The sequence below is a fragment of the Flintibacter faecis genome (assembly GCF_014287875.1).
GTDB lineage: Bacteria > Bacillota > Clostridia > Oscillospirales > Oscillospiraceae > Lawsonibacter > Lawsonibacter faecis_A.
On record NZ_JACOPN010000005.1, the window covers coordinates 173,015 to 229,012 of the forward strand.

Genomic DNA, 55,998 nt, shown 5'->3' on the forward strand with positions numbered 1-55,998 from the left:
CACCCCATTGCTTCCAAATTTTTCAAGAGAGGTCCTGTTTATGCAGATGCAGCTGCTGACGGCGGCTTTGAGCCGGCTTCCTGAATTTCAACAGCTTTTGACCGCCCTGGAGGGCGGGCGGTGCCCTGCGGCCCTGTCCGGGGCGGCGGCCATCCACCGGGCCCACATCGCCGCAGGACTGGCCCTGAAAACGGGCCGGCCGGTAGTGGTGGTGTGTGCCGACGAGAGCGAGGGGGAGCGGATGGCCCGGGACCTGGCGGCCCTGTCCGGCAAGCCCGTACCTATGCTCACCCCCCGGTCCTTCACCTTCCACAATGCGGCCACCGTGTCCCGCCAGTGGGAGCAGCGGCGGCTGGCCATGCTCCGGGGACTGTCCACGGGGGAGCTCACCCTGGCCGTGGCCACGGTGGAGGGCCTGATGCAGCGGACCATGGAGCCGGAGGTGCTGGAGCGCTGCTGCGTCACCCTGGAGGAGGGCAAGAGCCATGACCTGAACGATCTGACCGAGACGCTGACGGCGGCGGGCTATACCCGGTGCGACCAGGTGGAGGGCCCGGGGCAGTTTGCCCTGCGGGGCGGCATCCTGGATGTGTTCAGCCCGGGGATGGACCGGCCTGTGCGGGCGGAGTTCTTCGGGGACGAGGTGGATGCCATGGGGGTGTTCGACCCGGACAGCCAGCGGCGCACGGAGAACTTAGACCGGGCGGTGCTGCTGCCCGCCGCCGAGACCCTGCCCCAGATGGCCCCCGGGGGCCGGGCGGGTCTGGCGGTGAAGCTGGGCAAGCTGGCGGCCAAGGCATTGCAGAAGGGGGAGAAGGAGCTCTCCGCAACCCTGGAGCAGGACCGGGAGGCCATCGCCCAGGGGCGGTCTTTCCCCGCCATGGACCGGTATCTGCCCCTGATCTACCCCAAGCTCTGTACGGCGGCGGACTTTCTGCCCGGGGACGCCTGCGTGGTCTTTTCCGAGTGCGCCCGGGTGGCCGAGCGGGCCAAGACCTATCAGTGGCAGCTGGAGGAGGACGCCAAGACCCTGATGGAGCGGGGGGAGCTGGACGGCAGCTGTGCCCAGCTCTTCCGCAGCTACAGCCAGCTGTGCGCCCTGCTGGAGGACTGGGCGGTGGTCTATCTGGATGCCTTTACCACCTCCGCCTACCCCGCCCCGCCCCGGACCCTGCTGTCCATTGTGGCCAAGCAGCTGCCCTCCTTTGGGGCCAGCCTGGAGACGGCGGTGCAGGACCTGGCCCACTATCAGCACAGCGGCTTCGGCTCCCTGGTGCTGGCGGGGGGCGAGCAGCGGGCCTTAGAGCTGCAGACCCTGCTGCGGGAGCAGAAGGTGAAGGCCGCGGTGGAATTTCAGCTAAAGGACCTGCCGAAGGCGGGGGAGATCGTCATCACCCTGGGCGGCCTGTCCGCCGGCATGGAATATCCCCAGATCCAGCTGGCGGTGGTCACCGAGGGGGGCGGTACGGCGGTGCGCCGGCCCCGGCGGCAGAGGGATGCCACCAACCGGCAGAAGCTGAAGTCCTATGCCGACCTGGCCCCCGGCGACCTGGTGGTTCACGAGCACCACGGCGTGGGCCGTTACGTGGGCATGGTGAAGATGCCCGTGGACGGAGTGGAGCGGGACTATGTGAAGCTCGCCTACGCCGGGACGGACGTGCTCTATGTTCCCGCCACCCAGCTGGACCTGGTCAGCAAGTATATCGGCGGGGGAGAGGATGCCAACGAGACAAAGAAGCTCTCCCGCCTGGGGGGCGGCGACTGGGAGAAGGCCAAGAGCAAGGCCCGCAAGGCGGTAAAAGACCTGGCCAAGGGGCTCATCGCCCTGTACGCCCAGCGGCAGCGCCAGCCGGGCTATGCCTTCTCCCCCGACTCCCCCTGGCAGCGGGAATTTGAGGAGCAGTTTGAATACACCGAGACCGACGACCAGCTGCGGTGCATCGGGGAGATCAAGCGGGACATGGAGCGCCCCACCCCCATGGACCGGCTGCTGTGCGGCGACGTGGGCTATGGCAAGACGGAGGTGGCCTTCCGGGCCATGATGAAGTGCGTGCTGGACGGCAAGCAGGCGGCGGTGCTGGTGCCCACAACGGTGCTGGCCCGGCAGCACTATCTCAACGCCCTGCGCCGCTTTGTCAAGTATCCGGTGAACATCGACGTGGTCTCCCGCTTCCGCACCCCCGCCCAGATGAAGGAGACCCTGCGGAAGGTGGAAAACGGGGAAGTGGACATTCTCATCGGCACCCACCGGCTGTTCAACAAGGACGTGAAGTTCAAGGACCTGGGGCTGCTGGTGGTGGACGAGGAGCAGCGCTTCGGCGTGCAGCACAAGGAGAAGCTGAAGGAGAACTTCCGTCAGGTGGATGTGCTGACCCTGTCGGCCACCCCCATCCCCCGGACGCTGAACATGGCCCTGTCGGGCATCCGGGACATGTCCACCCTGGAGGAGCCCCCCGCCGACCGCCAGCCGGTGCAGACCTATGTGCTGGAGCATGACTGGGGGGTGCTGGGGGATGCCATGCGCCGGGAGCTGGAACGGGGCGGCCAGGTATATTATCTGCACAACCGGGTGGACACCATCGACCGCACCGCGACCCGCATCCAGCAGCTGCTGGGGGAACAGGCCGCCGTGGGCGTGGCCCACGGGAAGATGGCCCAGGAGGCCATTGACGACGTGATGAGCCGCATGACCGACGGGGAGCTGAACGTACTGGTGTGCACCACCATCATCGAGACGGGCATCGACCTGCCCAACGCCAACACCCTGATCATCGAGGATGCGGATCATTTGGGACTGGCCCAGCTCCACCAGATCCGGGGCCGGGTGGGCCGGTCCAACCGCCGGGCCTTCGCCTATCTCACCTACCGCAAGGGCAAGGCCCTGTCAGAGAACTCCGCCAAACGGCTGGAGGCCATCCGGGAGTTTGCCGAGTTCGGCTCCGGCTTTAAGATCGCCATGCGGGACCTGGAGATCCGGGGGGCGGGCAACGTGCTGGGGCCGGAGCAGTCGGGCTTTATGCTCAGCGTGGGCTATGACATGTATTTAAAGCTGCTGGAGGAGGCGGTGCTGACCCAGCAGGGCCAGCCCGTGCCCAAGCGGACGGACTGCGCCGCCAACCTGACGGTGGCCGCATCCATCCCGGACCGGTATGTCCCCGCCCAGGAGCAGCGCATGGACCTGTACCGCCGCATCGCCGCCCTGCGCACGGAACAGGATGCAGACGACCTGGTGGATGAGCTGATCGACCGCTATGGCGAGCCGCCCCGGACGGTAAACAACCTGATCTCCGTGGCCCTGCTGCGGGCCGAGGCCGCACAGGCGGGCATCACCGACATCGACCAGAAAAATGGCTCCCTGCTGCTGGCCATCCCGGAATTCGACCTGCGCCCGGTGTCCCAGCTGTGCGGGGGGGAGAAGTATAAGGGGCGGCTGCTGTTCTCCGCCGGGGAGAAGCCCTATCTGTCCCTGCGCCTGAAAAAGGGAGAGGATGCCCTGCGGGCCGCCCGGGCCCTGGTGACCGACTATGCGGCGCAGCTGGAAGAAGGGTGATTTTTGCGGGGGGAGACCCGTAGGGGCGGATATCATCCGCCCGGACGATGACCGTCTGTTTACCGCGGGCGGCTAATAGCCGCCCCTACATGATGGGATGGAAAACGCCTGTAGGGGCCGCTGTCCCCAGCGGCCCGACGTTACCCGCTGGGCCATTGTTCGGGCGGATGAGGACATCCGCCCCTACGCCGGGTCACGATGGACACCGTAGGGGCGGACCTCTGTGTCCGCCCGGGGTGCGGGAAACCTCTTGTTCCCAACTCCCCTTTGTGCTATGATAAAAAAACCATCTGCGTTTGAAAGCGGAAGGATTTTACCGCTGGAAAGGAACACAAATACCATGAGCATCAAAAAACGGCTTTTATCCGCCGCCCTGGCCCTGACCCTGGGTGCGTCCCTTCTCACCGGCTGCTCCAAGGGGGCGGACGGCTCCGGCAGCCAGAGCAGCTCCGGCGACAGTTCCTCTGACGTGCAGGCCATGGACCTGACAGACGTCACCGATCCCTATCTGGCCACCGCCGGCATTGCCGGGGACACCGTGGTGGGCACGGTGGGCGACTATGAAGTGACGGCGGACAGTCTGCTGTATTGGCTGAACTATAACATCAACTATACCAAGCAGCAGTACAGCGCCTATGGCATCTCCGACATGCGCTGGGACGAGACCAGCGAGGACGGCACCACCACCGCCCAGGCCCTGCTGAAAACGGCCATGCAGCTGGCCAGCTTCTATCGCCTGCTGCCCGAGCTGGCGGCGAAAGAGGGGCTGAGCGTGCCCCAGGAGACCATCGACGGCCTGAAGGACGACGAAGCCAGCATCACCCAGCAGCTGGGCAGCGAGACGCTGAAGGACCACTACTTCTGGATGCAGATGCTCACCCCCGCCCTGTATCAGAAGATGTATCAGGCCGGGGAGGCCAGCCAGCTGCTCCAGGACGAGTATTTCGGCGAGGGTACCCAGGGCTACCCCACCGATGCGGAGGTAAAGACCTATGCCGAGGACGAGCTGGGCTATTACCGGGCCAAGCACATCCTGCTGCTGACCAAGGACATGTCCAAGACTGTGACCAACGACGACGGCACCACCGGCTATGCCCCCCTGGACGACGAGACCATCGCCCAGAAGAAGGCCAAGGCCGACGAGCTGCTGCAGCAGCTGCGGGCCTCGGACGACCCCGTCGCCCTGTTTGACCAGCTGATGAACGAGAACAGCGAGGACACCGGCCTGGCTGCCAACCCCGACGGCTATACCACCAGCAAGGGGGCCATGGTCCCCGAGTTTGAGCAGGCCGCCCTGGCCCTGAAGGAGGGCGAGATCAGCGACGTGGTGGAGAGCGACTATGGCTATCACATCATCCTGCGCCTGCCCCTGGACTTAGACCAGTTCCGCAGCCAGCTCATCGGCGACAAGATGGAGCAGCAGAGCAACCAGTGGCTGGAGGAGTATGGCGTGAAGACCAACGAGGTCTATGACCAGATCGACCCCCAGGCCTTCTGGGAGAAGGCCCAGTCCCTGACCCTGGGAGCCAAGAACGAGATCCAGGCCGTGATGGATGCCAAGACCGCCGAGGATAGCAGCTCCTCCGCCGACGGCAGTGCCAGCACCGGCACCGCCGGGTCCTCCAGCAGCGGGTCCTGAGCGGAAGAAAGACCCACGAGCGCGCGTCCCCGCAGGGGGGCGCGCGCTCTTTTTGTCCGGGAGGAGACTTTTTCGACAAAGGGAGGGCAGTTTTTCCTGGGAAAAGGGAACGAAGCGCCGATTCCGGGAAAAATGCTGTTTTTTTGAAAAAATGTGCTTGACACACACGGGGATGTTGTTGTATCATAACGAGGTGCCTGTAAGGGCACAGTCTGCGATGATGCAGGAGATTGCTCAGAGATGAGGTAACTTCTGCGGAGTATGTCCGTATGATCGGGCGGCTGAGAGATCCGTGCCACGGCGTATATCGCCCCGGCAGGGAGAGGACCGGCCTGCTATGCGCCGGTTTTTTCGTGCCCGGGAGTGATACGCACGGTAACGTGGACGAAGCTCTCACCGTACGGAGCGCGACAGCAAGACAAAGTCAACTTCGTATGATTTAAGGAGGAAACACCCAAATGGCAGCTCAGAAAGAAATGATCCGCATTCGCCTGAAGGCCTATGATCACCAGCTCATCGACCAGAGCGCTGAGAAGATCGTGGAGACCGCCAAGCGCACCGGCGCTACCGTCTCCGGCCCCATTCCCCTGCCCACCAAGAAGGAAGTCGTCACCATCCTGCGCGCCGTCCACAAGTACAAGGACAGCCGCGAGCAGTTTGAGCGCCGTACCCACAAGCGCCTCATCGACGTTGTGAAGCCCTCCCCCAAGACTGTGGAGGCTCTGATGTCCCTGGAGCTGCCCGCCGGCGTGGAGATTGAAATTAAACTGTAATTTCAGTTAAGACTTCTCAAAAAGTGGCACACGGCAGCGTCCGTGTAACAAATTCGTTGAACCCGCTGCCCGTCGCGTTTTGAGACGGGCGGGTCAAGTCGTCCGAGCAATGGCTCCCTCCCAGCCCAATGGGAAGGGATGACCAACTCGACCGACCAATAACCTTATCAAGGAGGAAATCCAAATGCAGAAAGCGATCATCGGCAAAAAGATCGGCATGACCCAGATCTTCGATGAGACCGGCCGCGTGGTGCCCGTCACCCTGATCCAGGCCGGCCCCTGCACCGTGGTGCAGAAGAAGACCGCCGAGAAGGATGGCTACAACGCCATTCAGCTGGGTTACGAGACCGTCCCCGAGCGCAAGCTCACCAAGCCCGAGCTGGGCCACCAGAAGAAGGCCGGCATCGAGGAGTTCCAGAAGGTCCTGAAGGAGTTCCCTCTGGAGGATTGCAGCAAGTACGAGGTCGGCGACAAGCTGAACGCTGACGTGTTCGCCGCCGGCGACTTTGTGGACGTGACCGGCATCAGCAAGGGCCACGGCTACCAGGGTGTCATCAAGCGCCACGGTGCCAGCCGCCTGAAGGAGACCCACGGTACCGGCCCTGTGCACCGTCACGCCGGCTCCATGGGTTCCGGCACTGACCCCGCCCGCATCTTCAAGGGCAAGATCGGCGCTGGCCAGATGGGCAACGAGCAGGTCACCGTCCTGAACCTGGACGTGGTCAAGGTGGACACCGAGCTGGGCCTCATCGCCGTGCGCGGTGCCATCCCCGGCCCCAAGGGCGGCGTGGTCTTCGTGAAGAACACCGTCAAGCACAACGCCGAGAAGAAGGGTGCCGCCGGCATCAGCAACAACCCGCAGAAGGCCTCTGCCCGCGTCAACCCGCAGAAGGCTTCCGCCCGCAACAAGTAAGGAAAGGAGAGATTGAGTCATGCCTAAAGCGAACGTGTTCAACATGGCCGGTCAGCAGGTCGGCGAGATCGAGCTCTCCGAGGCTGTGTTCGGGATCGAGCCCAACCAGGTCGTGGTCCACGAGGTGGTCAAGAACCACCTGGCCAACTGCCGTCAGGGCACCCAGAGTGCTCTGACCCGCGCCGAGGTTTCCGGCGGCGGCAAGAAGCCCTGGCGTCAGAAGGGCACCGGTCACGCCCGTCAGGGCTCTACCCGTGCTCCCCAGTGGACCCACGGCGGCATCGTGTTTGCCCCCAAGCCCCGCGACTACAGCTACACCCTGAATAAGAAGGTGAAGCGCCTGGCGCTGAAGTCCGCTCTGTCTGCCAAGGCTGCCGAGGGCGCCATCGTGGTGGTGGACGAGCTGAAGCTGGACGCCATCAAGACCAAGCCCGTCAAGCAGTTCCTGGACGCCGCCGGCGTTACCAAGGCTGTTGTCATCACCCCTGAGGTCAACGACATTGTGGTCAAGTCCGCCCGGAACATCCCCGGCGTGGTCACCACCACCGCCAAGATCCTCAGCGTCTATGACATTGTCAACGCCAAGCAGCTGGTCATCGACAAGGCCGCTCTGGCGATCATCGAGGAGGTGTATGCGTAATGGCTACCACTGCTTATGATATCATCAAGCGCCCCATCATCACCGAGCAGTCCATGGAGCAGACTGAGATGAAGCGCTACACCTTCGAGGTGGCCAAGACCGCCAACAAGATCGAGATCGCCAAGGCCATCGAGGAGATCTTCGGCGTGAAGGTCGCCAAGGTGAACACCCTGAACATGCAGGGCAAGGCCAAGCGCATGGGCAACCGCCCCGCTGGCCGCCGTGCCAACTGGAAGAAGGCTATGGTCACCCTGACCGCCGATTCCAAGACCATCGAGTTCTTCGAGGGTATGGTGTAAGGAGGAATTGAGAAATGGCTATTAAGACTTATAAGCCCACAACCCCCTCCCGCCGTCACATGACTGTGTCCGCCTTCGAGGGGATCGACAAGAAGGCCAAGCCCGAGCGCAGCCTGACTGAGGTGCTGAAGAAGCACGCCGGCCGCAACAGCTATGGCCGCATCACCGTCCGCCACCACGGCGGCGGCAACCGGCAGAAGTACCGCGTCATCGACTTCAAGCGCGACAAGGACGGCAAGGCCACTGTGGTCAATCTGCAGTATGACCCCAACCGCTCCGCCAACATTGCCCTGATCGAGTATGAGGACGGCGAGCGCCGCTATATCCTGGCTCCCAACGGCCTGAAGGCCGGTCACATCATCATGACCGGCGCCGATGCCGATATCCTGCCCGGCAACTGTCTGCCCATCGCCAACATTCCTGTGGGCGAGATGATCCACAACATCGAGCTGTACCCCGGCAAGGGCGCTCAGCTGGTCCGCGCCGCCGGCGTGGCCGCTCAGCTGATGGCCAAGGAGAACGGCATGGCTCAGGTCCGTCTGCCCTCCGGCGAGGTCCGCTATATCCGCGAGAACTGCAAGGCCACCATCGGCCAGGTGGGCAACACCGACTGGGCCAACATCCAGCTGGGTAAGGCCGGCCGCAAGCGCCACATGGGCTGGCGTCCCACCGTGCGTGGTTCCGTCATGAACCCCAATGACCACCCCCACGGCGGCGGCGAGGGCAAGAGCCCTGTCGGCCGTCCCGGCCCTGTCACCCCCTGGGGCAAGCCCGCCCTGGGTTACAAGACCCGCAAGACGAAGAACCGCACCGATAAGTTCATCGTCAAGCGCCGCAATAGCAAATAAGGAGGCAACACGATGAGCAGAAGCATTAAGAAAGGCCCCTTTTGCGCCCCCGAGCTGCTGAAGCGGGTCGATGAGATGAACGCCAAGAATGAGAAGAAGGTCCTGAAGACTTGGAGCCGCGCCTCCACCATCTTCCCCTCCTTCGTTGGACACACCTTTGCTGTGCACGATGGCCGCAAGCACGTGCCCGTCTATGTCACCGAGGACATGGTCGGTCACAAGCTGGGCGAGTTCGTGCCCACCCGCACCTTCAAGGGTCACGCGGGCAGCAAGACCGGTAAGTAAGGAGGAGAGAGACGATGGAAGCTGTTGCAAATCTGAAGTATCTGCGGATCTCTCCCCGTAAGGTGAAGATCGTCCTGGATCTGATCCGGGGCAAGGATGTGGGTACTGCTACCGCCATCCTGCTGCAGACCCCCAAGGCCGCCTCTGAGCCCGTGCTCAAGCTGCTGAAGAGCGCCGCCGCCAATGCGGAGAACAATCACCAGATGGACCCTGAGAAGCTGTATGTCAGCACCTGTTACGCCAACCCCGGCCCCATCATCAAGCGCATCATGCCCCGGGCCCAGGGTCGTGCGTACCGCATCAACAAGCGCACTTCTCATGTCACCATCGCCGTGAGCGAGCGCTAAGGGAGGAGGAACAATATGGGACAGAAAGTTAATCCCCACGGCCTTCGCGTGGGTGTCATCAAGGATTGGGACTCCCGCTGGTACGCCGCCAACGAAAAGGTGGGCGATCTGCTGGTCGAGGACAAGAAGATCCGTGACTATCTGAAGAAGACCCTCTACGGCGCTGGCATCCCCAAGATCGAGATCGAGCGGGACAACGCCAAGGTCCGCGTTTACCTGCACTGCGCCCGTCCCGGCGTGGTCATCGGCAAGGGCGGCGAGGACATCAAGAAGGTGGAGGCTCAGCTGGTCAAGCTGACCGGCAAGCCCGTGGACCTGAAGATCGTTGAGGTCCGCGACACCGATACCAACGCTCAGCTGGTGGCCGAGAACATCGCCCAGCAGCTGGAGAAGCGCATCGGTTTCCGCCGCGCCATGAAGAACTCCATGGGCCGGGCCATGCGCGCCGGTGCCAAGGGCATCAAGGTCTCCTGCGGCGGCCGTCTGGGCGGCGCTGAGATCGCCCGCACCGAGCACTATCACGACGGCACCATCCCCCTGCAGACCCTGCGTGCCGACATCGACTATGGCTTCGCCGAGGCCGCTACCACCTACGGCCGCATCGGCGTGAAGGTGTGGATCTACAAGGGCGAGGTCCTGACTCAGGCCCTGCGCACCACCCCCCGCACCCTGGACACCAGCAAGCCCTATCAGGAGCGCCGTCCCCGCCGCGACCGCCGCGATGGCGACCGCCGTCAGGGTGGCTTTAACCGCGACCGCCGTGAGGGCGGCTTCAACCGCGGCCCCCGCCCCGCCGGTCAGGGCTATAACAACAACCGTGGCCCCCGCCCCGCCGGTCAGGCCAATACCCCTAAGGAAGGAGGCGCTCAGTAATGCTGCTGCCTAAGCGCGTAAAGTATCGCCGCGTCCACCGTGGACGCATGAAGGGCAAGGCCAGCCGCGGCAACACCGTGACCTACGGTGAGTTCGGCCTGCAGGCTACCGAGCCCGCCTGGATCACCAGCAACCAGATCGAGGCCGCCCGTATCGCCATGACCCGTTACACCAAGCGTGGCGGTAAGGTCTGGATCAAGATCTTCCCCGATAAGCCCGTGACCGAGAAGCCTGCCGAGACCCGCATGGGTTCCGGTAAGGGCTCCCCCGAGTACTGGGTGGCCGTGGTCAAGCCCGGCCGTGTGATGTTTGAGATCGCCGGCGTCTCCGAAGAGGTCGCCCGCGAGGCTCTGCGACTGGCCAGCCACAAGCTGCCCGTCAAGTGCAAGATCGTTCAGCGTGAAGAGACCGAGAAGGGTGGTGAAGCGTAATGAAGGCTAACGAAGTTCGTAAGATGTCTGGCGAAGAGCTTCAGACCAAGCTGCAGGACCTGAAGAAGGACCTGTTCAACCTGCGCCTCCAGCACGCCACCAACCAGCTGGATAACCCCATCCGCATCGCTGAGGTCAAGAAGGACATCGCCCGGGTCAAAACCATCATCCGCGAGCAGCAGCTCGCCGGCCGCTAAGAGGAGGACTAGACAATGGAAAACAGAACTTCTTCTCGCAAGACCAGAGTCGGCCTGGTGGTTTCGGACAAGATGGACAAGACCGTTGTGGTCGCCATCGCCGACCGCGTGGCCCATCCTCTGTACAAGAAGATCGTGAAGAGAACCTATAAGCTGAAGGCTCATGACGAGCTCAACCAGTGTGGCGTGGGCGACCGCGTCAAGGTCATGGAGACCCGCCCCCTGTCCAAGGACAAGCGGTGGCGCGTGGTTGAGATCATCGAGAAGGCGAAGTAAGGAGGTGTCGGTATGATTCAGCAGGAAAGCTATCTGAAGGTTGCCGACAACACCGGCGCCAAGGAGATCAAGACCATCCGTGTTCTGGGCGGCTCCAAGCGCAAGTTCGGCAACATCGGCGATGTTGTTGTGGCTTCTGTGCGCAAGGCTCAGCCCGGCGGCACTGTGAAGAAGGGCGAGGTCGTCAAGGCCGTTATCGTCCGCACCTCTCGGGGTGTGCGCCGCGCGGACGGCTCCTATGTCCGGTTCGACGACAACGCCGCCGTCCTCATCAAGGAGGACAAGAACCCCCGCGGCACCCGTATCTTTGGGCCCGTCGCCCGCGAGCTGCGCGACAAGGATTATATGAAGATCCTGTCCCTGGCTCCCGAAGTGCTGTAAGGGAGGGCAATGAAACATGATCAAGATGAACATCAAGAAGGACGACGTGGTCGTCGTCCTCTCCGGTAAGGAGAAGGGCAAGCAGGGCAAGGTCCTGGAGGTCATGCCCAAGGAGCGCAAGGTCGTGGTGGAGAAGATCAACATGGTCTCCCGGCACACCAAGCCCCGCCGTCAGGGCGACCAGGGCGGCATCATCCAGAAGGAAGCCCCCCTGTACGCCTGCAAGGTGCAGCGCGTCTGCCCCAAGTGCAACAAGCCCACCCGGCCCGCTCACAAGCTGCTGGCCGATGGCAAGAAGGTCAGCGTCTGCAAGAAGTGCGGCGCTGAGATCTGAGAGAGGAGGAGTGAATCGAAATGGCTAACACGCCCAACCTGAAGAAGCTGTATCAGGACGAGGTCGCTCCTGCTCTGATGCAGAAGTTCGGCTATAAGTCCACCATGCAGATCCCCCGCCTGGAGAAGATCGTGATCAACGTCGGCTGCAGCGAGGCCCGTGAGAACGCCAAGGTGCTGGACGCCGTGGTCAGCGACCTGACCACCATCACCGGCCAGAAGGCCGTGATCACCCACGCCAAGAAGTCCGTGGCTAACTTCAAGCTCCGTGAGGGCATGCCCATCGGTGCGAAGGTCACCCTGCGCGGCAACAAGATGTGGGAGTTCCTGGACCGCCTGTTCAACGTGGCCCTGCCCCGCGTCCGCGATTTCCGCGGCATTTCCGCCGACTCCTTCGATGGCCGCGGCAACTATGCCCTGGGCATCAAGGAGCAGCTGATCTTCCCCGAGATCGAGTACGACAAGATCGACAAGATCCGCGGCATGGACATCGTGATGTGCACCACCGCCCAGACCGACGAGGAGGCCCGTGAGCTGCTCAAGCAGATCGGCGCTCCCTTTGCCGGCCGCTAAGGAGGAGAATGAGTTATGGCGAAAAAGTCTATGATCCTGAAGCAGCAGGCTGAGCCCAAGTTCTCCAGCCGCCGCTACAACCGCTGCAAGCTGTGCGGCCGTCCCCACGCCTATCTGCGCAACTACGGCATCTGCCGTATCTGCTTCCGCGAGCTGGCCTATAAGGGCCAGATCCCCGGCGTGAAGAAGGCTTCCTGGTAAGTGCTGTATTCCTGGAAGGGGTCTTTCAGATCCCTTCCAGGAATAATCTTTCCACGCGTTCGTGTGTGCGAGGCCGAAAAGGCCTTGCTTTTTCCTTTTTTATGGGGTATAATAAATCGATTTTGCGCCGGGGGGCATGAAGAACATCTCTCCACGCTGCCGTGAGTGCGCAGAAATCCCCGGTCCGGCCACGCTTCCGTGTGTGTCGGGCGGCTTTGTCTCCTTTCTTTGATTAAATATGATTCTGTGCCGGAGACCGGCGCGTAAGCCGCGCCCCGTCCGTGTGAAAAGAGACAAGCAGTTCTTTTGTTCAAATTCCGCTTTGCGGTTTTTGATATCGCACCTGCCCCAACCAGGTGCAAAGACGGCCAACAGGTCGGGAAAGCACCTAATTCCCGATACCTTGCCGCCTGTACCGGTCTATTTCCGGGCCGGTAAACTACAAGAGGAGGTAAAACTCATGCAAATCACCGATCCCATTGCGGATATGCTGACCCGTATCCGCAACGCGAACAACGCCAAGCATGACACCGTGGACGTTCCTGCGTCCAACATGAAGAAGTCCATTGCGCAGATCCTGCTGGATGAGGGCTATATCAAGAACTTCCAGCTGATCGACGACGGGACTCAGGGCGTTATCCGCGTGACCCTGAAGTACGGCCCCGGCAAGGAGAAGGTCATCTCCGGTCTGCGCCGCGTCTCCAAGCCCGGCCTGCGTGTGTATGCCGGCGCTGAGGAGCTGCCCAAGGTCCTGCGTGGCCTGGGTATCGCCATCGTGTCCACTTCCAAGGGCGTCATGACCGACAAGAAGGCCCGTCAGGCCCATGTCGGCGGCGAAGTCCTGGCATTTGTCTGGTAAGGAGGGTATAGGAATGAGCAGAATTGGTAGAGCGCCTATCACCGTCCCCGCCGGCGTGGAAATTAAGGTAGAGGACAACAACGTGGTCACCGTGAAGGGCCCCAAGGGCACCCTGACGCAGCAGTTCAACCCCAACATGGCCATCGCCGTGGAGGACGGCGTGCTGCATGTGACCCGTCCCAACGACGCCAAGGAGAACCGTGCCCTGCACGGCCTGACCCGCACCCTGATCCACAACATGGTCGTGGGCGTCACCGAGGGCTTCAAGAAGGAGCTGGACGTGAACGGCGTTGGCTATCGTGTGGCCAAGGAGGGCAACAAGCTGGTGATGAACCTGGGCTTCTCCCACCAGGTCATCGTGGAGGAGGTCCCCGGTATCTCCATCGAGGTCCCCAGCGCCAACAAGATCGTGATCCTGGGCTGCGACAAGCAGCAGGTGGGTCAGTTCGCCGCCGAAGTGCGGGAGAAGCGTCCCCCCGAGCCTTATAAGGGCAAGGGCATCAAGTATACTGACGAGGTCATCCGCCGCAAGGCTGGTAAGACCGGCGCCAAGAAGTAAGAAGGAGGTGTGCCATTATGATCAACAGACCCGATACTCGTTCCCAGCGCATCAAGCGTCATAAGCGTGTGCGTGCGAAGATTTCCGGCACGCCCGAGCGTCCCCGTTTGAATGTGTTCCGCAGTGCGACCAACATCTACGCCCAGATCATCGACGATGTCAACGGCGTGACCCTGGTCTCTGCTTCCTCCCTGGAGAAGGACTTCAACGTGGAAGGCACCAAGTCCGATGCCGCCAAGCAGGTTGGCATGAATGTGGCTGAGCGTGCCAAGGCCAAGGGCATTGAGAATGTGGTCTTCGACCGCGGCGGCTATGTGTATCACGGCCGCGTGAAGGCTCTGGCCGAGGGCGCCCGCGAGGGCGGCCTGCAGTTCTAAGAGAGGAGGAGACACAAATGGCTAGATTTGAGAGAGAGCCCAGCGAGTTCGTTGAGAAGCTGGTCTATCTGAACCGCGTATCCAAGACCGTCAAGGGCGGTCGTGTGAATAAGTTCTCCGCCCTCATGGTCGTGGGCGACGAGAAGGGCCGCGTGGGCTTTGGCCTGGGCAAGGCCGCCGAGGTGCCCGAGGCCATCCGCAAGGGCATCGAGGACGCCAAGAAGAATATGATCACCGTGACCCTGTCCGGCACCACCATCCCCCACGAGGTGATCGGCGAGTTCGGCGCCGGCCGCGTGCTGATGAAGCCCGCTGCCCCCGGTACCGGCGTGATCGCCGGCGGTCCCGTCCGTGCCGTGATGGAAGCCATCGGCATCAAGGACATCCGCACCAAGTGCCTGCGCTCCAACAATCCGCAGAACGTGGTCTCCGCTGCCTTTGAGGGCCTGAAGGCTCTGCGCAGCCCTGAAGAGGTCGCCCGTATCCGCGGCAAGAGCGTGGAAGAGATCGTGGGTTAAGGAGGGCTTTTACAATGGCTAATTTGAATATCAAGCTGGTCAAGAGCCTGAACGGCCGGATCGCCAAGCACAAGGCGACCGCCGAGGCCCTGGGCCTCCGCAAGATCGGCGATACCACCGTGCAGCCTGACAACGAGGCCACCCGCGGCAAGATCGCCCACATCGGCTACCTGCTCCAGGTCACCGAGGAAAACTAAAAGGAGGCGCGAGACATGAATCTGCATGAACTTTCCCCCGCCGCCGGCTCCAACACCAAGGCCTACCGCAAGGGCCGGGGCGCCGGTTCCGGCAACGGCAAGACCGGTGGCCGCGGCCAGAAGGGCCAGTGGGCCCGTTCCGGCGGCGGTGTCCGCGTTGGCTTTGAGGGCGGCCAGATGCCTCTGGCCCGCCGCCTGCCCAAGCGCGGTTTCCACAACATTTTTGCCAAGCCCCTGGAGGCCATCAACGTCTCTGTTCTGGACAAGTTCGAGGACGGCGCTGTGGTGGACGCCAAGGCTCTGCTGGAGAAGGGCATCCTCTCCAAGTGCGAGTATGGCGTTAAGATCCTGGGCAACGGCAGCATCACCAAGAAGCTGACCGTTCAGGCCTCCGCCTTCTCCGCCTCCGCCAAGGAAAAAATCGAAGCTGCAGGTGGTAAGGTGGAGGTGGTCTGACCATGATCCAGACCATCCGCAATGCCTGGGCTGTGCCTGAGCTGCGCAAAAAGATGCTCTTTACCGTCTTTGCGCTGCTGATCTTCCGTCTGGGCTCTGCAATCCCCGTCCCCTATATCGATTCCGCCACTCTGGAGCAGCATCTGCAGACCCAGAGCGGTACCATCCTGGGCCTGATGAACGCCATGAGCGGCTCCGCCTTCTCCATGGCCACGATCTTTGCCCTGTCCATCCAGCCCTATATCAACAGCTCCATCATCATCCAGCTGCTGACCGTGGCCATCCCCGCTCTGGAGCGGCTGGCCAAGGAGGGCGGCGAGGAGGGCCGGAAGAAGATCGCCTCCATCACCCGCTATGCCACCGTGGCCATCGCCCTGCTGCAGGGCTTCGGCTACTACTCCCTCATCAAGAGCTATGGTCTCATCGAGTCCTCTGCCCTCAGCGGTGTCTGGGTCGCCCTGGTGATCGTCCTGTCCTTCACCGCCGGCTCCGCCTTCCTGATGTGGCTGGGCGAGCAGATCACCGAGTTCGGTGTGGGCAACGGCATTTCCATCATCCTGTTTGCGGGCATCGTGTCCCGCTTCCCCCGCATGATCAGCGACTGTGTCAGCGGCGTGACCATCTGGTCCGCTGTGAAGAATGGCACCATGACTGAGGAGACCCTGACCGCTGCCGGCTACTCCGCCACCCAGGCGAAGGCCCAGCTGTCCATGGCCCTGGCCCCCTGGATGATCCCCGTGATCGTCATCGGTATGCTGGCCCTGGTGGTCTTTATCGTGTTCATCTCCAACGCCGAGCGCCGCCTGCCTGTGCAGTATGCCAAGCGGGTGGTGGGCCGGAAGATGTACGGTGGCCAGTCCACCCACATCCCCATGAAGGTGAACATGTCCGGCGTCATGCCCATCATCTTTGCCCAGTCCATCGCTGCTCTGCCTGCCACCATCGGCGCGTTCGCCGGATGGACCACGCAGAACAGCCTGCTGATGCGTCTGTTCGACACCAGCAAGCCCTTCTACAGCATCCTGTATTTCCTGCTGATCGTGGGCTTCAGCTATTTCTATGCCACCATGCAGTTCAACCCCGTGGAGGTCTCCAACAACCTGAAGAAGAACGGCGGCTTCATCCCCGGCTTCCGTCCCGGTAAGCCCACCGCCGACTTCATCACTAAGGTTCTGAACAAGATCACCATGTTTGGTGCGCTGTATCTGTCTGTTGTGGCCATCGCGCCCATCATCACGGGCAATATCTTCGGTTACCACTCCCTGGCCATCGGCGGTACCTCCGTCATCATCGTGGTGGGCGTGGCCCTGGAGACCGTGAAGCAGATGGAGGCTCAGATGCTCATGCGGCACTATAAGGGCTTTTTGGAGTAAAAGGAGTTGGAGAGAATGGGAATGAAGCTTATCATGCTGGGCGCCCCCGGCGCCGGCAAGGGTACTCAGGCTGAGATCCTCAGCGCCAAGCTGGGCATCCCGACCATCTCTACCGGCAACATCCTCCGCGCCGCCATCAAGGAGGGCACCTCCGTGGGCCTTCAGGCCAAGTCCTATATGGACGCAGGCAAGCTGGTCCCCGATTCCGTGATCATCGGCATCGTGGCCGAGCGGCTGGAGAAGCCCGACTGTGCCAAGGGTTTTATCCTGGACGGCGTGCCCCGCACCCTGCCCCAGGCCGAGGCCCTGGACAAGGCCGGCATCGTGTTTGACCATGTGGTCTCCATCGAGATCTCCGACAGCGAGATCGAGGAGCGCATGGGCGGCCGCCGGGTGTGCTCCGCCTGCGGAGCCCCCTTCCACGTCAAGTCCAAGCCCCCCAAGCAGGAGGGCGTGTGCGATGCCTGCGGCGGCGCACTCATTCAGCGGGACGACGACAAGGTGGAGACCGTGCGCAACCGCCTGAAGGTCTATCACCAGGAGACCGAGCCCCTGAAGGGCTATTACGAGAAGAAGGGCGTTCTGGTCCCTGTGGACAATCAGCCCACCATTGAAGCCACCACCAAGGTCATCATGGAGGCGCTGGGTATCTGATGGGATTGGAAATGATCTCTTTAAAGTCGGATCGTGAGATCCAGGCCATGCGCAAGGCCGGGCGAATCACCGCCCAGGCCCGCGCCCTGGCTGGGTCCATGATCCGCCCCGGTGTAACCACTCACGAGATCGACACGGCGGTGCGCCGCTTTATCGAAAGCCACGGGGCCAAGCCCTCTTTCCTGGGCTACGGCGGGTTCCCCGGTTCGGCCTGCATCTCCGTTAACGAGCAGGTCATCCACGGCATCCCCGGTCCCCGGAAGCTGAAGGAGGGCGACATCGTCAGCGTGGACGTGGGCGCTTATATCGGCGGCTTTCACGGTGACTGCGCCGCCACCTACCCCTGCGGCCAGGTGAGCGACGAGGCCATGCGTCTGATCAAGGTCACCCAGCAGAGCTTTTGGGAGGGCATCAAGAATGCCCGCAAGGGCTGCCGGGTGTCCGACATCGGCCACGCGGTCCAGGCCTATGTAGAGGCAAACGGCTTCTCTGTGGTCCGGGATTTTGTGGGGCACGGCGTGGGTGCCAAGCTCCACGAGCCCCCCGAGGTGCGCAACTATGGCCCCGCAGGCCACGGTCCCCGGCTGCTGCCGGGCATGACCATCGCCGTGGAGCCCATGGTGTGTGCAGGCGACTGGCAGGTGAAGGTACTGGCCGACAAGTGGACCACCGTGTCCTTGGACGGCTCCCTCACTGCGCACTATGAAAACAGCATTCTGATCACCGACGGAGAACCGGAGGTCCTCACCGTCACTGAGGACGGAGCCTATGTCTAATGGCACAGGCCGCATCGTCCAGGCTTTGGCCGGACGAGACCGGGGGAACTTCCTCTTCGTGGTGGGCCAGACACAGGACGGTCAGCTGCTGCTGGCCGACGGGAAGCGCCGAAAGGCGGCCCGGCCCAAAGCCAAAAAGCTGCGGCATGTGTGTCTCCTGCCCCAGGAGTTTGACCACCCCGTCATTCAGAAGCTGCAACAAGGAACCCCGGTCTCTGACCGGGAACTGAGACAGGCGCTGGCCGCCTTCAAGGGAGGAATCACGTTTGGCTAAGGACGATATGATCGAGCTGGAGGGAGTCGTCACAGAATCCCTTCCCAATACTACCTTCCATGTGGATATTGGAAACGGCCACATTATCCTGGCACACATTTCCGGCAAGCTGCGCATGAATTTCATCCGCATCCTGCCCGGAGACAAGGTGACGGTGCAGATGTCACCCTACGACCTCACCCGGGGCCGTATCACCTGGCGTTCTAAGTAATTCAAATGGCCGCCAAAGTGCGGCGTCTACGGTAACTATCAACGACCGAATCGTCGGAGCTCTCCCGGAAAGCCTTGCCTTTCCAGGTGCGCCCGAACTCTTCCCCAAAACAGCGGCCTGTGGCCGCTGCCCGGTCAAAAGCCCAGCGAAGCGGGTTTTGACCGGAGAGGAGGAGCGGCGCAGCGACTGAGCCTTGGCCGGAAGGCCGAGGCGAAGAGAGCGGAGCCCGCAAATCCCCCGTAAAGGGTCAAATCGGAGCCCAGCGAAGCGGGTCCGATTTGAAGAGGAGGAGCGGCGCAGTGAGCGAGCTTTGGCCGCAAGGCCGAAGCGAGGGATACGGAGCCCGCGACGACGAGGGGCCGTAAGGCATTCATCAGGAGGTTTCAACAATGAAAGTAAGACCGTCCGTGAAGCCCATGTGCGAGAAGTGCAAAGTCATTAAGCGCAAGGGCAAAGTCATGGTAATTTGCGAAAACCCCAAGCATAAGCAGAGACAAGGTTAATTGGAGGTGCTGTAATAAATGGCTCGTATTGCCGGTATTGACCTGCCGAGAGAGAAGAGAATTGAGATCGGCCTCACTTATATCTACGGCATTGGGCGCACCAGCGCCAACAAGATCCTGGCCGAGGCTGGGATCAGCCCCGACGTTCGCGTGAAGGACCTGTCCGAGGAGGACGAGGCCAAGCTGCGCGAGATCATCGGTCACGAGTATACGGTGGAGGGCGACCTGCGCCGGAACGTGGCGATGGACATCAAGCGGCTGACCGAGATCGGCTGCTATCGTGGTATCCGCCACCGCAAGGGCCTGCCCGTCCGCGGTCAGCGGAGCAAGACCAACGCCCGTACCCGCAAGGGTCCCAAGCGTACCGTCGCCAACAAGAAGAAGTAAGGAGGGATAAGCAATGGCTGCTGCTAACACCACTAAGGGCAAGAAAGTTGTCCGCAAGCGCCGCGAGCGCAAGAATGTCGAGAAGGGCCAGGTGCATATCCGCTCTTCCTTCAACAACACCATGGTCACCGTCACTGACGCGCAGGGCAACGCCCTGTCCTGGGCCAGCTCCGGCGGTCTGGGTTTCCGTGGTTCCCGTAAGTCCACCCCCTTCGCTGCGCAGACTGCCGCTGAGACGGCCGCCAAGGCTGCGATGGAGTATGGCCTGAAGACCGTCGAGGTCTTCGTAAAGGGCCCCGGCGCCGGCCGTGAGGCCGCCATCCGGGCGCTGCAGGCCGTGGGCCTGGAGGTCACCATGATCAAGGACGTGACCCCCGTCCCCCACAACGGCTGCCGTCCCCCGAAGCGCCGCCGCGTCTGATCTGAGAAGGAGGTTTTTGACAGATGGCTAGAAACATGCAGCCCATCGCCAAGCGGTGCAAGGCTCTGAACCTGTCCCCCGCCGCCATGGGCTATGCCAAGAAGGACACCAACCGCAACCCCAAGGGTCAGATGCGCAAGAAGCAGTCTGAGTACGCCATGCAGCTGACCGAGAAGCAGAAGGTCAAGTTTGTCTACGGCATCATGGAGAAGCAGTTCCGTATGTATTACGAGAAGGCTGCCCGTATGCAGGGCAAGACCGGCGAGAATCTGCTGACCCTGATCGAGCGCCGCCTGGACAACGTGGTGTATCGCCTGGGCTTTGCCCAGACCCGCCGCGAGGCCCGTCAGCTGACCACCCACGGCCACTTCACCGTGAACGGCCAGCGCGTGGACATCCCCTCTTACCTGGTTAAGACCGGTGATGTCATCGAGGTCCGGGAGAAGAGCCGCGCTTCCGTCAAGTTCAAGCGCCTGCTGGGCGAGGATGCCCCTGTGGTGAACCTGCCCAAGTGGCTGACCCGCGACAAGAACACCCTCCAGGGCACCGTCGCTGCCATGCCCGCCCGGGACGACATCGACTTCCCCGTGGAAGAGCACCTCATCGTCGAGCTGTATTCTAAGTAATTTCTGTAGCCGAGCCTCTTCGGCCTGGCTGAAGAGGCTCGGCACAACAGACTTAGACCCTCAGATATTGGTGAGCTGAATGAGGCGGCCAGCGCGCCGCCGAGAAAAGGAGGGTATCCTAGCATATGGTAGAAATCGAAAAGCCCCGCATCGAATGCGTGGAAAATCCCGGTGACGCATCCTATGGCAAGTACGTCGTAGAGCCCCTGGAGCGAGGCTATGGCACCACCCTGGGCAACTCCCTGCGCCGTATCCTGTTGTCCTCTCTGCCTGGCACCGCGGTGACCTCCATCAAGATCGCCGGTGTCCAGCATGAGTTTACCACCATCCCCGGTGTGAAGGAGGACGTGACCGAGATCGTCCTGAATGTGAAGAGCATCATCGCCAAGCTGTATTGCGAGGGCGTGAAGACGGTCCACATTGAGGCATCCGGTGCCTGCAAGGTGACGGCCGGCGACATCAAGGCCGATGCCGACGTGGAGATCCTCAATCCCGATCTGCACATCGCCACCCTGGGCCCCGATGCCACCCTGTCCATGGAGCTGACCCTGTCCCACGGCCGGGGCTATGTCTCCGCCGACAAGAACAAGACCGCTCAGACTGTCATCGGCGTGATCCCCGTAGACTCCATCTACTCCCCCGTGCGCAAGGTGAACTACACCGTGGAAAACACCCGTGTAGGCGATGCCACCGACTATGACAAGCTGACCCTGGAGGTATGGACCAACGGTACCATTGACGCCAGAGATGCTGTCTCCTTGGGTGCCCGCATCCTGTGCGACCACTTCACCCTGTTCACCGACCTGTCCGAGACCATGGGCAGCAAGTCCACGGTGGTGGAGAAGGCCGAGAGCCAGACCAGCAAGATCATGGAGATGACCATCGACGACATGGACCTGTCCGTGCGTTCTTACAACTGTCTGAAGCGGGCCAACATCAACACGGTGGAGGACCTGATCTCCAAGACAGAGGAAGAGATGATGAAGGTCCGCAACCTGGGCCGCAAGTCTCTGGAAGAGGTCATCAACAAGCTGGCCCTGATGGGCCTGTCCCTGGCCAGCGACGACAACAACAACTAAAACACCCGGGGCCTTTTAAGCGCCCCGCGGGTTTTGTGGGGACTGGGGCAGAGGTATGTAACGTTCCGCTCTGCTCCGCGGCTCTGCCGTCCCGGTTTCGGGCATCCCCGGCTGTTTTCAGCCGAACTGAACGAATTTGAAGTTGGATCTCGCCACGCGAGGTCGAAGGAGAGTTTACTATGTCTCTGAAGAATCGTAAGCTGGGCCGTACTACGGATCAGCGTAAGGCTATGCTCCGCGCCATGGTCACCTACCTGCTGGAGAACGGCCAGATCAAGACCACCCTCACCCGCGCCAAGGAAGTTGCTCCCGTGGCCGAGAAGATGATCACCCTGGCCAAGGACAACACCCTGGTGTCCTATCGTCAGGCCCTGGGCTTCATCACCAAGGAGGATGTGGCCAACAAGCTGTTCAAGGAGATCGGCCCCAAGTACGCCGACCGGAATGGCGGCTACACCCGCATCGTCCGCATCGGGCCCCGCCGCGGCGACGCCGCCGAGATGGCTATCATCCAGCTGGTGTAATTCTGCGCTTCAAAACCCGTTCCCTTGGGGACGGGTTTTTTCTTATATCCTGAAAGGAGCCGGACTATGAAGATCATCGATGCCCATCTGCATCTCTTTCCTCAGCAGGACTGGGCCGAGCAGACCGCCCAGGGCGTGGGCCACCACAACAGCGTGGACCACCTGCGCCAGGTCTATGGCCAGTTGGGCATGGTCCACGGGGTGGTCATGGGCAACAACAGCCTGGAGACCGGGCGGCACGACTATCCCGAAGACCTGTTTCACTACTGTGTGGGGCTGGACAGCCTGGTGCTGGACCGGGGGCGGAACATCCCGGCGGACCTGCCCGACCGGGTGGAGGAGCACTTAAAGCGGGACAACTGCTGCGGGGTGAAGCTCTACCCCGGCTATAACCGCATCTGGCTGTCTGATGTGTGCTATCAGCCCATCTATGACCTGGCCGCCCGGTATGATAAGCCGGTGGCCATTCACATGGGCCTGACCGCCTTTCCCCGGGCCCACCTGAAATATTGCCACCCCCTCACCCTGGACGAGGTGGCCGCCGACCACCCCAAGACGCGGTTTGTCATGTGCCATTTTGGCAACCCCTTTTTGGAGAGTGCCGCCGCCGTGGTGGAGAAGAACCCCAACGTGGCCACCGACCTGTCCGGCCTGCTGGAGGGCCGAGTGGATCTGGACGAGTATTTCCGGGTGCAGGCGGGCTACGCCGGGCTGCTGCGCACCTGGCTCACCGCCATCTGCCAGTGGGACGACGTGATGTACGGCACCGACTGGCCCATTGTCAACCTGGGGGAGTACATCCGCTTCATCCAGGGCATCGTGCCCGAGGTGTATTGGGAGAAGGTATTTTTCCACAACGCCAACCGGATCTATGGGTTGGGGCTGTGAATATCAGGGGACAGATGCCGTGTCACGATGCTCCTCGCAAGGACAGGGAAAAGTTTTCCCCAAAACAATGCGCCTGTGTGGATATTTTCTGAAAATCCACACAGGCGCATTTTGCTTTAACGTTTAAATTCCCAAAATCTCGGTGGCGATGCCGAAGTAGATCAGCAGGGACAGGGCATCTACCACGGTGGTGATGAAGGGGGCGGCCATGACGGCGGGGTCGATGCCGATCTTCTCTGCCGCCATGGGCAGGGTGCAGCCCACGATCTTGGCGCAGACCACGGTGCACATCAGGGTCAGGCAGACCACCAGAGCCACGGGTACGGTGACCTGGGGGTTGTGCATGAGCATCCGGTCCACCAGCATCATCTTCACAAAGTTGGCCGCCGCCAGACACACGCCGCACAGCAGGGCCACCCGCAGTTCCTTCCACACCACGGCCAGCATGTCGGAGAACTCCACCTCCCCCAGAGACAGGGCGCGGATGACGGCCACCGACGACTGGGAGCCGGAGTTGCCGCCGGTGCCGGAGAGCATGGTGATGAAGGACGTGAGCACCACGCAGGCGGCCAGGGCGCCTTCAAAGTGGGTGATGATCATGCCGCTGAAGGTGGCCGACAGCATGAGCATCAGCAGCCAGGGGATACGGGAGCGCCAGGTCTCGAACACGCTGGTCTTGAGATAGGGCTTGTCACCGGGCAGGATGGCGGCCATCTTCTCAAAGTCCTCGGTGGCCTCCTCCTCCATAACGTCCATGGCGTCGTCGAAGGTGATGATACCCACCAGGCGGTTCTCCCCGTCCACCACGGGCAGGGCAGACAGGTCGTATTTGGAGAACATCTGGGCCACATCCTCCTTGTCCTCGTGGGTGGTGACGGAGATGACCTTGGTCTCCATGATGTCCTTTATTTTGGTCTCGTAGGGGGACAGCAGCAGGGTCTTCACTGTGACCACGCCCAGCAGCACCCGGTTTTGGGTGACATAGCAGGTGTACACCGTCTCTTTGTCCAGACCGACCTTTCGGATGCGGGCGAAGGACTCCTCTACGGTGGCGTTGGGGTGGAGGTAGATAAACTCCGTGGTCATGATGGAGCCGGCGGAGTCCTCCGGGTATTTCAGCAGCTGGTTGATCTGGCTGCGGGTGGACGCGTCGGTGTTGCGCAGGATACGGGAGACCATGTTGGCGGGCATGTCCTCGATGATGTCCACGGTATCGTCCAGGTAGAGCTCGTCCAGAACTTCCCGCAGCTCCTTGTCGCTCAGGGCGTTGATGATCTTCTCCTGATCCTCGCTGTCCTCCAGATAGGTGAACACGTCGGCGGCCACGTCCTTGGGCAGCAGCCGAAAGACCACCACCTGCTGGTCGGGCTCCAGCTCGTCCAGAAATTCGGCGATGTCCACCTCGTTCATCTCGTCTAGGTGGGCGCGCAGGGCGCGGAACTGCTTGTTTTTTACCAGCTCCAACAGCAGCGCCTCGTCATAATTTTCGTGCATGGGTGTTTTCCTCCTTCCTCTCAATAAAAAGGAAGCAGGGCGCAAAAATACCGCGGGACAATATCGTTTTAGCGATAGAGAACTATGTCATTCCGAGGCGCACAGTACCCGTAAAGGGTACGCCGCATTCGTAAGGCAGCAAAGCTGTCAACGACTGCGCAGCGACGTGGGAATCCGTTTCCCTCGTCTGTAGACGGAAGAAACGGATCGCCACGTCACCCCCTTGGGGTTCCCCGCAAGGACAGGATACTCAACGGGCCGATATTGTCCCGCTTTTGTTCGGGGACAGCAGAGCGGGGACACAAAGGGGGCCCATCCAGCTCTGCCGCCGCCCGCTCGCAGCAGCGCGCCTGCTCCCGGTGACGACTTCGGCCTTCCATTTGGTTCCCACATCCTTTCCCGCTTAGACAAGCAACAAAATTTTGACAAAAAGGCAGCGTCATTTTAGTGGCTTAAAAATATTATAATCCCCTTCCCCGGGGTTTGCAAGCCGGGGAAGGGGAAAAACGTGCAAAATCCGCGTGAGATTTGGGCAAAGCGGCTGTCAGCCCACGGTGACGGCGGCAGAGCGGCCCACGATGTTGATGTAAGACGGCCCAACGCCCAGGCGCAGGGGGTTCCCGGCGGCGTCCAGATAGGTCATGGGGCTGCTGTCGCCGCTGCGGGACCAGGTGATCTCCTGCACCCGCCCGTCGCAGAAGAGCTGGCCGGAGCCGGTGCCCGTGGTGCGCACGGACTGGCGGCCCTTGTCGTCCCCCTTGATGGCGGACACGTCGGTGCGCAGGATCAGGACGTTTTTTACCTGGACCTGCTCCCCGGTGTTGCCGTCTATATACGCCCTGCCGTATTCCGACACCCGGTAGCGCCCGGTCTGGGTATCGTAAGTAAAGACACCGGTCTTATAGTCGGAAAAGCGCACAGAGACGGTCTCTGCCGGGTCGCCTGAGGCGGTCTCCCCCTCCGGGAGGAAGGAGACGGGATAGGAGAAGCCGTCCTTATGCTCCAGCCGCTTGCCATAGGTGGGCAGCAGCTCCTGAATGGTCTGGCCGGAGGTGAGGACGGAGTGCTCCAGGCCCATCTGCTTTTTCCGGGTCTTATCCCGCCAGAACAGCGTGCCCTCGTAGGGGCCGTTGACGCAGTCCAGGGCGGTGACCCCCATGTTCTTAATGGCGGAATAGGCCTGGGGGCTGCCCCCGGCGTGGAGGAACACCGCATCGTGGCCCCGGGCCAGGGAGACATAGTAGTCCCGGGCCGAGCGCACCGAACCCAGGTCGCCCACACCCTCCACCGACTGGAACACCGCCATCATCCGGGTGATGCCCCCCTCGGCGGGCAGCTCATAGATGAGGTCGGCCTGGGACACCCCCAGCTGGGGCAGGGCCTTTTTCAGGTTGTTGAGCATAATGGCCACCGGGCGGGCATTGGCCAGGTCCACGGCGCTGCCCTCCCCGGTGAGGGGATTGACATAGGGCAGGACGGGCTCCGGCTCCGGTTCTGGCTCCGGCTCCTCCACGGGGGCGAGGACGGAGACGGCGGGCTCGTCCGGCATGGAGGAGGACGGGGCGGGGGTCTCCCCCTTTCCGCAGGCGGACAGCAGACCGGCCGTCAGGACCAGGGACAGCAGCAGGGCGAGGGACTTTTTCATAAGGGGGCCTCCCTTTTCATCCGATTTGCGCCGGGGCGCAGATGAGGGTTTGCTCTATCTTCTATCATACTGTCCCCGGCGGTGTTCTGTCAACCGAAACAGTGGGAGCCCACGAAAGAAAGCACGGGAAAAAATTCATTTCTTCCCCCCGCGCGGTTGACAGCGGGGGTGGGACGTGCTATAGTTCATTTGTGTATTTGCGGTAGGAAACGTTGAAAATGCGTCAAAAAACAGTCAAAAGACACAAATTCAACACAAAAACCGGGAGTGAGGGTCAATGCCTGGACCCTGTCCGCACACATTCAGGAGGAGGAGTTGCCTTGAGCCGTTTGTCCATCGAAACGCCGGGACGGGCCCAAACCGTTTTAGGGGGCCTGCACCGGGACATGGGCCGGCGCATCAGCGCCAGCCAGCCGGGACTTTGCCCGGTGGACATGTCATTGAATTTTCTGCGCCTTTGTCATGCACAGACCTGTGGAAAGTGCGTACCCTGCCGGGTGGGATTGAGCCAGCTGGCCGACCTCATCGAGCAGGTGCTGGACCGCACCGCCACCAAAGAGACCATCGATCTTATCGAAGCCACCGCCCGGGTCATTGCCGACTCCGCCGACTGCGCCATCGGCTATGAGGCCGCCCACATGGTGCTCAAGGGCGTGCGGGGCTTCCGGGAGGATTTTGAGGAGCACGCTTTTCACGGCCGGTGTATCTGCGCCCTGAGCCACCCCGTCCCCTGTGTGTCCGTCTGCCCGGCCCATGTGGACGTGCCCGGCTATGTGGCCCTGGTGCGGGAGGGCCGTTACAGCGACGCGGTGCGGCTCATCCGCAAGGACAACCCCTTCCCCTCCGCCTGCGCCTATGTGTGCGAACACCCCTGCGAGGCCCAGTGCCGCCGCCGTATGGTGGACGACGCGGTGAACATCTGCGGGCTGAAGCGCTTTGCCGTGGACCACGGGGAGGACACCCCCGTTCCGGAAAAGGCCCCGGAGACGGGCAAGACGGTGGCCATTATCGGCGGCGGCCCCGGCGGCCTGACCGCCGCCTATTACCTGACCCTGATGGGGCACAAGGTCACCGTGTACGAGCAGCGGCCCAAGCTGGGCGGCATGCTGCGCTATGGCATCCCCGACTACCGCCTGCCCCAGGAGGTGCTGGACCGGGACATCGACTACATCCTGTCCGCCGGCATCGCCGTCCACACCGGCGTGTCCATCGGAAAGGACCTGACTATGGCGGATATCCAGCGCAGCTTTGATGCGGTGTATATCGCCATCGGGGCCCACAACGACAAAAAGCTGGGCCTGGAGGGCGAGACCTCTAAAAACGTGGTCAGCGCCGTGGAGCTGCTGCGGGGCATCGGCGAGGGCAAGGCCCCCGACTTCACCGGCAAAAAGGTCTGCGTGGTGGGCGGCGGCAACGTGTCTATGGATGCCACCCGCACCGCTCTGCGCCTGGGGGCGGAGAGCGTCACCTGTGTCTATCGCCGCCGGGTGGAGGACATGACCGCCCTGGCCGAGGAGATCGAGGAGGCCATGGCCGAGGGCTGCCAGATCCTGCCCCTTCAGGCCCCAGCCCGCATCGAGGCCGACGAAAACGGCTGCGTCACCGCCCTGTGGACCCGGCCCCAGCACATCGGCCCCTACGGCAGCGACGGGCGGCCCAAGCCCGTGGCCGCCGATGCCCCGGAGTTCCGCATCCCCTGCGACTATGTGATCGTGGCCATCGGCCAGGCCATTGAGGCCAAGCCCTTCGAGGCCGTGGGCGTGACCACCCAGCGGGGGGCCATCCAGGCCGACCTGTCCAGCGCCGTACCCGGACTGGACAACGTGTTCGCCGGCGGCGATGCCGTGTCCGGCCCCGCCACCGTCATCCGGGCCGTGGCCGCAGGCAAGGTGGCCGCCGACAACATCGATGCCTATCTGGGCTTTGACCACAAGATCCACACCGACGTGGAGATCCCCCCGGCCCACCTGACCAACTCGCCCCCCTGCGGCCGGGTGAACCTGAAAAACCGCCATCTGGACTGCTACTGCGGCGACTTTACCCTGCTGAAAGAGGGCATGACCCTGGAGGAGGCCCAGCAGGAGGCGGGCCGCTGCCTGCGCTGTGACCACTTCGGCTATGGCATTTTTAAGGGAGGGAGGAACACGGAATGGTAACGCTGACCATCGACGGACGCACCGTCCAGGCCCAGGAGGGGGCCACCATTCTGGAGGCGGCCGCCCAGGCCGACATCCATATCCCTCATCTGTGCTACTTAAAGGGGATCAACGAGATCGCCGCCTGCCGGGTGTGCTGCGTGGAGGTAGAGGGCGAGCGGGCCATGGTGACGGCCTGCAACAACCCGGTGAAGGAGGGCATGGTGGTCCACACCAACTCCCCCCGGGTGCGCAGCACCCGCCGCATCAACGTGGAGCTCATCCTGTCCCAGCACGACTGCAAGTGTGCCACCTGCGTGCGCAGCGGCAACTGCCAGCTGCAGACCATCGCCAACGATCTGGGCATCGTAAAGGTCCACTATGAGACCCAGCTGCCCCGGGGCCTGCGGGGGGCCTGGACCACCACCTTCCCCCTGTATCACGACTATAACAAGTGCATCAAGTGTATGCGCTGCATCCAGGTGTGCGACAAGGTGCAGACGCTGAGCATCTGGGACGTGTCCGGCACCGGCGGGCGCACCATGGTCGACGTGTCTGGAAACCGGGTCATGAAGGACTCGGACTGCGCCCTGTGCGGCCAGTGCATCACCCACTGCCCCACCGGCGGCCTGCGGGAGCGGGACGACACCATGGAGGTGTTCTCCGCCCTGGCCGACCCGGACAAGATCACCGTGGTCCAGGTGGCCCCCGCCGTGCGCACCGCCTGGGGCGAGGCCTTCGGTATGCCCCGGGAGCAGGCCACCATGGAGCGCATGGCCGCCGCCCTGCGCCGGCTGGGCTTTGACTATGTGTTCGACACCAACTTCACTGCCGACCTGACCATTATGGAGGAGGGCAGCGAGTTCCTCCACCGCCTGAAGGCCGGCGGCCTGACCCGGTGGCCCATGTTCACCAGCTGCTGCCCCGGCTGGGTGCGGTTCTTAAAGGGCCAGTACCCCGAGCTGGTGGGCCAGCTGTCCAGCGCCAAGTCCCCCCAGCAGATGTTCGGCAGCGTGGCCAAGAGCTGGTTTGCCCAAACGCTGGGAGTGGCGCCGGAGAAGATCTGCTGCGTGTCCATCATGCCCTGCGTGGCCAAAAAGGCGGAGGCCGAGCTGCCCACCATGGCCACCCAGCACGGCCCCGACGTGGACTGGGTGCTGACCACCCGGGAGTTTGTGCGGATGCTCCGGGCCGACCAGCTGGACCCCAAATATCTGCCCGAGGAGCCCCTGGACAGCCCCATGGGCGTGGCCACCGGCGCGGGCGTGATCTTCGGGGCCACCGGCGGCGTGATGGAGGCCGCCCTGCGCACGGCCGCCTATCTCCTCACCGGAGAGGACCCGGCCCCCGATGCCTTTGCCCAGGTGCGCACCGGCCCCGGCCTGCGGGAGGCCACCTACGAGGTGGCGGGGATCCCCGTGCGCTGCGCCGTGGTCAGCGGACTGGGCAATGCCCGGGCCCTGATGGAGCAGCTGAAGGCTGGCAAGGTCCACTATGACTTTGTGGAGGTGATGGCCTGCCCCGGCGGCTGCGTGGGCGGCGGAGGACAGCCCATCAGCTGCGAGGACAAGGAGCTCTACGGCGAGCGGGGCCAGCGGCTGTACGCCCTGGACAAGAGCGCCCCTGTGCGCTTCTCCCACGAGAACCCCCAGGTCCAGGCCCTGTACCGGGAGTATCTGGGCAGCCCCCTGAGCGAAAAGGCCGAGGAACTGCTGCACACCGACCACAAGGGCTGGCTGATGCCCGGCGAGCCCAGGTAAACCGGATATAGAAACGATCACAACAAAAACGGCACTTCCCGAAACCGGGAAGCGCCGTTTTTGCATAAGATCAAGGAAAATCAGCCTGCGGTAGTGAGGAACTGGCGATTCGAGGAAATTATGATTGCTGAATGGATTCGTAAAATATCCAATAACGATAATCAAATTGGAAATATTTCCAGAAAAGATGATGAATATGTTGTTCAGATAAATCTTTGGAATGGAGAAGTGTGCAATTTAAAAACGATTGGCTGTAAAAGTATATATCATCGAATTGAGCTTGTAGATGAAATCGGCGATATTGTGATGAATGATGGTCTATACAAATTTATGACAGTTGATATAGAGGAAGAAGCAGAAGCTATTTTGGAAATAGAAGCAAATGGATTGATGGAGATTGAATGAAATCCCAACAAAGAATTTGGTGAAAGCTGTATGAATAACAAATCCCACCGAACCAGTCAACGGTCAAGATGAACAGTGTATTGCATACGCTGCCGTTGACAGCTTCGGCTGTATTTGGAAAATGTAATCAAGGCGGGTAAGCCCTAAAATGGCTTCCCGCCCATTTCAATGTTGAGGACAAGTTGGAGCCGTTGACAAACGCCTATTTTGAAAAAAGGCTTTGATTTTCCTGCCCGGTCTTTGTCGATTTTATGGCAGAAACGGCTTTTTCCTGAACTTTTTTCAAGACAGTTTTTTTAGAAAACCACTTTGCCAACAGGTCCATTTTGTCCCGAAGTGGCTCCTTGCGGTGCTTCCCCTGCCGGGGTATTCCTTTTCGGATGGTCATTCATTTTTCAAGGTGCAGTTCATCGATGAACTACCCTAAGTCTACACGAAAAAAATGCAATTCCCGGAATCTTGCGAGAATTGCATTTTAGGGCAATATTCAATTTCAAAATTGCATTTCTGCAATTTTCTTGTATAATGGGAAATAGGAAAAGGAGGTGCTGTGTATGGCTTTACCCGGAACACCCGGAACATCGGGCAGAAGCAAAACAGGATTTGCAACTTCTGAACGCACAGAAGATGGGAGAACATGAAGCGGAAATTGAAAAAATCAAGAATGTATTTCTTGCTATCCTGCGAGATATTAAGAAAGATATGGACAACAGAGAACAGCCAGGAGAAGCTGTGACCGCCGCTATGTTCCAAACCATGCAGGAAACCATGAAAGACCACCAGCAGGAGCTGCTTTCTATGGACGATGTAACTGCTATGATTGCCGGACAGATTGGGAAGTTTCTTCCGATGGACGAGGAAACGACGGAACAGTTCCGGCAGTTGGCAAAGAGGATGATGGAGCAGGTAGGAAAATAATTGCAGAAAAATATATGTAGTTTTATAAAACAATCAGGAGGATTACATGAGACGGGTAAAAAAAGAAAAAAGGAATAAAGTGCTTATTTTTAGTGTGATTATCTTGCTTCTTGTATGTGCAGGCATTGCGATAGCCAGTTTGCATAAAGTAAATAATATTTTGTTGGAAAACTCGTCTAAGGCAACAATAGAAATGATTGGAAATTCAAGTACAACTGAACCTGCACAAGAGCTTCGAGGAACTGTAAAAGATGCAACAATGAATACGCTAACTGTTCAAGGTGAGGATAATCGTGAATATTGTTTTGGAACAGAAGGTGTAAATATTTCAACTGGTGAGACAGGAATAGTGATTGGGAATCCAGTGACAGTTTCATATCATGGCAAGTTGGATTTGAATGCATCTGTACAAGAGGTTGAATTACTTTCCATTACGGTTACGGATTCCAGTTTGAATACCGAAAATCCTGAACCAACAACTGGTGAAACAGAGCCAAGTCCCCCTTCTGCTTCCGTGACACAGAAAGCACAAGAAATTCTAAATGCAATGACGCTGGAAGAAAAAGTTGGACAGATGTTTATTGCACGCTGTCCCGAAATAAATAGCGTACAGAAGGTAAAGGAGTATAATCTTGGAGGTTATATTCTTTTTAGCCGAGACTTTTCTGGAAAAACAAGAGATGAAATTATCCAGAATATTCAAAGTTACCAAAGTGCAGCAAAAATCCCCATGTTTATCGGAGTAGATGAAGAAGGAGGCACTGTCAACCGTGTTAGCACAAACCGAAATTTGCGAGCTGTGCCTTTCTGGTCCCCTCAAGAACTCTATGCTGAAGGTGGCTTTGATTTGATTCAAAGTGACACACAAGAAAAATGTGAATTATTGAATAGTTTGGGGATTAATTTGAACTTTGCCCCAATCTGCGATGTTTCGCAAAATCCAGAGGATTTTATTTATGACCGGAGTTTTGGACAGAACGCAGAGCAAACTGCCGCTTATGTCCACTTAGTTGTGCAAACCATGTTTCAAGAAGGTATGGGGAGCGTCCTAAAGCATTTCCCCGGGTACGGAAATAATGTGGATACACATACAGGTATTGCTTATGATGATCGCACCTATGAAACATTTTTGAACTCAGATTTCTTGCCGTTTCAAGCAGGAATCGATTCTGGAGCCAATATGGTATTAGTTTCTCATAATGTGGTATCCTGCATGGATAGTCAAACCCCTGCTTCACTGTCTTCACAGGTACACAAAATCCTGCGGGAAGAATTAAAATTTACTGGAGTTATTATTACAGATGACTTAGCTATGGATGGTGTGCGCAATTTTGCAGAAGACACAAAAATTGCAGTTCAAGCTGTGAAGGCAGGAAATGATATGTTATGCTGCACAGATTTTGAGGTGCAAATTCCAGCCATACTTGAAGCAGTCAAACAGGGAGAAATTACAGAGGAACGAATCGATGAATCTGTTTTACGCATATTAGAATTAAAAATTTCACTTGGGATAATATAAAGGTTTATTTACAAATAGTCTAAAATTTCAGTTTTTACGGGAGTGTGTCCACAAGTTCGGTGTAGAACGAGGAACGGGGACTTTCATATACGCCCTGTCTGCTGATGAAACCAGTCCTGCGCTTGCGGCTCCACGTCACGCAATCACAACCCTGTTTTCCTGCTGCTTCAAACGCCTTTGCCCTCCCCGGCGGCAACCTTATTTTCGCAGCAACGCCGACAGAGCGTATAACACACTACACTTTGCAAGCAAAGTCGTGTGCCAAGGGGCAAGCCCCTTTGGAAACCCCGGACAACAAAACAGGCTGAATATCTCGCACTTTCCCGGTGCTTGATATTCAGCCTTTATTTGTTGTCAGCAGCCCCCGTTTCGTGGTCTGCGTGTAGTTCCTTGTAAACTGACCTAAGGAAACATTCAGATCACAAAAAGGCGCGTAGAAATCTGCCGGATGTGCTCGGGGCAGAAAACAGAAAGCGGGATGCCCTGCCCGGCAGTCCACATGAAAACACCCCCGTCTCCCGGCTGTGACACCGGGGGACGGGGGCGTATTTTTACAGGGAGTGCTTCAAGGCCCGGAGCAGGGCCACGGCGGTGCGGGCGGCGGTGCCTGCGTCGGGGGTATAGGCATCGGCCCCGATCTCGTCGCAGAACGCCTGGCTGATGGGGGCGCCCCCCACCATGATCTTCACCTGGTCCCGGATGCCCCGGGCCCGGGCCAGCTCCACCACCTGGCGCATCCCCTGCATGGTGGTGGTGAGCAGGGAGGAGCAGGCGATGATGCCGCAGTGGTGCTGCTGGGCGGCGTCGATGAACTGCTGAGGGGACACGTCCACCCCCAGGTCGATGACCTGGATGCCGCTGCCCTCCATCATGATCTTCACCAGATTCTTGCCGATGTCGTGCATGTCCCCCTGAACGGTGCCCAGACAGGCGCTGCCCACCGGCTCGTGGCCGCTGGCGGCCATATGGGGCTTGAGCAGTTCCATGGCCGCCGTCATGCACCGGGCGGCGATGAGCATCTCCGGGACAAAGGCCCGGTTGGCAGAGAAGGCGTCGCCCAGGTCGCTCATGCCCTTCACCATTCCTTTGGACAGAATGTCGTCTGGGGAATAGCCCTGGTCCAGGGCCTGCCGACACAGGGAGAGCAGCTTTTTCTGCTGGCCGTGCTCTAGGGCGGAGGCGATGGCGGAGAGCAGGTCGGCGGGGGCCTCCTCCCGGGCAGCCTGCTGCGGGGGAGCGGCCTGTCCCGCCCCGTCCAGCTTCCGGCGGGGCTCGGGGGGCAGGTCCATGTGGGGCACATGGAGCCGGGCGTTATACTCGTCGATGGCCTGGTCCAGATACTGGTCCACATGGGGGAACACGGTCCCCGCCAGGCCATAGGTGATGGAGGGGATGAAGTGTCCGCCGGGGCAGTAGGCATTCAGGGCCCTGCGGGTATAGTCCAGGATCTCCTCCGGCTGGGCGTCGGCCCGGTCGATGGCGGCACCCAGGCCGCCCATGAGTACCAGCTTGCCCCGCAGGTGCCGCTGGAGGGCGGGGATGTCGTTTTCGGGCAGCACCCCCTGCCACACCTGGATGCCGATCTCCGCCATGTCGTCCACGATGGGGGCCAGATAGGAGTCGGCGTGGTGGATGGCGATGACCCCCCGGGAGCGGATGTAGCCATAGAAGCGGCGGTAGGGCTCCTTGAAGAACTCCCGCCACATCTCCGGCTTCATGAACAGGGCGTTTTTGGTGCCCCAGTCGTCGTGGGTAAACAGCACGTCGGGCTGCAGGCCGTCGATGAGCATTCTGGCATAGGTCAGCCGGAACTGGGTGATGGATTCGATGAGCTCGTGCATCTCGTCCGGGTGCTCGTACAGGGCGGTGAGGGTGTTCTCAAAGTCCATAAGGAAGTGGCACTGCTCAAAGATGCCGGTGCCCATAAAGCCGGTGACCAGGCGGTCGTCCCCGGCGGCGGCGTGGGCGGCGGCACGGGCCTCCTCCCAGCCCTGGGCGCAGTTGGCCTCCAAGTCGGGGGCGTGGACCACCTCCCGCCAGCGCGTCACGTCGGGGCAGACGGTGAGCGCCGGGCTGTGGACGGGGATGGCCCCGGGGGCATCCTCCGGGAAGTCGATGGTCACCCCCCACCGGTCCCGGCTGGTGCTGCCCCGCTTTCGGTTGCCCCGGAGAAAGACGTTGATGGGGTCGGCCAGGTACATGGCCAGGGCCTCATACTGGCGCAGCTGGCGCTCGGGCTGGCCGCCGGGACGGATCAGCTCCAGAAAAATCTCTTTGGGTGTAGACATGACGATCACTCCTCAGGATTATAAAACATAGGGATGAGCAAAACGCGAGTTTTGCAAAGTTGAGTCACAATATATAGGTTTTAAGCAATTCGGATGGCACTATTTATTGTATAGTCTCATGAGCAAATCTAAGTTTTGCTCATCCCTAAAAATGGCCTATTTTGTATGGTGTCCAGCCCCAAAGACCAGGAACAGGGCAACAACACAGAGAAGCAGGCCAATCCAATTTCAATCCATAATCAGCTTGATTACTGCCACAAGCAGCAGTCCGCCCACCAGGAGCACAACGCCGTTCATTCAGCGTCCTCCCGAGGCATAGTTCCCCATGTGGATGTCCAGCACCTCTCTGGGTGGCTGGATCAGGGCGTCCTCATACTGGCACTTCCACTGGATCTCCCGGCACATCTGGCCATCCGCCACGCCGTCTATGGTTTCCCCATCCTGAATGGGGTTATCATGCTCCAATATGTACGATGCCACATTGTAGGCGTGGTTTACCACCCAGTTGGGGTCCATGCCGTGGAAGTGGTACTGGAGGTCGGGCAGGAGCAGGGTGCTCATACCTACCGTGTCGATGAGCATATCCTCGGTGCCCTCGATGTTGAAGAAACGGACATTGACGCCAAAGCGGATGAAGCGATCCGAGCCCTCAATCTGATGGGAACGCACATCCTCCGCCAGAAACAGCTTGCCGCAGTTCTGGAAATAGAACGCCTCACAGGTAGGATACAGCTCCGCCAGAGCCTCCAAAAAGTCGGCATCCAGATTGGCACGCTCCAGCGCCGGAAGCGCCGCTGCCAGCATATCGGTGGCTACCACCTGATATTTGCACTCCCGGAAGATCCGCTCCCGGTCCTCCTGGCAGTCCCACATCTGGCTCATCAGGAAGGCATCAAAGCCTTTGCCCTTGAACTTGTCGCATTTCATCACCATCAGCTGCACCGGGCATTTTCCGTCCTTGAACTCTGCAATATGATCCTGTGCGGTAAAGCCGGCCATTTTCTTATCATAACAGAAGCACTCTGTTGATCCAATGTGCTTCTCCATTACGGCAGTCATTTTTTCTTTATCCGGCATTTCTACCGGCTCTTTGAACAGCATCTGAATGAGATAGGGGCCACCGGGTTGGGGGCCTTTTTTGTCGTTCAGGTTTTGCTGGAAAGTTTTATTGCTCATTTGGTTTCCTCCTTCTTTTCTGGGAACAGTTTCCACCGAAACTCCAGCTCTTTCTGGACAAACTCTTTCGGCAGACCGCGGGGGTTGGCGATGAGATACCATACCCGAAGGGTGCGCTTCCTGGGATCTGTTTCCTGCTGGTAGAGCTGATAGCCCGCCTCATCCTCCTGTGTCCACTGTCTTTTTTTATAACAGGGTGGCCCCCTGAATTCTTCCAAATCATCCAGATCTCTCTGCTCCCCGGAAAAACGGCGGGAAACAGAGGATTTCTTCTAAATTATGCCGTTTTGCAATCCCTTTTTATAAAACACGCAGGCGGTATAGGTCAGGGTGTTGGGACCATAGTTGTAGGAGAGGCCCGAACGGATGCAGACGTCGCTGACGAACAGGCCATAGGCCTCCATCGAGGACAGGCGCTGCCTGGGGCGGCGGCAGGGTTTGTCCGGGCAGGTACACCGGGCGCACAGGGTGCATGGTCCGGCGCTGAGGGGCAGACAGCCGGGGGAGACCAGCCGGGCCTGGCGGGCAAAGTTGAGAAATCGTCTGCGGTGAAGCCGGGACAGGGCGGTCATGCCGTCGTAGTCAAAGGGGTCGGCCAACGCCCCGGTGGTCTGGACCAGCAGCCCGGCATGATACTGAGCCAGCCGCCGTGCGGCCTGCTCCACCGTGCCGCAGTGGGGGGGACAGGCCCAGTTTTTTCCGAAGCAGCCGCACCGGTCCGCAGTGCACATGTCCCGCACTTCCGCCAGGGGGACGGCGGCGGACAGGTCCACCGGAGCCACATGGGTAAACTCATTCTGTCGGGCCAGGGAAATAAGATCGGTCATTGCTGCAAATCCCCTTGACAAAGCAAACCTAGGTTGCCTAAAATAAATTATATTTCATTCATTATATTCGGGGGGCGAGGTCTGTGTCAAGGGTCCAGGTCCGGCAGGGGGAGAAAATCTATGACATCCCCGTCCAGCCCGGGGAGAGCCTGCTGTCCGCCCTGCGGCGGGCTGGCTTCTCCCTCCCGGCGGCCTGTGGGGGCCGGGGCCGGTGCGGCAAGTGCCGGGTGCAGGTGAACGGCGGGCCGAGGCTGGCCTGCAAAGTATTTCCCCGGGGCGGGGAGCAGGTGGCCCTGCCCGAGACGGTCTCCGGGGTGATCCTGGGGGACACCCTCCCCCCGCCCCCCTGTCAGCCGGGCCGGACGGGCCTGTCTGCGGCGGTGGACCTGGGCACCACCACGGTGGTGGTCAAGCTGTACGACCGCACCCACGGGGCGGAGCTGGCCGCCCAGGGGGCCTGGAACGCCCAGGCCCCCTATGGGGCGGATGTGATCAGCCGCATCCAGCACACGCTGGACACGCCCCAGGGTTTCAGCGAGCTGTCCGGGCGCATCCGGGGGCAGATCTGGGCGATGCTGGAGGCCGCCCTGTCCGCCGCAGGCCGACAGGCAGAAGAACTGAAAGAAATTTCAGTGGCGGGGAACACGGTGATGGAGAGCCTGTTCGCCGGCAAAAGCGTGGCCGGCATGGCCGCCGCCCCCTTCCGGCCGGACAGCCTGTTCTTTGGCCCGGAGGGGACGGGTGACCTGAACGGCGTGCCCGTCCGGCTGCTGCCCTGCGTGGCGGGCTATGTGGGGGGCGACATCACCGCGGGACTCATGGCCTCCGGCCTGGGGGAGAAGCCCGGGGAGCACCTGTTTTTGGACATCGGCACCAACGGGGAGATGGCCATGGGGGGCAAGGGCGGCTTCTCCTGCTGCGCAGTGGCCTCCGGCCCCGCCTTTGAGGGGGCTGGCATCCAATGCGGTATGCCCGGCGTGGACGGGGCGGTGAGCCATGTGCGCTATGACCGGGGCTTTCTCTATGACGTCATCGGGGACGGTCCCGCCCGGGGCCTGTGCGGCTCCGGCCTGGTGGATTTGGCGGCGGTGCTGCGGAAACTGGGGATCATCGCCCCCGGCGGGAGGCTGCTGCCCCCGGAGGAGGTCGCCCCGGAGCTGCGGCGCTATGTGGAGCGGGACGGGGACGGCAACGGCCTGTTCCATCTCACCCCCCAGGTATATCTCACCGCCGGGGACGTGCGGAATCTCCAGCTGGCCAAGGCCGCCGTGGCGGCGGGGATACAAGTTCTGTCCCAGCGCCGGGGGGTGCCCCTGGAGCAGGTGGACGGCCTGTACCTGGCCGGGGGCTTTGGGACCTATATCGACCCGGGCAGCGCCATGGCCATCGGGATGCTGCCGCCGGTGCTGGCGGGGAAGGTCCGCCCCCTGGGCAACACCGCCCTGGCGGGAGCCGCCGCCCTGGCCCTGGACGGCCGTCTGTGGCCCAAGGTAGAGGACACCGCCCGGGGCTGCGATTACATCGAGCTGTCCGGCCAGCCGGATTTCACCCGGGTGTTTACCGAGAATATGGGGTTTTGAAGAGGGCGGGGGAGCGGAATCCCTCAGTCACGTCTTCGCCGTGCCAGCTCCCTTTGACAAGGGAGCCAAATGGTGCGCAATGACAGGGCAGATGGCCTTCCCCTGGGGGAAGGTGGCCCGCAGGGCCGGATGAGGGGAACGCCCAAGGGCCGTGAGTTCTTGCGTTAAAACGGTCAAAGCCTTCCCCCTCCCAGGGGGAAGGTGGCCCCGAAGGGGCCGGATGAGGGTGGGTATCGTTGGGTGCGGAGGCCATCGAACGGGCGGATGGGGACATCCGCCCCTACGCAGGGTTACAATAGGTTTCGTAGGGGCCGCTGTCCCCAGCGGCCCGTCGATAACGGGTGCGCCCCCGTGGTCCCCCTCATTCGTCATGGCTTCGCCATGCCACCTTCTCCCCTGCGGGGCGAAGGCTATGCCGCTCTGTCGGGAACGCTCAAACATCGGTGGCGTTCCCCTCATCCGCCCCAGTGTGCCCACTGGGGCACCTTCTCCCAGGAGAAGGCTTTTCACCAACACACCAATACACAAATGGAGGACGACAATATGGAGATGCGCTTTCCCCTGATCTTAGACGGAGCCACCGGGACCCAGCTGCAGAAGCGGGGCTATCAAGGCGACGTGAGCGCCGAGCAGTGGGTGCTGGACCACCCGGACAGCATCCAGGATATCCAGCGCCGCTATGTCCAGGCGGGCAGCCGGGTGGTCTATGCCCCCACCTTTGGGGCCAACCGGCAGAAGCTGGAGGAGCGGGGCATTTTCAACCAGACGGCGGAGTATAACCGCCGCCTGGTGGCCCTGTCCCGGCAGGCGGTGGACACGCGGGCCTGGGTGGCCGGGGATATCTCCCCCACGGGCCTGTTCCTGTCCCCCCTGGGGGAGGCCTCCTTCGAGGAGCTGGTGGACATCTATGCCGAGCAGGCCGCCGGACTGGAGCAGGCGGGGGTGGACCTGTTCGTGGTGGAGACCATGATGACCCTGGCCGATGCCCGGGCCGCCGTGCTGGCCATCCGCAGCGTCAGCGACAGACCCATCTTTGTCACCTTCACCTGCGACGAGAGCGGCCGCTGCCTGTCGGGCACCGACGTGGCCGCCGCGCTGGTGGTGCTCCAGGGCATGGGGGTCAGCGCCTTCGGCCTGAACTGCTCCACCGGCCCGGAGCAGATGCTGAAGCAGCTGCGCCGCCTGCGGGACTATGCCCGGGTGCCCCTCATCGCCAAGCCCAACGCCGGAATGCCCGTCACCGTAGACGGCAAGACCACCTATGACTGCACCCCGGAGGAGTTTGTCCGCTGGGTGCCCGACATGCTCCAGGCGGGCACGGCCATCTTCGGCGGCTGCTGCGGCACGGACGAGGACTATATTGCCGCCCTGGCAAAGGCCCTCAAAGGCGCGGAATTTGTCCGCCCCGCTCCCAAGTACCCCGACCTGCTCCCCGCCGCCACCGAAAAGGACGTGTGCTATCTCCCCGTGGACGCGGGCCACGGAGCGGTGGTTGCCGGGGCGGAGCACATGGAGGACGGCCTCACCGAGGCCATGGAGGACGGCTTCCCCATGGCGGCGGTGGCCATTGACAGCTGGGAGGACGTGGATGCCCTGGCCGACTGCCAGTATATGATCTCCAAGCCCCTGTGCCTGGTGTGTCAGCAGGCCGACCTGCTGGAGGCCGCCCTGCGGGTCTATCAGGGCCGCGCCCTGTACGAGGGCGGTTTGAGCGAGGAGGAGCTGAAGCCCCTGGCGGAGAAGTATGGGGTGATCGGTTAAGCGCGGCGATCCGTTCTCTCGTCTAAATAAAAACCAGCCGGACCGCGAAAGCGGTCCGGCTGTTGTGCGTAATGGGGAAAAACTTACTTCGCGTAGGCGGTCAGGATGACGGCCAGCTGAGCACGGGTGGCGTTGCCCTGGGGATTCAGAGCGCCGTCGCCCATGCCGGAGATCAGGCCCTGCTCCACGGCCCAGGTCATGGCCTGAGTGGCCCAGGAGCTGACGGAGGCGGCATCGTTAAAGTTGGTCAGCGCGCCCTTGGCCTCGGGGCTGCCGGCGGCACGCCACAGCATGGTGGCCAGCTGCTCACGGGTGATGGAGCTGCCGGGGAAGGTGCCGTCGGACACGCCCTTCTCGGTGGCCCAGGTCATGGCCTTGGCGTACCAGGTGGAGGCACCGGACACGTCCTTGCCATCCAGGCGGGCCAGCACGGTCCACATCATGGCACGGGTCACCTGGTTATCGGGGGCGAAGGTGTCCTTGCCGGTGCCGGCCATCAGGCCCTTGTTCACCACGTTCTTCACCGCATCGGCATACCAGCTGCCGGCGGTCACGTCGTTGAAGGCGTTGCTGGTGTCGGGCTTGGGGTTGGTGGGGGTGGTGGGCTTGCTGGGCTTGGTGGAGGAACCGCCGCCGGAGCTGCTGTCGTCCCGGCCGCTGTCGGGCAGATAGGGTACAGCGGCCTCGGCTTTCCAGGAGGCGGAGCCCTTATAGCCGTCCACTGTCACGTCCAGGCACAGGACCTTGCCCTGGTCGGCGGAGGAGACAGTATAGGTGGAAGCGGTGGACAGAGCGGTGGTGGAGCCGTCATAGTGCCAGACATAGTTGGCATAGGGGTTGGCGGGCTCGGCATAGATGTCGGCGTTGACAGCGGTGCTGGAGGGTACCAGGGTCAGGCCGGACTGGGACTCGGAGTAGACATCGGCGCTGCCGATCTGGATCACAGGGATCAGGACCTGGTTCACCTGGGGCTTGGTTACGGCGTTGCCGTTCTTGTCCAGGACGGCCAGGCCAGTGAGGTTGTTCTCGCCGGTGAGATAGTCGATCATAGCCAGAGCGGTGGCGTGGGCCTTGGCGGCCATCTGGCGGCTGGTCTCGGTGGCGTTCTTCAGCTCCACCTTGGCAAAGGTCTCGTTGAACTCGTTCTGCAGGGCGGTCATCTTGTCCTGCACCAGCTTTTTGTCCGCATCGGAAATGGCGGTGCCGGTGAGCTTTTCGGCGTCGGCGATGTAGCCGCCCAGGCCCTCAAAGCTGAAGTAGTAGGAGTCACGCCAACCCTCGGGATACACGGCGAGGCGGCCGACCTTGCTGTCGTTGACAAAGAAGGCGTTGGGATCAGCGGGACGCTCGGTGACCTTCTGCACGGCGGGCAGGGAAACCTGATAACCCTCGTACATATCCTTGCTGTCAGTCAGCAGCATGGGGTAGTAGGGGACGAAGACGTTGTTGGACATGTTGCCAACGCCCACCCAGCCCACGGTGCCGGTGGTCACGTCGTTGTTCTTGAACAGCTGGAAGATCTCGATGTCCTGGTTGCTGGGCTTGCCGATGGAGCTGAGCTTGTAGTAACCGAACACGTCGTTCTTGTCCAGGGTGCGGGCGGCCTTGATCTTGGTATACAGACCCACCTGCTCGTCATTGGCGTTCACGTTGGAGATGGTGAATAGGGTGTTGTCGGCCAGCAGCTGCTCGGCGGTGTAGTTATAGCCCAGGTAGTTCAGACCTTCCACCATGCGCTTGTCCATCCGGTCCTGCCGACCGGCGTAGGAGGCGCGGAAGTCAATGATGTTCTTGGTGTCATCGCCCTTGAAAGTTCCGGCCGTCTTAGCCACCTCGATCAGCTTGTCAGAGGCGATGATGTTCGGGTCGTCCAGGTCCACACGGCCGATGACCGCCATGTTGGGCTCCAGGAAGATCATGCTGTCGGGCACCTTGATGGCCACGTACTCGTGACCGGAGCAGTTCTCGATGTACCAGGTCTCGTTCTTGTCGCAGATGAACACGCCGGAGGCGAAATAAGCGCCGTAGTCCTTATAGATGTTCAGCAGCAGGTCCACGCCGGCCTTGGCGGAGTCGGCCTCGGCCAGGATAATGGTGGGGATGTCGGTCTCCTCAATGCCCACCTTGCCGTCCACCTTGGTCTTCACAAAGGGGTCGATGGTTTTGGTCACTTCGGAGCGGCCATAGATGGTCTCGGTGGCGGAGACGGACACGCCCTTCTCGTTGGTGCCGAACTCGGTGTAAGAGGGGTGGGTGGCGTTCTTCTGGCCGCACTCGGGGCAGGTGCCCTGATACTGGTCGTTGGTGAAATAGGTGAAGCGGTAGCTGTCGTGGGTGAACTTCCACTCGAACTCGCCGTAGCCGGGGCAGCCCCGGAAGGTTTCACCCTTGGCCCACTTGCCCTCGGGCATCACGAACCACTGCTTGTTATAGTTCCAGCCATAGTCCTCCGTGCGGGCCACAAAGGGGGTTTTCTCTTGGGTCTGATCTGCGCCCACATAGATGGTGGTGCAGGCCGAGGCGCTGATGGTCGCTGCTGCCACCAGCGAGGTAGTGACTGCTACAGCAGTCACTAATTTCTTCAGGGAAAATTTTTTCACAGTTCTGGTCCTCCATTCAATTTTGATTTGACGCAGGGATAGGGAGCTGCGGCTGAACGTCCGGCAGGGACATCCAGATTACATACAGTATATATAAAAAGGCGGAGATAGTCAACCTATGTTTTGTGCAGGCTGCGCATAATTTAGCATACTATCACAGCGCTTTGCTGAATTAAATGAATACGCAAGTTTAGATTTCGTTAAAATCGAGAGCTAATTTGATAAGCTAAAGCGCTAGCTTGCAAATATCTTGCTGCTATTCTAATCCGCAGAACCCCGACTTGTCAACCTGTTTTTCCACCAAAGATGGTGCCAAGAAAATCTCTCCCCGCCAAACCGCACGCCCCGACCGGGAAAATCCTGCAAGAATCGGAGAGATTTTGTGCAGAAAATACAACGCCCCGCCCCGCAGACAAAATTTTTTCGGTCTGCAGAACGGGGCGGGGGGGTCGATATTTTAAAATATGTCTGTTGGATGCGGACGGTCTCACAGCCCCGTCTGGGCTTTGGTGAGTTCCTGGGCGATGTTCAGGACGTGGTCGCCGATTCGTTCAAAGTCGGTGAGCAGCTCGGAATAGAGGATGCATGCCTCCTCGTTGCACACGCCGCTGCGCATCCGGTCCAGCTGGTCCCGGCGGAACTGGTCGGTCATGTCATCGATGCGCTGCTCCATCTGGGCCACATCGGCCAGCCACACCGGGTCCCCCGCCTCGTGGTGGAGCAGGGAGGAGATGGCCTCCAGGGCCACGTCCCGCATGCTGGCCACGGCGTTTTGGGCCGCCTGGGAGAAGTGGATGTCCTTGTTTACCAGCAGCCGGGTGTAGCCCGCCAGGTTGTCCGCGTGGTCGCCGATGCGCTCAATGTTGCCCGAGATGGCAAAGAAGCTGCTGACCACGGCGGAGCCCTGCTCATTGGTCTCGAAGGAGATGAGCTTGGAGACATAGCGGGAAATTTCCCGGTTCAAAAAGTCGATATACTCCTCACGCTGCTCGATCTCCTCCAGACTGGCCGGGTCCCGGTCCAGAACGGACCGGAAACTCTTGGCCACGTTGTCCCGGGCCATGGACAGCATCCGGTGCAGCTCGTGCCGCAGCTGGTCGATGACGATGGCGGACACGCCCAGGCCGCCCTCCTTGCCATTGGCGGTGATGGGCTTGAGGTAGTTCAGGCGCATACCCTCGCCGGTGTCTGTGTCAGAGGCAGGCAGCTCGGGCAGGATACGCACTGCCAGCCGGGCCAGGTAGTTGCCCAGGGGCAGCAGGATGATGGTGGTGCCGATGTTGAAGCAGGTGTGGATGAGGGCCACCCGGCCGGCCGCCGTTTTGGGCATCACTGCGGCCAGCGACGTGCCCAGCCCGCCGGGCAGGACCAGAGAGCCGTCAATGATATGGGCGATGGGGAGGATCAAAAACAGCAGGGTGAAGATCACCGTGCCGATGATGTTGAACAGCAGGTGGATGATGGTGGCCCGCTTGGCGTTGCGGCTGGTGCCGATGGAGGCCAGCACAGCGGTGATACAGGTGCCGATGTTGGTGCCGAACAGGACAAAGGCCCCGCTGGCCAGGGGGATGATGCCCGCGTTGGCCAGGGTCTGGACGATGCCTACTGCGGCGGCGGAGGACTGGATGATGGCGGTGAAGCCGGCACCCACCAGAATACCCACCAGGGGGTTCGAGAAGGTGGAGACCAGCTCTACAAACTCCGGGGAGTCCCGCAGGGGGGACATGGCGGCGCTCATCATGTCCATGCCGATGAACAGCACGCCCAGACCGGCCAGGATCTGGCCGATGTGCTGCATTTTCGTATCCTTTACAAAGACCATGAGCACCACGCCCACAAAGGCGAACAGGGGAGCCAGGGCCCCCACGTCCAGGGCGATGAGCATACCGGTGATGGTGGTGCCGATGTTGGCACCCATGATGATCCAAACGGCCTGGTTCAGCGTCATCATGCCGGCGTTGACAAAGCCCACCACCATGACGGTGGTGGCGGAGGAGGACTGGATGGCCGCCGTGATGGCCGCGCCCACCAGAACGCCCATAAACCGGTTGGCCGTCAGGCGCTCCAGCAGGATCTTCATCTTTGCGCCCGCCGCCGCCTCCAGACCGGAGCTGGTCATCTGCATACCATAGAGGAACAGCGCCAGGCCGCCCAGCAGGGACAGAATATCTGTGATGCCCATATTCTCTTTCCTTCCTTGGCGGCTTACAAGCGCCCGCCTTCCAAACCGGGGCGCGCCGCCTTCTTCCATAGATGCTCGAAATGATTCCAGTATTTATTATAGGTGGTGGCCTTTCCTGCCGTCAACAGATTTTACACAGGTTTAACATATTCTTTGCAAAATACAGAAAACCGGCCCCGGAGCTGAAAAAAGCGCCGCCCGGCCTGGGCGGCGCTTTGGGGTTCGGAGCGGGAGAGAGGGGGGCTTACTCGGCCTCCTTCTGCTTCTCCAGATACTCGTCATAGGTCATGCGGCGGTCAGTGAGCTTGCCGTCAGTAGAGAAGTCAAAGACGCGGTTACACACGGTCTGGATGAGCTGATGGTCGTGGGAGGCCACCAGCACGTTGCACTTCACGGCCTCCAGCCCCTTGTTCAGGGCGGCGATGGACTCCAGGTCCAGGTGGTTGGTGGGCTGGTCCAGCATGAGCACGTTGGCCCCGGACAGCATCATCCGGGACAGCATGCACCGGACCTTCTCGCCGCCGGAGAGGACCTTGACGGGCTTATATACCTCGTCCCCGGAGAAGAGCATCCGGCCCAAAAAGCCCCGGAGATACTGCTCCTGGGGGTCGGGGGAGAACTGGCGCAGCCACTGGACCAGGTTGTCCTCGTTGTCCAGGAAGTAGGGGGTGTTGTCCTTGGGGAAATAGGAGAAGGTGGCCGTCTGGCCCCACTTCACGGTGCCCTCGTCAGGCTCCATCTCCCCGGCCAGGATCTTGAACAGGGCGGTGTGGGCGTTCTCGTTGTCGCCCACAAAGGCGATCTTGTCCCCGTGGCCCACGATGAAGGAGACCTTGTCCAGGACCTTCACCCCGTCGATGGTCTTGGACACGTCGGTGACGAACAGGATGTCCTTGCCCACCTCCCGGTCAGGGGTAAAGCCCACAAAGGGATAGCGGCGGGAGGAGGCGGGCATCTCCTCCACGGTCAGCTTGTCCAGCAGCTTGCGCCGGGCGGTGGCCTGCTTGCTCTTGGACTTGTTGGCGGAGAAGCGGGAGATAAAGTCCTGCAGCTCTTTGATCTTCTCCTCGTTGCGCTTGTTCTGGTTCTTAATGAGCTGCTGCACCAGCTGGCTGGACTCGTACCAGAAGTCATAGTTGCCCACATACATCTTGATCTTGCCATAGTCGATGTCCACGATGTGGGTACACACGGTGTTCAGAAAGTGCCGGTCGTGGCTGACCACGATGACGGTGCCCTCAAAGTCCAGCAGGAAGTCCTCCAGCCAATTCACGGCGTCGATGTCCAGGTTGTTGGTGGGCTCGTCCATCATCAGCAGGTCGGGGTTGCCGAACAGGGCCTGGGCCAGCAGCACCTTCACCTTCAGACGGGCATCCAGGGTGGCCATGTCGTTATAGTGCAGCTCGGTGCCGATGCCAAGGCCTTGGAGGATGCGGCTGGCATCGCTCTCGGCCTCCCAGCCCCCCAGCTCGGCATACTCCTCCTCCAGCTGGCAGGCCAGCATGCCGTCCTCGTCGGTCATCTCCTCCTTGGCGTACAGGGCCTCTTTCTGCTTGCCGATGTCATAGAGGCGTTGGTTGCCCATGATGACCGTGTCCATGACGTTATAGGCGTCATAGGCGTTCTGGTCCTGCTTCAGCACGGACATGCGGGTGTTGGGCAGGATGGACACCTCGCCGCTGGTGGAGTCCAGGTCGCCGGACAGAATTTTCAGGAAGGTGGACTTGCCGGCACCGTTGGCGCCGATGATGCCATAGCAGTTGCCCCGCAGAAACTGCAGGTCCACATGGGAGAACAGGGGAGTGCCGCTGTAGCTGAGGCTCAGGTCGGTGACAGTGATCATATCGGTGTAATTCGCTCCTTATTTTATGATAAAGCCTTCCCCCAGGGGAAGGTGCCCCAGTGGGCACACTGGGGCGGATGAGGGGAACGCCGAAGGGCTGTGCCGTTTTTCCATCGAAAGCGCTCTGATATCGGCGGCGTTCCCCTCATCCGTCATGGCTTCGCCATGCCACCTTCCCCCGAGGGGAAGGCTTTTGGCATTTCCTTATAAAATAGCTTGCCTATCATCTTATCATAGGAAACTCAAAAAAGATAGGTGTACTTTTTCACAGAGTATATTTTAACAAATGATACTTTGTAGGGGAAATGTAAATGCGTTGTTTGCGTTGCACTCTTGTGGTATACTGATAATCAGAATAGGCGGGTATCAGCACAACAATACTTGTCAAATGGGAAAGGGCGAACCTGTTGCAATGGAAAGCCTTGCAAAGATTGCAACCGCCTTGAATTGCGGGCTTGACGATATTGTAGAAATACAGAAAGACGGTGAATAGATATGATACATATTACTGATTATATTAAAGAAAATACAGGAAATTCGCCTCTGTTTGTATGCGGTGATTCCCTAAAAGTATTAGAACAAATCCCAAATGATAGTATTGATTGTGTAGTAACAAGTCCTCCATATTATATGAAACGCGAGTATTTAGGCGGCGGAATAGGGTTAGAAAAGACATATCAAGATTATATAGAAAGTCTGTTGAAAATAACAGCAGAGGTTTACAGAGTTTTAAAACTAACGGGTTCATTTTGGCTTAACATTGGAGACAGCTATAAAAACAAGCAGCTATTGAATATTCCGCATAGAATGGCTATTAGAATGCAAGATGAACAAAAATGGATTTTAAGAAATACAGTTATATGGGATAAAATGAAAGGCACGATGTCAAATTCTAAAGACAGTCTAGGAAGTGAATATGAACCTATCTTTCATTTTGTAAAAAAGAAAAGCGGCTACTATTATGATTCAGATGCAGTAAGAAAAAAGCCTAGAGAAGCTCAAGTGAAAAACGGTGCTGTTGTAAGCGCAACAGGCGTAAGTGGTGTTCGCTATAAAAGAAAAATAGAATTAAGTACTGAATTAACAGAGGAACAAAGAAAAAATGCTTATAAGGCATTAGATCAAGTGCTAGACCGACTTCAAAAAGGTGAATTGGCTGATTTTAGAATGGTTATTAAGGGAGCCAACCAGAGGGTGACTAATGGGAACACTACACGTTTGAGTGGGCGGGCTAAAGAACTTGAAGAAAAGGGATTTTACTTTTTATTTTATAATCCAAAAGGAAGCATGATTTCCGATGTTTGGCAAATTATTCCAGAGGACACGCAAGGACGAAAGTTACATTTTGCCCCTTACCCAGAAGATTTAGTCAAAACACCTATTGTTTTGACCTGCCCTGAAAACGGAATTGTACTGGACCCGTTTGCGGGAACCGGAACAACAAACTATGTTGCAGCAATGTTAAACCGTCGATCTATTGGCGTTGACTTATCATCTGAATATTTAGACATGGCGCAAGAACGTTGTGGCATCTTTGGTTATATAAATCGTGGAGAAGTGGAAAGATATGAGTAAAATAAGCGAATTTTTTGGGCTGAATTGCCTAGATACTTCACAAAATTTCGAGCAAGCAATGATAAATCAAAATTGTCCTTACACGGGTAATATATGTACAAAAATGAGAAAATCCGACCCGGATGTTAAAATCGGAACTTGTTCTGTAAAATACCAAAATAACGATGTGATAATTTGCCCGTTTCGTTTGCTTGAGCACAATCAAATTTTTATTGACTGCTTACACCTTTTGACAATGCACGAACCGGGAAACGAACTGTATTTAATTCCAGAGGTACAAATTCCCGGTGGCCATGTTGACTATTTTTTGGTATCAGCTAAAAATAAGCACGTGAAAGACTTCATCGGTATAGAACTTCAGACAATGGATACAACCGGAACAGTTTGGCCGGATAGACAGAAATTTCTAAATGAGCAAAACATTGCGGTTGATGAAGCAGACCTTGAAAACAAGAAGAGTTTTGGCATGAACTGGAAAATGACCCTAAAAACAATTCTTGTTCAAATGCACCATAAAAGTGAAACATTTGAACATCTTAACAAGCATTTAGTTTTGATTATCCAAAAACCATTATATGAGCGTATGTATAGTGATTTCAATTTTGACGGTATTTCGGGAGTACGTATTGGCGACCCTGTTCATATTCATTCATATGATTTTATACGTGAAAACAATAAACTAAATCTTTCTTTAGATGCTAGAGTAAGTACAGATTCAGCAGGGATTGCAAACTGCTTAGGTTTAAAAGCTGAACGCAAAATGGGACTACAGGATATTATAAATATTCTTGAGCCGAAACTGATAGATGCAAATCGTTTGCTAATAGTTTAATAGTTGTTGAAACAAATCCCCTCGCCTACAATATGGTGGGTTTTCGTCACTTGCCCCGCCCCCATTGCCGCTTATCATTTTCTTTCAGTGTCTTATTGCGGATTTAATCGACAAACAAGTGGCAAACAGGCATAAGAAAACGGCAGAAGCCCTTTATTTGCAAGGGCTTCTGCCGTTTTCAATATACTCCTTTTTGAAGTCTCCTCCTATTCCTCCCCCTCCAGCAGGGTCTTCTTCACCCGGGCGGCGAAAGCTTCCACCCGGCTTTCAATGCCGGACAGGGCCAGGGCCTCGCCGGGGTCGTTGGCCGTTTCGATCATGGCAAAGCGGGCGGGGAGATAGAAGGACTTGTTCATATTCAGCCCGTCGATCAGCTGCCGGGCCACGATGTCCCCGCCGGAGTAGCCGGAGACCACGATGGCGAACAGGGCCTTGTCATAGAACCGCTGCTGGCGGAACAGGGCGGTCAGGCGGTTGACGCAGGCGGTGAGGTTGGCGGACAGGGCGTCGTTATAGTTGGGGCAGAGCATCATCACTCCGGCGCACCGGCGCAGGGCGGGATAGACTGCCTCCTGCATCACGCCGCCGTAGAAGCAGCCCCCCCGCTCCCCAAAGTGCAGGCACATGGTATAGGGACAGCCGGAGCAGTCGGACAGGGTGCCGTTGCGCAGACCGATCTCGGTGCACAGGATGTCCTCCCTCAGGTGCTGTTTTGTCCGCTCCCACAGGGCCATGGTGTTGGAGGTGTGGTGGCTGGAGGCGTGGAGCACCAGCAGCTCCGGCTTCTCCCGGGCGGGAAAGCCCGCCGTCTCCACCCGCTGGGCCAGGTCGGCGGCGGAGGCACGATAGGCCCCCAGCAGGTCGGTCCCGGCGTTTTTGGCCTGGATGCGGAAGTTGTGCAGCTGCCCCGCCCCCTCCACCAGGGGGCGGCCCACCAGGGCACAGCCGGCCAGGTTGGCCGCCAGGGCCAGCTCCCCGGCGGTGGATTTGGTATACAGCGGGGACAACCCGTCGACGATAATACCCGCCGTAGCGCCGCTGAGCAGATCGGGGGTGCGGCGCAGGGCGGAGAGCATCCGGGTCAGCTCCAGATTCACGCCGTATTCCCCAAGGGCGGCGGCGAAGAGCAGCCGCTGCCCGGTCAGATCGTTCAGCTCCTCCGCCCGGCGAATGACCCGCACCTGACGTCCGGCCAGGGCGTGGGACAGCACGTCGGCAAGGCGCATGTCCGCCCACCCCTCGTCCGGGGCGGGATGGATGAGGACCAGGGACATACCGTCACCCTCTTTACAAAATGGTTTTCAGGTGGTCCGCCGCCGCCCGGATGTGGGCGAACAGGGGGTCTGGGATGTGGGGCAGCAGCTCGGTCTCCACCCCGGCGGGGGTGAACCGGTTCTTCACGCCCATGTAGATGCCGTCTAAAAAGACGGAGCCGCAGTGCCACTCCCCCCGCAGGGTGAGCAGCAGGGACAGAGCCCCGGAGGACAGGGCGGGGGCCACATAGGGCTTAAAGCCCAGCGCCCGCATTTTCAGGTTGGCCGTCACGGTGAGCTCTGTCAGCTCCTGGGACAGGGCATCGTCATAGTGGTCGATGGAGTTGGCGATGGTCAATCCGGTGCCGTGGGGGCCGAAGGAGCGGCCCTCGGTGAGGAAGCCGGCGAATTTCTCGTCCCGCTTGGCGTAATAGGCCGCCCGGGCGTTCATCACCCCCAGGCCGAAGCCCTGGACCTGCTCGGGCCGCAGACCCTTGCCGTCCCAAGCGCCGTTCTCGTCCTTGTTGCTCTCCAGATAGGCGGTCTTGGCCAGGGGGTCCACCGGGTCGGACACGGCGCACCACAGGCCCTGATAGTTTGCCGCCCGGGCCATGCGGGCATAGTGCTTGACGATGCCGGCGTTGGCCTGGAACTGGGCCATGCGCACGTCCTTCACCTGGGAGCCCACCGGGGGGATGCCCTTGGAGGCCACAAAGACGAACACGTCCCCGTCAAACAGCTTTTCCGGGGGGATGACCTCCACCTCGGGCAGGGCGTTATAGTTCCAGGGCAGGGCGATCTGGCCCAGCTCGAACTCCCACCGGGCGGTGATCTGGTCGGACAGGTCGCAGATGCCGATGGAGTCGATCACATCCCCCCCCAGCAGCTTCAGGCCCATGAGCAGGGTGGAGCCCACATCCCCGATGGCCAGCACGTTCACCCGCTTCTTCCTGGGGGAGGGCTGAAGGTCCAGCAGGGCCTCCCACCCGGGGCGGGACATGTTCACGGCGGTGAGACGGCCCTCTTGGATGGCGGCGGCACAGGCCTCGTCCACCTCTGTCCGGGGCAGGCGGGAGGCATCCAGTACCTCCAGACCGTGGGGGGCGGCAAGCTGGCCGGGACAGCTGACCCGGAAGGAGCCCCGGCCCAGCACCGGGTCCCCCGCCACCGGGGCGAACAGATGCCCCTGGGTCACCGGGGGGACCTCCGGCCCAAAGCCGGACAGAGGGGAGAGGGAGACCAGGGCGTGACCGCTGTAGTCGTAATAATACATGGAAACCATCACCTTTTTATTAAAGTTAGGAGGTAGGAGTTAGGAGTTAGGAGTTAGGAGTTAGGAGGTAGGAGTTAGGAGGTAGGAGGTAGGAGTTGGTAAGGAGCCTGCGCCCCTTCTCGCAATGACGACCAAATTTAGGACGATCGTCAAATAAAGCGTGCTGGCCTCCGTTCACTGTCATTGCGAGGAGCAAAGCGACGTGGCGATCCGTCTCTTTTTTCACATCTGCCGCAGCAGCTGCTCCAGATCGTTTTCCAGGTAGACGGAGGCGGACAGGTTGGGGTCATAGCCCAGGCAGGTGCCCTTGTCCGGGCACAGGGGGAGGATGACCGCCTCGGGCAGGCGGGACAGGGTCAGGTTGCGGCCATACAGGGCCAGATACTCCTGCTCCAGGGTGGACAGCACGTCCCGGGCGCACTCCAGACAGGTGCGGGAGAGCTGAAGGGCGGCCTCCCGCCCACACTCGGTCTGACAAGGTGGGGCGGCGTAGGGCAGGATGTGGTTCACTCCGGGCAGCAGACCGGGCACCGGGGACCTGGGTCGGCGGACGGTGTTGCCGCCGATGAAGGGGTACAGGGTGGCCTCGATAAACCATTGCCGCAGCTGGGGCAGGAAATAGACCCCGTCCACCGGCCGGTCCCAGGAGCGCATCAGGTCCCGGCCATAGCCGGACAGAATGCCCACCAGCACCATGCGGATGGGCACGTCCTCCTGCTGCAGGATGGGGTCCAGGGCGTGGAGCCGGAAGCCGGGGTGCATCAGGTCGTCCACTAGGATCACCGGGCGGCCAAAGGACTTGATGGTGCGGATCTGGTTGGGGATGGAGCTGTAGTAGGGGAAGGCCTCGATGCTGCTCTCCTTCAGGTCGGGGGAGTAGACCTTGTCGGTGTGGACCGTTTTGGTGACGGTGTTGGGGACGATCTTGCCCCGGAGGAGCTTGCCGAAGGGGACGCACATGTTCTCCCCCAGCACCCTGGGGCTGGTGGGAGTGGAGGGCACGTTGTTCCAGGCGGTGATCTTCTCCAGCAGCCGGTGGTGGATGATGTCCGCCGACAGGGTCAGCACCAGGGAGCCGGGGTACAGGGCGGCGATGGAGCGCTGCAGCCGCTCGTGGCTGCGGCGGATGGCGGTGAGCACCCGGCTGTTGCGGCACAGGGGCTCCTGAATGGTGGTCTCCAGATTCTGCAGCAGCACGGTGGGTGAGCGCATATCCACCTCCCGGATGGGGGCCTCCCCCTCCCGGGGAACAAAGCCGGAGCGGGCCAGGGTGTCCTCCAGAATGGGGGGCAGCAGCCCGTCGTGGGGGGCGAAGACGGCGTAGACATACTCCTTTTCCAGGGCCCGGGCCAGCAGTTCGCTGAGCAGCAGCTGGGCATAGTCCCTGTGCTTGTGGGCGGTGTCTGCCGTCAGGGCAGTGAGGAAGAGCACGTTGCCCGCTGCCCGCAGGCGCACCCGGTTGGCAAGGTCACTGTCCCCCAGGGCATCAAAGAGCTGAGAGGTGGGCAGCAGGCGATAGCTGACAAAGCCCAGGGGCCGGCCCGCCCCCGTGCGGCGCAGCAGCAGTACCCGGTCGTGGCGGCGGAGGATAGCCTGCCCCAGGGCCTCTCCCCCGGCAAGCCCGGCGGTGAGCTCCTCCACCAGAGGCCGGGTGGGGGACTCCTCCCACTGGAACTCCAGGTCTCCGGCGTACAGCAGGGGCTTGTCCGGGGTGTCCCGGAGATACAGGCCGTTCTGATAGATAAAGTCCTGGATCACCGGGGCCACCAGGGTGGAGATGTCCCGGTTCAGGTCCACGTTCTCCCGGATACGGGTGGAGCTGATGTCCTCCAGGTGGGGGGGCAGCTGCAGATGGAGCACCTGGCCGGTGACGGGCAGCTTTTTGGGCAGAGGTTTTTCCCCGGCCCGGCGGAAGATCACGTGGTTCATCCCGTGGATGGACCAGGGGCGGGGCGGGGCCTTATAGCAGGAGGCGTTGGCCACCACGTCGCTGCCCGCCACAATGTACAGCTCCTGGCCGGGGAACAGCTGGCTGAGCCGGTGCAGGTCGTCAGGGTTGGCGATGTTCACCGGGATGTCGTCGGGGAACAGATGGACGTGGAAGTCCCCCGCCACGGACAGGTTGACGATCTGCCGCCGGATGAGGTGGGGCTGGGCCTTTTTGGACCAGGAGAACTCGTCCACCGCCAGATAGACCTCAAAGCCCAGATCCCGGATGGCCTGGACGATGCCCTTGTGGGACAGGGTAAAGGGGTCGAAGGTGCCGGGGAAGAAGGCGATCTTTCGGGGCGGCTGGAAGGAGAATGGGCCATGGTCCAGCCGGTGCAGGGCGATGAACCGGTTGATGTGGGCCAGGGCGGCGGCCCGATAGAAGAAGGTCAGGCGGCTCTGGTCCGCCGACTCCAGAATGAGAAACAGCAGCTTGCGGTAGCACAGGGCGAACAGGCGGCTCTTCTCCCCCAGGGACAGCTCCCGGGACTCGAACAGCAGCTTGCCGATGACCAGCAGGGCCTCCTGCCGCACCGCCTCCCGGTAGTGGGCCAGGCCCTGGAGAAGCAGGCCCAGCAGCTCCTGCCGCCGGTGCTCAAAGGCGGAGTAGGGCTGGGGGAAGCGCTCTAAATAGGCGGGGTAGTTCTCCAGCAGCACGCCGATGGTGTTCAGGGCCCCGGACACGGCGGAGTCGCTGGGGGAGGCCAGCAGCCCCCGCAGCCAGATCACCTGCTCGTCCAGCTCGCTGGGGTGGAGATACAGGGCGGCCTGGCCCAGATACTGGGGGATATACTTGGATATCTCATACTGGCCCATCTCCAGCCCCTTGCCCAGCTCTACCACCACCTCGTTGCGCTGGTCCCGGCGCAGCAGGGACAGGGTGCGCACCAGGGCAGCGCCGGCGGTGTGCCGCACCACCACCCGCTCAGACACCTTGACCAGGTTGGAGAAATGGGCGGCGATGTGCAGGGTGTGGGTGTCCAGACCGTGCTCTACCTGGTCCCGCAGCAGTTCCACCCCGGCTACCTTGACGATCCAGGGGGTGGCGGTTTTCAGGTTGTCCAGAAACACCTCGCTGGTGATATCCATGTGGTAGAGGGTCTGCTCCAGCGCGGGGTCGTTTACCCCGGCCCGGCGGAGGACCTTATATTTCAGGAAGATGGCCGTCAGCGCTTCGGGCTGCATGGAGCGGACGATGGACACGATGCGGCCCATCTGGGGGTGCCCCTTGTTCAGGGAGCGCTGGGCCTCCCGCAGGAATTCCAGGGCGGCGATGGTCAGGCGCAGCTCCCCCCGGGCGAGAAAATAGGCGGCAAAGTCGATGAGTCTGTCCCGGGTCTGCTCCCCGTAGTACTGCTGGGGCAGATAGCGGATGGCGTCCAGCAGGGTAAAGGCGGTGTCCGCCGACAGGGCGGCGGGGTCCTGGTAATAGTCCAGCAGGGCCCCCAGAAAGCGGGGGATGTCCTGGGGACGGGCGTGCTGGAGCATAGAGCCCACCACCAGCTTCAGAGTATAGCCGATGTGGGAGCGCTGCTGGGGGGTGGTCTTGTGGTCGGGATAGACGATCAGCCCCAGATACTGCTCCCACAGCTGGAAGGGGACCTCCTCCGCCGGGTCGTGGTCGGCGTGGGCGGGGAGCTCCTTTTGATAGACCAGGTGGAAGCGGGCGATGATCTGGCCGATGAGGCCGCCCGCCTGACGG

At 60.5% G+C, this 55,998-nt stretch carries 56 protein-coding genes and 1 pseudogene (1 of these 57 running past the window's edge); 45 read left to right on the forward strand and 12 right to left on the reverse strand.

From position 1 onward, the window contains the following. Window positions 1-46 precede the first annotated feature (46 nt). From mfd to H8S55_RS08795, 35 genes are all read left to right on the forward strand, one after another. Window positions 47-3,550, forward strand: a complete 3,504-nt coding sequence (gene mfd / locus H8S55_RS08625; RefSeq protein WP_186878696.1) for a transcription-repair coupling factor — start codon at window positions 47-49, stop codon at window positions 3,548-3,550. A gap of 340 nt (window positions 3,551-3,890) precedes the next feature. Next, the gene (locus tag H8S55_RS08630; RefSeq protein ID WP_186878646.1) at window positions 3,891-5,189 is read left to right on the forward strand and encodes a peptidylprolyl isomerase; all 1,299 of its coding nucleotides are present in this window, start codon (window positions 3,891-3,893) and stop codon (window positions 5,187-5,189) included. A 458-nt stretch (window positions 5,190-5,647) separates the two neighbouring features. Continuing rightward, window positions 5,648-5,962, forward strand: a complete 315-nt coding sequence (gene rpsJ / locus H8S55_RS08635) for a 30S ribosomal protein S10 (RefSeq protein ID WP_008982635.1) — start codon at window positions 5,648-5,650, stop codon at window positions 5,960-5,962. A gap of 184 nt (window positions 5,963-6,146) precedes the next feature. Further along, on the forward strand, window positions 6,147-6,875 hold the full coding sequence (gene rplC / locus H8S55_RS08640; protein ID WP_147563671.1) for a 50S ribosomal protein L3: 729 nt from the start codon (window positions 6,147-6,149) through the stop codon (window positions 6,873-6,875). Between the two features lie 19 nt (window positions 6,876-6,894). Continuing rightward, window positions 6,895-7,515 (forward strand): 50S ribosomal protein L4, encoded by a 621-nt coding sequence (rplD, locus tag H8S55_RS08645; protein ID WP_186878647.1) that lies wholly within the window; start codon window positions 6,895-6,897, stop codon window positions 7,513-7,515. Then, window positions 7,515-7,814 carry a 50S ribosomal protein L23 gene (rplW, locus tag H8S55_RS08650; RefSeq protein WP_147563673.1) on the forward strand — a complete coding sequence of 100 codons (300 nt, stop codon included), beginning with the start codon at window positions 7,515-7,517 and terminating at the stop codon, window positions 7,812-7,814. The genes rplD and rplW overlap by 1 nt, the downstream gene beginning before the upstream one ends. Window positions 7,815-7,828: 14 nt before the next feature. Next, on the forward strand, window positions 7,829-8,662 hold the full coding sequence (gene rplB / locus H8S55_RS08655; protein WP_147563674.1) for a 50S ribosomal protein L2: 834 nt from the start codon (window positions 7,829-7,831) through the stop codon (window positions 8,660-8,662). 12 nt (window positions 8,663-8,674) lie between these two features. Then, window positions 8,675-8,947 (forward strand): 30S ribosomal protein S19, encoded by a 273-nt coding sequence (rpsS, locus tag H8S55_RS08660; protein WP_118641848.1) that lies wholly within the window; start codon window positions 8,675-8,677, stop codon window positions 8,945-8,947. A gap of 14 nt (window positions 8,948-8,961) precedes the next feature. Then, the gene (gene rplV, locus H8S55_RS08665; RefSeq protein ID WP_147563675.1) at window positions 8,962-9,294 is read left to right on the forward strand and encodes a 50S ribosomal protein L22; all 333 of its coding nucleotides are present in this window, start codon (window positions 8,962-8,964) and stop codon (window positions 9,292-9,294) included. A 15-nt stretch (window positions 9,295-9,309) separates the two neighbouring features. Then, window positions 9,310-10,167, forward strand: a complete 858-nt coding sequence (rpsC, locus tag H8S55_RS08670) for a 30S ribosomal protein S3 (RefSeq protein WP_147563676.1) — start codon at window positions 9,310-9,312, stop codon at window positions 10,165-10,167. Beyond that, window positions 10,167-10,598, forward strand: a complete 432-nt coding sequence (rplP, locus tag H8S55_RS08675; protein WP_147563677.1) for a 50S ribosomal protein L16 — start codon at window positions 10,167-10,169, stop codon at window positions 10,596-10,598. Before rpsC ends, rplP begins: the two co-directional genes overlap by 1 nt. After that, a complete protein-coding gene (gene rpmC / locus H8S55_RS08680; protein ID WP_147563678.1) occupies window positions 10,598-10,795 on the forward strand; it encodes a 50S ribosomal protein L29 in 198 nt (65 codons plus the stop codon). Before rplP ends, rpmC begins: the two co-directional genes overlap by 1 nt. Window positions 10,796-10,810: 15 nt before the next feature. After that, complete coding sequence (gene rpsQ, locus H8S55_RS08685) at window positions 10,811-11,071, forward strand: 30S ribosomal protein S17 (RefSeq protein ID WP_147563679.1); 261 nt, start codon at window positions 10,811-10,813, stop codon at window positions 11,069-11,071. A gap of 12 nt (window positions 11,072-11,083) precedes the next feature. Further along, complete coding sequence (rplN, locus tag H8S55_RS08690) at window positions 11,084-11,452, forward strand: 50S ribosomal protein L14 (protein WP_087395882.1); 369 nt, start codon at window positions 11,084-11,086, stop codon at window positions 11,450-11,452. A gap of 16 nt (window positions 11,453-11,468) precedes the next feature. Further along, window positions 11,469-11,786: a 50S ribosomal protein L24 gene (gene rplX, locus H8S55_RS08695; protein ID WP_186878648.1), complete on the forward strand. Its 318-nt coding sequence runs from the start codon at window positions 11,469-11,471 to the stop codon at window positions 11,784-11,786. 20 nt (window positions 11,787-11,806) lie between these two features. After that, a complete protein-coding gene (gene rplE, locus H8S55_RS08700) occupies window positions 11,807-12,358 on the forward strand; it encodes a 50S ribosomal protein L5 (RefSeq protein WP_186878649.1) in 552 nt (183 codons plus the stop codon). A gap of 15 nt (window positions 12,359-12,373) precedes the next feature. Further along, the gene (locus H8S55_RS08705) at window positions 12,374-12,559 is read left to right on the forward strand and encodes a type Z 30S ribosomal protein S14 (RefSeq protein ID WP_147563682.1); all 186 of its coding nucleotides are present in this window, start codon (window positions 12,374-12,376) and stop codon (window positions 12,557-12,559) included. Between the two features lie 460 nt (window positions 12,560-13,019). Continuing rightward, complete coding sequence (rpsH, locus tag H8S55_RS08710; protein ID WP_147563683.1) at window positions 13,020-13,418, forward strand: 30S ribosomal protein S8; 399 nt, start codon at window positions 13,020-13,022, stop codon at window positions 13,416-13,418. A 13-nt stretch (window positions 13,419-13,431) separates the two neighbouring features. Then, window positions 13,432-13,977 carry a 50S ribosomal protein L6 gene (gene rplF / locus H8S55_RS08715; protein ID WP_147563684.1) on the forward strand — a complete coding sequence of 182 codons (546 nt, stop codon included), beginning with the start codon at window positions 13,432-13,434 and terminating at the stop codon, window positions 13,975-13,977. 17 nt (window positions 13,978-13,994) lie between these two features. Next, entirely contained in the window at window positions 13,995-14,354 is a 360-nt protein-coding gene (rplR, locus tag H8S55_RS08720; RefSeq protein WP_147563685.1) for a 50S ribosomal protein L18, read from the forward strand. Between the two features lie 17 nt (window positions 14,355-14,371). Beyond that, window positions 14,372-14,872: a 30S ribosomal protein S5 gene (rpsE, locus tag H8S55_RS08725; RefSeq protein WP_087395871.1), complete on the forward strand. Its 501-nt coding sequence runs from the start codon at window positions 14,372-14,374 to the stop codon at window positions 14,870-14,872. 14 nt (window positions 14,873-14,886) lie between these two features. Further along, window positions 14,887-15,069: a 50S ribosomal protein L30 gene (gene rpmD / locus H8S55_RS08730; protein ID WP_118641835.1), complete on the forward strand. Its 183-nt coding sequence runs from the start codon at window positions 14,887-14,889 to the stop codon at window positions 15,067-15,069. Window positions 15,070-15,084: 15 nt separating this feature from the next. Continuing rightward, the gene (gene rplO, locus H8S55_RS08735) at window positions 15,085-15,525 is read left to right on the forward strand and encodes a 50S ribosomal protein L15 (RefSeq protein ID WP_147563687.1); all 441 of its coding nucleotides are present in this window, start codon (window positions 15,085-15,087) and stop codon (window positions 15,523-15,525) included. Between the two features lie 2 nt (window positions 15,526-15,527). Next, entirely contained in the window at window positions 15,528-16,898 is a 1,371-nt protein-coding gene (gene secY / locus H8S55_RS08740; protein ID WP_186878650.1) for a preprotein translocase subunit SecY, read from the forward strand. Between the two features lie 21 nt (window positions 16,899-16,919). Then, window positions 16,920-17,552: an adenylate kinase gene (locus H8S55_RS08745; protein WP_186878697.1), complete on the forward strand. Its 633-nt coding sequence runs from the start codon at window positions 16,920-16,922 to the stop codon at window positions 17,550-17,552. A gap of 11 nt (window positions 17,553-17,563) precedes the next feature. Next, window positions 17,564-18,328: a type I methionyl aminopeptidase gene (map, locus tag H8S55_RS08750; protein ID WP_186878698.1), complete on the forward strand. Its 765-nt coding sequence runs from the start codon at window positions 17,564-17,566 to the stop codon at window positions 18,326-18,328. Continuing rightward, window positions 18,321-18,602 carry a KOW domain-containing RNA-binding protein gene (locus H8S55_RS08755; protein WP_147563689.1) on the forward strand — a complete coding sequence of 94 codons (282 nt, stop codon included), beginning with the start codon at window positions 18,321-18,323 and terminating at the stop codon, window positions 18,600-18,602. Before map ends, H8S55_RS08755 begins: the two co-directional genes overlap by 8 nt. Next, a complete protein-coding gene (gene infA / locus H8S55_RS08760; protein ID WP_020989775.1) occupies window positions 18,595-18,813 on the forward strand; it encodes a translation initiation factor IF-1 in 219 nt (72 codons plus the stop codon). The genes H8S55_RS08755 and infA overlap by 8 nt, the downstream gene beginning before the upstream one ends. 389 nt (window positions 18,814-19,202) lie before the next feature. Then, window positions 19,203-19,316 (forward strand): 50S ribosomal protein L36, encoded by a 114-nt coding sequence (gene rpmJ / locus H8S55_RS08765; protein ID WP_008982609.1) that lies wholly within the window; start codon window positions 19,203-19,205, stop codon window positions 19,314-19,316. An 18-nt stretch (window positions 19,317-19,334) separates the two neighbouring features. Further along, the gene (rpsM, locus tag H8S55_RS08770) at window positions 19,335-19,703 is read left to right on the forward strand and encodes a 30S ribosomal protein S13 (RefSeq protein WP_147563690.1); all 369 of its coding nucleotides are present in this window, start codon (window positions 19,335-19,337) and stop codon (window positions 19,701-19,703) included. 13 nt (window positions 19,704-19,716) lie between these two features. Beyond that, the gene (gene rpsK / locus H8S55_RS08775; protein WP_147563691.1) at window positions 19,717-20,124 is read left to right on the forward strand and encodes a 30S ribosomal protein S11; all 408 of its coding nucleotides are present in this window, start codon (window positions 19,717-19,719) and stop codon (window positions 20,122-20,124) included. Between the two features lie 23 nt (window positions 20,125-20,147). Further along, window positions 20,148-20,750: a 30S ribosomal protein S4 gene (gene rpsD, locus H8S55_RS08780; RefSeq protein ID WP_147563692.1), complete on the forward strand. Its 603-nt coding sequence runs from the start codon at window positions 20,148-20,150 to the stop codon at window positions 20,748-20,750. Window positions 20,751-20,875: 125 nt separating this feature from the next. Continuing rightward, the gene (locus H8S55_RS08785) at window positions 20,876-21,829 is read left to right on the forward strand and encodes a DNA-directed RNA polymerase subunit alpha (RefSeq protein ID WP_147563693.1); all 954 of its coding nucleotides are present in this window, start codon (window positions 20,876-20,878) and stop codon (window positions 21,827-21,829) included. Between the two features lie 179 nt (window positions 21,830-22,008). Then, on the forward strand, window positions 22,009-22,353 hold the full coding sequence (rplQ, locus tag H8S55_RS08790) for a 50S ribosomal protein L17 (protein ID WP_147563694.1): 345 nt from the start codon (window positions 22,009-22,011) through the stop codon (window positions 22,351-22,353). 66 nt (window positions 22,354-22,419) lie between these two features. Continuing rightward, window positions 22,420-23,241 carry an amidohydrolase family protein gene (locus H8S55_RS08795; protein WP_186878651.1) on the forward strand — a complete coding sequence of 274 codons (822 nt, stop codon included), beginning with the start codon at window positions 22,420-22,422 and terminating at the stop codon, window positions 23,239-23,241. A 123-nt stretch (window positions 23,242-23,364) separates the two neighbouring features. Here the strand turns inward: H8S55_RS08795 and mgtE are convergent, their stop codons facing one another. Continuing rightward, on the reverse strand, window positions 23,365-24,735 hold the full coding sequence (gene mgtE / locus H8S55_RS08800) for a magnesium transporter (RefSeq protein ID WP_186878652.1): 1,371 nt from the start codon (window positions 24,733-24,735) through the stop codon (window positions 23,365-23,367). Window positions 24,736-25,279: 544 nt separating this feature from the next. After that, a complete protein-coding gene (locus H8S55_RS08805; RefSeq protein WP_186878653.1) occupies window positions 25,280-26,380 on the reverse strand; it encodes a DUF3048 domain-containing protein in 1,101 nt (366 codons plus the stop codon). A gap of 320 nt (window positions 26,381-26,700) precedes the next feature. Here H8S55_RS08805 and H8S55_RS08810 point away from each other — a divergent pair, with 320 nt between their 5' ends. The 5 genes from H8S55_RS08810 (at window position 26,701) to H8S55_RS08835 (ending at window position 33,117) form a co-directional block, all read left to right on the forward strand. Beyond that, a complete protein-coding gene (locus H8S55_RS08810) occupies window positions 26,701-28,536 on the forward strand; it encodes an NAD(P)-binding protein (protein WP_186878654.1) in 1,836 nt (611 codons plus the stop codon). Next, the gene (locus tag H8S55_RS08815) at window positions 28,530-30,275 is read left to right on the forward strand and encodes an NADH-dependent [FeFe] hydrogenase, group A6 (protein WP_186878655.1); all 1,746 of its coding nucleotides are present in this window, start codon (window positions 28,530-28,532) and stop codon (window positions 30,273-30,275) included. Before H8S55_RS08810 ends, H8S55_RS08815 begins: the two co-directional genes overlap by 7 nt. A 60-nt stretch (window positions 30,276-30,335) precedes the next feature. Next, the gene (locus H8S55_RS08820; protein ID WP_186878656.1) at window positions 30,336-30,680 is read left to right on the forward strand and encodes a hypothetical protein; all 345 of its coding nucleotides are present in this window, start codon (window positions 30,336-30,338) and stop codon (window positions 30,678-30,680) included. Window positions 30,681-31,283: 603 nt separating this feature from the next. Next, window positions 31,284-31,598, forward strand: a complete 315-nt coding sequence (locus H8S55_RS08830) for a hypothetical protein (RefSeq protein WP_436233155.1) — start codon at window positions 31,284-31,286, stop codon at window positions 31,596-31,598. 46 nt (window positions 31,599-31,644) lie between these two features. Then, a complete protein-coding gene (locus H8S55_RS08835; RefSeq protein ID WP_243200532.1) occupies window positions 31,645-33,117 on the forward strand; it encodes a glycoside hydrolase family 3 protein in 1,473 nt (490 codons plus the stop codon). Window positions 33,118-33,668: 551 nt separating this feature from the next. On the opposite strand, the gene H8S55_RS14505 is transcribed toward H8S55_RS08835, so the two are convergent. The 4 genes and pseudogenes from H8S55_RS14505 to H8S55_RS08855 all read right to left on the reverse strand — a co-directional run bounded on the left by H8S55_RS14505 (window position 33,669) and on the right by H8S55_RS08855 (window position 37,408). Beyond that, window positions 33,669-35,405, reverse strand: a complete 1,737-nt coding sequence (locus tag H8S55_RS14505; protein WP_366467706.1) for a cobalamin-dependent protein — start codon at window positions 35,403-35,405, stop codon at window positions 33,669-33,671. A gap of 297 nt (window positions 35,406-35,702) precedes the next feature. Further along, window positions 35,703-36,581: a DUF4261 domain-containing protein gene (locus H8S55_RS08850; RefSeq protein WP_186878658.1), complete on the reverse strand. Its 879-nt coding sequence runs from the start codon at window positions 36,579-36,581 to the stop codon at window positions 35,703-35,705. Beyond that, window positions 36,578-36,766: pseudogene (locus H8S55_RS14140) on the reverse strand (spondin); the annotation flags it as partial. The gene H8S55_RS08850 and the pseudogene H8S55_RS14140, both read right to left, overlap by 4 nt. 87 nt (window positions 36,767-36,853) lie before the next feature. After that, the gene (locus H8S55_RS08855) at window positions 36,854-37,408 is read right to left on the reverse strand and encodes a DUF2284 domain-containing protein (RefSeq protein WP_186878659.1); all 555 of its coding nucleotides are present in this window, start codon (window positions 37,406-37,408) and stop codon (window positions 36,854-36,856) included. An 83-nt stretch (window positions 37,409-37,491) separates the two neighbouring features. Here H8S55_RS08855 and H8S55_RS14510 point away from each other — a divergent pair, with 83 nt between their 5' ends. Both H8S55_RS14510 and H8S55_RS08865 read left to right on the forward strand, forming a co-directional pair. After that, the gene (locus H8S55_RS14510; RefSeq protein WP_186878660.1) at window positions 37,492-38,988 is read left to right on the forward strand and encodes an ASKHA domain-containing protein; all 1,497 of its coding nucleotides are present in this window, start codon (window positions 37,492-37,494) and stop codon (window positions 38,986-38,988) included. Window positions 38,989-39,531: 543 nt separating this feature from the next. Next, window positions 39,532-40,749 carry a homocysteine S-methyltransferase family protein gene (locus H8S55_RS08865; protein ID WP_186878661.1) on the forward strand — a complete coding sequence of 406 codons (1,218 nt, stop codon included), beginning with the start codon at window positions 39,532-39,534 and terminating at the stop codon, window positions 40,747-40,749. Between the two features lie 83 nt (window positions 40,750-40,832). Here H8S55_RS08865 and H8S55_RS08870 read toward each other — a convergent pair whose 3' ends face one another. The 3 genes from H8S55_RS08870 to H8S55_RS08880 form a co-directional block, all read right to left on the reverse strand. Beyond that, complete coding sequence (locus H8S55_RS08870; protein WP_186878662.1) at window positions 40,833-43,349, reverse strand: C69 family dipeptidase; 2,517 nt, start codon at window positions 43,347-43,349, stop codon at window positions 40,833-40,835. A 487-nt stretch (window positions 43,350-43,836) separates the two neighbouring features. Further along, window positions 43,837-45,531, reverse strand: a complete 1,695-nt coding sequence (locus H8S55_RS08875) for a Na/Pi cotransporter family protein (protein ID WP_186878663.1) — start codon at window positions 45,529-45,531, stop codon at window positions 43,837-43,839. 244 nt (window positions 45,532-45,775) lie between these two features. Further along, entirely contained in the window at window positions 45,776-47,374 is a 1,599-nt protein-coding gene (locus H8S55_RS08880; RefSeq protein WP_147563343.1) for an ABC-F family ATP-binding cassette domain-containing protein, read from the reverse strand. Between the two features lie 412 nt (window positions 47,375-47,786). Here H8S55_RS08880 and H8S55_RS14145 point away from each other — a divergent pair, with 412 nt between their 5' ends. Genes H8S55_RS14145 through H8S55_RS08895 form a run of 3 tightly spaced genes read left to right on the forward strand, consistent with a single transcriptional unit; the run spans window position 47,787 to window position 49,781 of the window. Continuing rightward, the gene (locus tag H8S55_RS14145) at window positions 47,787-47,867 is read left to right on the forward strand and encodes a helix-turn-helix domain-containing protein (RefSeq protein ID WP_243200544.1); all 81 of its coding nucleotides are present in this window, start codon (window positions 47,787-47,789) and stop codon (window positions 47,865-47,867) included. Between the two features lie 2 nt (window positions 47,868-47,869). After that, window positions 47,870-48,949, forward strand: coding sequence for a DNA-methyltransferase (locus H8S55_RS08890; RefSeq protein WP_186878665.1), 1,080 nt, complete (start codon window positions 47,870-47,872; stop codon window positions 48,947-48,949). Further along, a complete protein-coding gene (locus tag H8S55_RS08895; RefSeq protein ID WP_186878702.1) occupies window positions 48,942-49,781 on the forward strand; it encodes a NotI family restriction endonuclease in 840 nt (279 codons plus the stop codon). The genes H8S55_RS08890 and H8S55_RS08895 overlap by 8 nt, the downstream gene beginning before the upstream one ends. 206 nt (window positions 49,782-49,987) lie before the next feature. Here the strand turns inward: H8S55_RS08895 and H8S55_RS08900 are convergent, their stop codons facing one another. The 3 genes from H8S55_RS08900 to H8S55_RS08910 form a co-directional block, all read right to left on the reverse strand. Then, window positions 49,988-51,055, reverse strand: coding sequence for a flavodoxin family protein (locus H8S55_RS08900; protein ID WP_243200533.1), 1,068 nt, complete (start codon window positions 51,053-51,055; stop codon window positions 49,988-49,990). Between the two features lie 13 nt (window positions 51,056-51,068). Beyond that, window positions 51,069-52,307 carry a lactate dehydrogenase gene (locus H8S55_RS08905; RefSeq protein ID WP_186878666.1) on the reverse strand — a complete coding sequence of 413 codons (1,239 nt, stop codon included), beginning with the start codon at window positions 52,305-52,307 and terminating at the stop codon, window positions 51,069-51,071. Between the two features lie 222 nt (window positions 52,308-52,529). Then, window positions 52,530-55,998, reverse strand: the 3' portion of a protein-coding gene (locus H8S55_RS08910; RefSeq protein ID WP_186878667.1) for a nicotinate-nicotinamide nucleotide adenylyltransferase. The gene runs 1,319 nt beyond the window's last position; 3,469 of the gene's 4,788 nt are visible here — the last part of the coding sequence; the start codon falls outside the window, past its right edge; it ends in the stop codon at window positions 52,530-52,532.

Excerpts from the sequence above, each read along its gene's own strand:
- H8S55_RS08705 (WP_147563682.1), top strand. The coding sequence starts at position 12,374 with ATGGCGAAAAAGTCTATGATCCTGAAGCAGCAGGCTGAGCCCAAGTTC.
- H8S55_RS08895 (WP_186878702.1), top strand. The coding sequence starts at position 48,942 with ATGAGTAAAATAAGCGAATTTTTTGGGCTGAATTGCCTAGATACTTCA.
- rplD (WP_186878647.1), top strand. The coding sequence starts at position 6,895 with ATGCCTAAAGCGAACGTGTTCAACATGGCCGGTCAGCAGGTCGGCGAG.
- rplP (WP_147563677.1), top strand. The coding sequence starts at position 10,167 with ATGCTGCTGCCTAAGCGCGTAAAGTATCGCCGCGTCCACCGTGGACGC.
- H8S55_RS08805 (WP_186878653.1), bottom strand. The coding sequence starts at position 26,380 with ATGAAAAAGTCCCTCGCCCTGCTGCTGTCCCTGGTCCTGACGGCCGGT.
- H8S55_RS08875 (WP_186878663.1), bottom strand. The coding sequence starts at position 45,531 with ATGGGCATCACAGATATTCTGTCCCTGCTGGGCGGCCTGGCGCTGTTC.
- H8S55_RS08900 (WP_243200533.1), bottom strand. The coding sequence starts at position 51,055 with ATGTCCCTGGTCCTCATCCATCCCGCCCCGGACGAGGGGTGGGCGGAC.
- H8S55_RS08785 (WP_147563693.1), top strand. The coding sequence starts at position 20,876 with ATGGTAGAAATCGAAAAGCCCCGCATCGAATGCGTGGAAAATCCCGGT.
- rpsQ (WP_147563679.1), top strand. The coding sequence starts at position 10,811 with ATGGAAAACAGAACTTCTTCTCGCAAGACCAGAGTCGGCCTGGTGGTT.
- H8S55_RS08745 (WP_186878697.1), top strand. The coding sequence starts at position 16,920 with ATGAAGCTTATCATGCTGGGCGCCCCCGGCGCCGGCAAGGGTACTCAG.
- H8S55_RS08865 (WP_186878661.1), top strand. The coding sequence starts at position 39,532 with ATGGAGATGCGCTTTCCCCTGATCTTAGACGGAGCCACCGGGACCCAG.
- H8S55_RS08815 (WP_186878655.1), top strand. The coding sequence starts at position 28,530 with ATGGTAACGCTGACCATCGACGGACGCACCGTCCAGGCCCAGGAGGGG.
- H8S55_RS08850 (WP_186878658.1), bottom strand. The coding sequence starts at position 36,581 with ATGAGCAATAAAACTTTCCAGCAAAACCTGAACGACAAAAAAGGCCCC.
- rplO (WP_147563687.1), top strand. The coding sequence starts at position 15,085 with ATGAATCTGCATGAACTTTCCCCCGCCGCCGGCTCCAACACCAAGGCC.
- rpmC (WP_147563678.1), top strand. The coding sequence starts at position 10,598 with ATGAAGGCTAACGAAGTTCGTAAGATGTCTGGCGAAGAGCTTCAGACC.
- rpsK (WP_147563691.1), top strand. The coding sequence starts at position 19,717 with ATGGCTGCTGCTAACACCACTAAGGGCAAGAAAGTTGTCCGCAAGCGC.
- rplQ (WP_147563694.1), top strand. The coding sequence starts at position 22,009 with ATGTCTCTGAAGAATCGTAAGCTGGGCCGTACTACGGATCAGCGTAAG.
- rpsD (WP_147563692.1), top strand. The coding sequence starts at position 20,148 with ATGGCTAGAAACATGCAGCCCATCGCCAAGCGGTGCAAGGCTCTGAAC.
- rpsS (WP_118641848.1), top strand. The coding sequence starts at position 8,675 with ATGAGCAGAAGCATTAAGAAAGGCCCCTTTTGCGCCCCCGAGCTGCTG.
- H8S55_RS14505 (WP_366467706.1), bottom strand. The coding sequence starts at position 35,405 with ATGTCTACACCCAAAGAGATTTTTCTGGAGCTGATCCGTCCCGGCGGC.
- H8S55_RS08630 (WP_186878646.1), top strand. The coding sequence starts at position 3,891 with ATGAGCATCAAAAAACGGCTTTTATCCGCCGCCCTGGCCCTGACCCTG.
- rplN (WP_087395882.1), top strand. The coding sequence starts at position 11,084 with ATGATTCAGCAGGAAAGCTATCTGAAGGTTGCCGACAACACCGGCGCC.
- rpmD (WP_118641835.1), top strand. The coding sequence starts at position 14,887 with ATGGCTAATTTGAATATCAAGCTGGTCAAGAGCCTGAACGGCCGGATC.
- rpsE (WP_087395871.1), top strand. The coding sequence starts at position 14,372 with ATGGCTAGATTTGAGAGAGAGCCCAGCGAGTTCGTTGAGAAGCTGGTC.
- rplX (WP_186878648.1), top strand. The coding sequence starts at position 11,469 with ATGATCAAGATGAACATCAAGAAGGACGACGTGGTCGTCGTCCTCTCC.
- rplR (WP_147563685.1), top strand. The coding sequence starts at position 13,995 with ATGATCAACAGACCCGATACTCGTTCCCAGCGCATCAAGCGTCATAAG.
- rplE (WP_186878649.1), top strand. The coding sequence starts at position 11,807 with ATGGCTAACACGCCCAACCTGAAGAAGCTGTATCAGGACGAGGTCGCT.
- map (WP_186878698.1), top strand. The coding sequence starts at position 17,564 with ATGATCTCTTTAAAGTCGGATCGTGAGATCCAGGCCATGCGCAAGGCC.
- mgtE (WP_186878652.1), bottom strand. The coding sequence starts at position 24,735 with ATGCACGAAAATTATGACGAGGCGCTGCTGTTGGAGCTGGTAAAAAAC.
- rplF (WP_147563684.1), top strand. The coding sequence starts at position 13,432 with ATGAGCAGAATTGGTAGAGCGCCTATCACCGTCCCCGCCGGCGTGGAA.
- rplC (WP_147563671.1), top strand. The coding sequence starts at position 6,147 with ATGCAGAAAGCGATCATCGGCAAAAAGATCGGCATGACCCAGATCTTC.
- H8S55_RS08905 (WP_186878666.1), bottom strand. The coding sequence starts at position 52,307 with ATGTATTATTACGACTACAGCGGTCACGCCCTGGTCTCCCTCTCCCCT.
- rpsH (WP_147563683.1), top strand. The coding sequence starts at position 13,020 with ATGCAAATCACCGATCCCATTGCGGATATGCTGACCCGTATCCGCAAC.
- rplV (WP_147563675.1), top strand. The coding sequence starts at position 8,962 with ATGGAAGCTGTTGCAAATCTGAAGTATCTGCGGATCTCTCCCCGTAAG.
- rpsM (WP_147563690.1), top strand. The coding sequence starts at position 19,335 with ATGGCTCGTATTGCCGGTATTGACCTGCCGAGAGAGAAGAGAATTGAG.
- rpmJ (WP_008982609.1), top strand. The coding sequence starts at position 19,203 with ATGAAAGTAAGACCGTCCGTGAAGCCCATGTGCGAGAAGTGCAAAGTC.
- rplB (WP_147563674.1), top strand. The coding sequence starts at position 7,829 with ATGGCTATTAAGACTTATAAGCCCACAACCCCCTCCCGCCGTCACATG.
- H8S55_RS08880 (WP_147563343.1), bottom strand. The coding sequence starts at position 47,374 with ATGATCACTGTCACCGACCTGAGCCTCAGCTACAGCGGCACTCCCCTG.
- H8S55_RS08855 (WP_186878659.1), bottom strand. The coding sequence starts at position 37,408 with ATGACCGATCTTATTTCCCTGGCCCGACAGAATGAGTTTACCCATGTG.
- rpsJ (WP_008982635.1), top strand. The coding sequence starts at position 5,648 with ATGGCAGCTCAGAAAGAAATGATCCGCATTCGCCTGAAGGCCTATGAT.
- H8S55_RS08890 (WP_186878665.1), top strand. The coding sequence starts at position 47,870 with ATGATACATATTACTGATTATATTAAAGAAAATACAGGAAATTCGCCT.
- H8S55_RS14145 (WP_243200544.1), top strand. The coding sequence starts at position 47,787 with ATGGAAAGCCTTGCAAAGATTGCAACCGCCTTGAATTGCGGGCTTGAC.
- H8S55_RS08795 (WP_186878651.1), top strand. The coding sequence starts at position 22,420 with ATGAAGATCATCGATGCCCATCTGCATCTCTTTCCTCAGCAGGACTGG.
- H8S55_RS08755 (WP_147563689.1), top strand. The coding sequence starts at position 18,321 with ATGTCTAATGGCACAGGCCGCATCGTCCAGGCTTTGGCCGGACGAGAC.
- H8S55_RS08835 (WP_243200532.1), top strand. The coding sequence starts at position 31,645 with ATGAGACGGGTAAAAAAAGAAAAAAGGAATAAAGTGCTTATTTTTAGT.
- rplW (WP_147563673.1), top strand. The coding sequence starts at position 7,515 with ATGGCTACCACTGCTTATGATATCATCAAGCGCCCCATCATCACCGAG.
- mfd (WP_186878696.1), top strand. The coding sequence starts at position 47 with ATGCAGCTGCTGACGGCGGCTTTGAGCCGGCTTCCTGAATTTCAACAG.
- secY (WP_186878650.1), top strand. The coding sequence starts at position 15,528 with ATGATCCAGACCATCCGCAATGCCTGGGCTGTGCCTGAGCTGCGCAAA.
- rpsC (WP_147563676.1), top strand. The coding sequence starts at position 9,310 with ATGGGACAGAAAGTTAATCCCCACGGCCTTCGCGTGGGTGTCATCAAG.